The organism is Bradyrhizobium sp. C9 (genome assembly GCF_002532045.1).
Classification (GTDB): Bacteria; Pseudomonadota; Alphaproteobacteria; order Rhizobiales; family Xanthobacteraceae; genus Bradyrhizobium.
In genome coordinates, this window is record NZ_NWTG01000040.1 from 1 (window position 1) to 48,480 (window position 48,480).

Annotated in this window: 47 protein-coding genes; 12 read left to right on the forward strand and 35 right to left on the reverse strand. The window is 65.0% G+C overall.

The window, feature by feature from the left end; genetic code table 11:
* Nucleotides 1-134 precede the first annotated feature (134 nt).
* Nucleotides 135-1,184, reverse strand: a complete 1,050-nt coding sequence (locus CO675_RS37900) for a phenylacetaldoxime dehydratase family protein (protein WP_097676978.1) — start codon at nucleotides 1,182-1,184, stop codon at nucleotides 135-137.
* A 30-nt stretch (nucleotides 1,185-1,214) separates the two neighbouring features.
* A complete protein-coding gene (locus CO675_RS37905; RefSeq protein WP_097676979.1) occupies nucleotides 1,215-2,222 on the reverse strand; it encodes a carbon-nitrogen hydrolase family protein in 1,008 nt (335 codons plus the stop codon).
* A 208-nt stretch (nucleotides 2,223-2,430) separates the two neighbouring features.
* On the opposite strand from CO675_RS37905, the gene CO675_RS37910 reads away from it, so the two are divergent.
* From CO675_RS37910 to CO675_RS37920, 3 genes are all read left to right on the forward strand, one after another.
* Nucleotides 2,431-3,387: an AraC-like ligand-binding domain-containing protein gene (locus CO675_RS37910; protein ID WP_097676980.1), complete on the forward strand. Its 957-nt coding sequence runs from the start codon at nucleotides 2,431-2,433 to the stop codon at nucleotides 3,385-3,387.
* A 151-nt stretch (nucleotides 3,388-3,538) separates the two neighbouring features.
* Nucleotides 3,539-3,892 carry a PilZ domain-containing protein gene (locus CO675_RS37915; RefSeq protein WP_097676981.1) on the forward strand — a complete coding sequence of 118 codons (354 nt, stop codon included), beginning with the start codon at nucleotides 3,539-3,541 and terminating at the stop codon, nucleotides 3,890-3,892.
* Nucleotides 3,893-4,021: 129 nt separating this feature from the next.
* Nucleotides 4,022-5,443 carry an MFS transporter gene (locus CO675_RS37920; protein WP_097676982.1) on the forward strand — a complete coding sequence of 474 codons (1,422 nt, stop codon included), beginning with the start codon at nucleotides 4,022-4,024 and terminating at the stop codon, nucleotides 5,441-5,443.
* A gap of 95 nt (nucleotides 5,444-5,538) precedes the next feature.
* Here CO675_RS37920 and clpA read toward each other — a convergent pair whose 3' ends face one another.
* Nucleotides 5,539-7,947, reverse strand: coding sequence for an ATP-dependent Clp protease ATP-binding subunit ClpA (gene clpA / locus CO675_RS37925; protein WP_097676983.1), 2,409 nt, complete (start codon nucleotides 7,945-7,947; stop codon nucleotides 5,539-5,541).
* 259 nt (nucleotides 7,948-8,206) lie between these two features.
* Nucleotides 8,207-8,539 (reverse strand): ATP-dependent Clp protease adapter ClpS, encoded by a 333-nt coding sequence (gene clpS, locus CO675_RS37930; protein WP_026192863.1) that lies wholly within the window; start codon nucleotides 8,537-8,539, stop codon nucleotides 8,207-8,209.
* 499 nt (nucleotides 8,540-9,038) lie between these two features.
* Between clpS and CO675_RS37935 the strand changes: the two genes are divergently transcribed.
* Nucleotides 9,039-11,024, forward strand: coding sequence for a TadE/TadG family type IV pilus assembly protein (locus tag CO675_RS37935; RefSeq protein ID WP_097676984.1), 1,986 nt, complete (start codon nucleotides 9,039-9,041; stop codon nucleotides 11,022-11,024).
* A gap of 71 nt (nucleotides 11,025-11,095) precedes the next feature.
* Here the strand turns inward: CO675_RS37935 and CO675_RS37940 are convergent, their stop codons facing one another.
* Entirely contained in the window at nucleotides 11,096-11,431 is a 336-nt protein-coding gene (locus CO675_RS37940; protein ID WP_021078275.1) for a phasin family protein, read from the reverse strand.
* A gap of 424 nt (nucleotides 11,432-11,855) precedes the next feature.
* On the opposite strand from CO675_RS37940, the gene CO675_RS37945 reads away from it, so the two are divergent.
* On the forward strand, nucleotides 11,856-13,649 hold the full coding sequence (locus CO675_RS37945; RefSeq protein ID WP_097676985.1) for a D-alanyl-D-alanine carboxypeptidase: 1,794 nt from the start codon (nucleotides 11,856-11,858) through the stop codon (nucleotides 13,647-13,649).
* 245 nt (nucleotides 13,650-13,894) lie between these two features.
* Here CO675_RS37945 and CO675_RS37950 read toward each other — a convergent pair whose 3' ends face one another.
* Nucleotides 13,895-14,614: a DnaJ domain-containing protein gene (locus CO675_RS37950; RefSeq protein WP_097676986.1), complete on the reverse strand. Its 720-nt coding sequence runs from the start codon at nucleotides 14,612-14,614 to the stop codon at nucleotides 13,895-13,897.
* A gap of 225 nt (nucleotides 14,615-14,839) precedes the next feature.
* Here CO675_RS37950 and CO675_RS37955 point away from each other — a divergent pair, with 225 nt between their 5' ends.
* Nucleotides 14,840-15,247: a DUF302 domain-containing protein gene (locus CO675_RS37955; RefSeq protein WP_097676987.1), complete on the forward strand. Its 408-nt coding sequence runs from the start codon at nucleotides 14,840-14,842 to the stop codon at nucleotides 15,245-15,247.
* Between the two features lie 13 nt (nucleotides 15,248-15,260).
* On the opposite strand, the gene CO675_RS37960 is transcribed toward CO675_RS37955, so the two are convergent.
* From CO675_RS37960 to CO675_RS37970, 3 genes are all read right to left on the reverse strand, one after another.
* Complete coding sequence (locus CO675_RS37960; RefSeq protein ID WP_097676988.1) at nucleotides 15,261-16,001, reverse strand: vWA domain-containing protein; 741 nt, start codon at nucleotides 15,999-16,001, stop codon at nucleotides 15,261-15,263.
* Between the two features lie 98 nt (nucleotides 16,002-16,099).
* Nucleotides 16,100-17,041, reverse strand: coding sequence for an alpha/beta hydrolase family protein (locus CO675_RS37965; protein WP_097676989.1), 942 nt, complete (start codon nucleotides 17,039-17,041; stop codon nucleotides 16,100-16,102).
* Between the two features lie 330 nt (nucleotides 17,042-17,371).
* Nucleotides 17,372-18,148, reverse strand: coding sequence for a helix-turn-helix transcriptional regulator (locus CO675_RS37970; RefSeq protein ID WP_097676990.1), 777 nt, complete (start codon nucleotides 18,146-18,148; stop codon nucleotides 17,372-17,374).
* 103 nt (nucleotides 18,149-18,251) lie between these two features.
* Here CO675_RS37970 and CO675_RS37975 point away from each other — a divergent pair, with 103 nt between their 5' ends.
* A complete protein-coding gene (locus CO675_RS37975; RefSeq protein WP_097676991.1) occupies nucleotides 18,252-19,334 on the forward strand; it encodes a zinc-binding dehydrogenase in 1,083 nt (360 codons plus the stop codon).
* Nucleotides 19,335-19,431: 97 nt separating this feature from the next.
* Here CO675_RS37975 and CO675_RS37980 read toward each other — a convergent pair whose 3' ends face one another.
* Nucleotides 19,432-20,355 (reverse strand): division plane positioning ATPase MipZ, encoded by a 924-nt coding sequence (locus CO675_RS37980; protein WP_097676992.1) that lies wholly within the window; start codon nucleotides 20,353-20,355, stop codon nucleotides 19,432-19,434.
* 283 nt (nucleotides 20,356-20,638) lie between these two features.
* Here CO675_RS37980 and panC point away from each other — a divergent pair, with 283 nt between their 5' ends.
* Together panC and CO675_RS37990 are read left to right on the forward strand one after the other, a co-directional pair.
* Nucleotides 20,639-21,490 (forward strand): pantoate--beta-alanine ligase, encoded by an 852-nt coding sequence (panC, locus tag CO675_RS37985; RefSeq protein WP_097676993.1) that lies wholly within the window; start codon nucleotides 20,639-20,641, stop codon nucleotides 21,488-21,490.
* A gap of 144 nt (nucleotides 21,491-21,634) precedes the next feature.
* Nucleotides 21,635-22,387 carry a hypothetical protein gene (locus tag CO675_RS37990; RefSeq protein WP_097676994.1) on the forward strand — a complete coding sequence of 251 codons (753 nt, stop codon included), beginning with the start codon at nucleotides 21,635-21,637 and terminating at the stop codon, nucleotides 22,385-22,387.
* A gap of 40 nt (nucleotides 22,388-22,427) precedes the next feature.
* On the opposite strand, the gene CO675_RS37995 is transcribed toward CO675_RS37990, so the two are convergent.
* From CO675_RS37995 to CO675_RS38015, 5 genes are all read right to left on the reverse strand, one after another.
* Entirely contained in the window at nucleotides 22,428-22,868 is a 441-nt protein-coding gene (locus CO675_RS37995) for a DUF1489 family protein (RefSeq protein ID WP_097676995.1), read from the reverse strand.
* Between the two features lie 118 nt (nucleotides 22,869-22,986).
* Entirely contained in the window at nucleotides 22,987-23,931 is a 945-nt protein-coding gene (locus CO675_RS38000; protein ID WP_097676996.1) for a hypothetical protein, read from the reverse strand.
* 153 nt (nucleotides 23,932-24,084) lie between these two features.
* Nucleotides 24,085-24,288 carry a hypothetical protein gene (locus CO675_RS38005; protein WP_092114848.1) on the reverse strand — a complete coding sequence of 68 codons (204 nt, stop codon included), beginning with the start codon at nucleotides 24,286-24,288 and terminating at the stop codon, nucleotides 24,085-24,087.
* 216 nt (nucleotides 24,289-24,504) lie between these two features.
* Nucleotides 24,505-24,873: a YidB family protein gene (locus CO675_RS38010; RefSeq protein WP_097676997.1), complete on the reverse strand. Its 369-nt coding sequence runs from the start codon at nucleotides 24,871-24,873 to the stop codon at nucleotides 24,505-24,507.
* Nucleotides 24,874-25,049: 176 nt separating this feature from the next.
* Nucleotides 25,050-25,703 carry a glutathione S-transferase family protein gene (locus CO675_RS38015; RefSeq protein WP_097676998.1) on the reverse strand — a complete coding sequence of 218 codons (654 nt, stop codon included), beginning with the start codon at nucleotides 25,701-25,703 and terminating at the stop codon, nucleotides 25,050-25,052.
* A 119-nt stretch (nucleotides 25,704-25,822) separates the two neighbouring features.
* On the opposite strand from CO675_RS38015, the gene CO675_RS38020 reads away from it, so the two are divergent.
* Nucleotides 25,823-26,500: a DUF599 domain-containing protein gene (locus CO675_RS38020; protein ID WP_097676999.1), complete on the forward strand. Its 678-nt coding sequence runs from the start codon at nucleotides 25,823-25,825 to the stop codon at nucleotides 26,498-26,500.
* Nucleotides 26,501-26,513: 13 nt separating this feature from the next.
* Here CO675_RS38020 and tolA read toward each other — a convergent pair whose 3' ends face one another.
* From tolA to psrA, 15 genes are all read right to left on the reverse strand, one after another.
* On the reverse strand, nucleotides 26,514-27,410 hold the full coding sequence (gene tolA / locus CO675_RS38025; protein WP_097677000.1) for a cell envelope integrity protein TolA: 897 nt from the start codon (nucleotides 27,408-27,410) through the stop codon (nucleotides 26,514-26,516).
* Nucleotides 27,411-27,602: 192 nt separating this feature from the next.
* The gene (locus CO675_RS38030) at nucleotides 27,603-28,388 is read right to left on the reverse strand and encodes an aldo/keto reductase (RefSeq protein ID WP_097677001.1); all 786 of its coding nucleotides are present in this window, start codon (nucleotides 28,386-28,388) and stop codon (nucleotides 27,603-27,605) included.
* Nucleotides 28,389-28,461: 73 nt separating this feature from the next.
* A complete protein-coding gene (locus tag CO675_RS38035) occupies nucleotides 28,462-29,811 on the reverse strand; it encodes a cytochrome-c peroxidase (RefSeq protein WP_097677002.1) in 1,350 nt (449 codons plus the stop codon).
* A gap of 24 nt (nucleotides 29,812-29,835) precedes the next feature.
* Nucleotides 29,836-31,539: a phospholipase C gene (locus tag CO675_RS38040; protein ID WP_097677003.1), complete on the reverse strand. Its 1,704-nt coding sequence runs from the start codon at nucleotides 31,537-31,539 to the stop codon at nucleotides 29,836-29,838.
* A 222-nt stretch (nucleotides 31,540-31,761) separates the two neighbouring features.
* Entirely contained in the window at nucleotides 31,762-31,956 is a 195-nt protein-coding gene (locus tag CO675_RS38045) for a hypothetical protein (RefSeq protein WP_097677004.1), read from the reverse strand.
* A 47-nt stretch (nucleotides 31,957-32,003) separates the two neighbouring features.
* The gene (locus tag CO675_RS38050) at nucleotides 32,004-32,888 is read right to left on the reverse strand and encodes an alpha/beta fold hydrolase (protein WP_097677005.1); all 885 of its coding nucleotides are present in this window, start codon (nucleotides 32,886-32,888) and stop codon (nucleotides 32,004-32,006) included.
* A 45-nt stretch (nucleotides 32,889-32,933) separates the two neighbouring features.
* Nucleotides 32,934-34,346 (reverse strand): dihydropyrimidinase, encoded by a 1,413-nt coding sequence (gene hydA, locus CO675_RS38055; RefSeq protein WP_198964893.1) that lies wholly within the window; start codon nucleotides 34,344-34,346, stop codon nucleotides 32,934-32,936.
* A complete protein-coding gene (locus tag CO675_RS38060; RefSeq protein WP_097677007.1) occupies nucleotides 34,346-35,110 on the reverse strand; it encodes an aspartate/glutamate racemase family protein in 765 nt (254 codons plus the stop codon). Before CO675_RS38060 ends, hydA begins: the two co-directional genes overlap by 1 nt.
* Nucleotides 35,107-35,913 carry a GntR family transcriptional regulator gene (locus tag CO675_RS38065; RefSeq protein WP_349644055.1) on the reverse strand — a complete coding sequence of 269 codons (807 nt, stop codon included), beginning with the start codon at nucleotides 35,911-35,913 and terminating at the stop codon, nucleotides 35,107-35,109. The genes CO675_RS38060 and CO675_RS38065 overlap by 4 nt, the downstream gene beginning before the upstream one ends.
* Nucleotides 35,907-36,683 (reverse strand): maleate cis-trans isomerase family protein, encoded by a 777-nt coding sequence (locus tag CO675_RS38070; RefSeq protein ID WP_097677008.1) that lies wholly within the window; start codon nucleotides 36,681-36,683, stop codon nucleotides 35,907-35,909. The genes CO675_RS38065 and CO675_RS38070 overlap by 7 nt, the downstream gene beginning before the upstream one ends.
* Nucleotides 36,684-36,735: 52 nt before the next feature.
* Complete coding sequence (locus tag CO675_RS38075) at nucleotides 36,736-38,040, reverse strand: MFS transporter (protein ID WP_097677009.1); 1,305 nt, start codon at nucleotides 38,038-38,040, stop codon at nucleotides 36,736-36,738.
* Between the two features lie 378 nt (nucleotides 38,041-38,418).
* Nucleotides 38,419-39,735: an MFS transporter gene (locus CO675_RS38080; RefSeq protein WP_097677010.1), complete on the reverse strand. Its 1,317-nt coding sequence runs from the start codon at nucleotides 39,733-39,735 to the stop codon at nucleotides 38,419-38,421.
* A 93-nt stretch (nucleotides 39,736-39,828) separates the two neighbouring features.
* Nucleotides 39,829-41,277, reverse strand: a complete 1,449-nt coding sequence (gene phnY, locus CO675_RS38085; protein ID WP_097677011.1) for a phosphonoacetaldehyde dehydrogenase — start codon at nucleotides 41,275-41,277, stop codon at nucleotides 39,829-39,831.
* A 23-nt stretch (nucleotides 41,278-41,300) separates the two neighbouring features.
* Complete coding sequence (gene phnA / locus CO675_RS38090) at nucleotides 41,301-42,548, reverse strand: phosphonoacetate hydrolase (RefSeq protein ID WP_198964894.1); 1,248 nt, start codon at nucleotides 42,546-42,548, stop codon at nucleotides 41,301-41,303.
* 25 nt (nucleotides 42,549-42,573) lie between these two features.
* Nucleotides 42,574-43,704, reverse strand: a complete 1,131-nt coding sequence (gene psrA, locus CO675_RS38095) for an iron-containing alcohol dehydrogenase PsrA (protein ID WP_097677021.1) — start codon at nucleotides 43,702-43,704, stop codon at nucleotides 42,574-42,576.
* 80 nt (nucleotides 43,705-43,784) lie between these two features.
* On the opposite strand from psrA, the gene CO675_RS38100 reads away from it, so the two are divergent.
* On the forward strand, nucleotides 43,785-44,693 hold the full coding sequence (locus tag CO675_RS38100; protein WP_097677013.1) for a LysR substrate-binding domain-containing protein: 909 nt from the start codon (nucleotides 43,785-43,787) through the stop codon (nucleotides 44,691-44,693).
* On the opposite strand, the gene CO675_RS38105 is transcribed toward CO675_RS38100, so the two are convergent.
* Genes CO675_RS38105 through CO675_RS38120 form a run of 4 tightly spaced genes read right to left on the reverse strand, consistent with a single transcriptional unit; the run spans nucleotide 44,662 to nucleotide 47,292 of the window.
* Nucleotides 44,662-45,828 carry an MFS transporter gene (locus CO675_RS38105; RefSeq protein WP_097677014.1) on the reverse strand — a complete coding sequence of 389 codons (1,167 nt, stop codon included), beginning with the start codon at nucleotides 45,826-45,828 and terminating at the stop codon, nucleotides 44,662-44,664. The genes CO675_RS38100 and CO675_RS38105 overlap by 32 nt on opposite strands.
* The gene (gene arsC, locus CO675_RS38110) at nucleotides 45,825-46,250 is read right to left on the reverse strand and encodes an arsenate reductase (glutaredoxin) (protein ID WP_097677015.1); all 426 of its coding nucleotides are present in this window, start codon (nucleotides 46,248-46,250) and stop codon (nucleotides 45,825-45,827) included. The genes CO675_RS38105 and arsC overlap by 4 nt, the downstream gene beginning before the upstream one ends.
* Entirely contained in the window at nucleotides 46,247-46,933 is a 687-nt protein-coding gene (locus CO675_RS38115) for an aquaporin (protein ID WP_097677016.1), read from the reverse strand. The genes arsC and CO675_RS38115 overlap by 4 nt, the downstream gene beginning before the upstream one ends.
* The gene (locus tag CO675_RS38120; protein ID WP_097677017.1) at nucleotides 46,933-47,292 is read right to left on the reverse strand and encodes an ArsR/SmtB family transcription factor; all 360 of its coding nucleotides are present in this window, start codon (nucleotides 47,290-47,292) and stop codon (nucleotides 46,933-46,935) included. The genes CO675_RS38115 and CO675_RS38120 overlap by 1 nt, the downstream gene beginning before the upstream one ends.
* A gap of 49 nt (nucleotides 47,293-47,341) precedes the next feature.
* Between CO675_RS38120 and CO675_RS38125 the strand changes: the two genes are divergently transcribed.
* The gene (locus tag CO675_RS38125; protein ID WP_097677018.1) at nucleotides 47,342-47,869 is read left to right on the forward strand and encodes a DUF6428 family protein; all 528 of its coding nucleotides are present in this window, start codon (nucleotides 47,342-47,344) and stop codon (nucleotides 47,867-47,869) included.
* 57 nt (nucleotides 47,870-47,926) lie between these two features.
* Here the strand turns inward: CO675_RS38125 and CO675_RS38130 are convergent, their stop codons facing one another.
* Nucleotides 47,927-48,136: a hypothetical protein gene (locus tag CO675_RS38130; RefSeq protein ID WP_097677019.1), complete on the reverse strand. Its 210-nt coding sequence runs from the start codon at nucleotides 48,134-48,136 to the stop codon at nucleotides 47,927-47,929.
* Nucleotides 48,137-48,480: the final 344 nt, after the last annotated feature.

Here is a 48,480-nt window from a genome sequence, read left to right on the forward strand (position 1 = left end):
GGCGACAGATCACGAGCTACAAAAACACGACATCTTCACCCGCTACGGACAGTTGCCGTGTCCGCCGGCAGCGCCGGCTACTGTGCATGGGGTTGTTTTCGATATTTTGGCCGGACGCCCATCAGGAGGCCCCCTCAGGCTGGCGTTGCCTCCACCTGCACCGCGCCCAGCATGCCGGTCCGCTCGTGGCAGCCGAGATATTCGAAGAACTGCTCATCGGCAGCTGCGACCGTGACCTCGTGATACAGCCTGAGCTTTGCGGCCGGTCCCAGCGTCGACAGATACTTCATCGCCGCGCCGAAGATCCGGACATGGGTCGGATGCGATTCCGCCCAACGCTCCAGCGCCGCGAGGCTCTTCCACCAGCTCTGGCCGTAGGACTTTTCGGTCACCCGTCCCTCCGCGTCGACGACGCGCATGTAGCGGTTGGCGTAGCAGCCGATCGGCACGCCGTCGTCGCGCAGGAAATCCATGCCCTCGCGCAGCACCGGCTCGACATCGTCGAGATACATCTTGCGCTCCGACGCCTCGGTGTCGCTCCAGTCCTGCCCGGAACGGATCAGGCAGAGATTGTCATGCGCGACCACGCGGATGCGCGCGCCGTCGCGGATCACGCGCGGCTCGCCGCCCGGCGTCATCGCGTCGGTCTGCGACAGCGGGATGCGGTCGCGCATACCGCCCCAATAGGCGTGCTCCTGCACCTCGCCGCTCATGCCGTCGGCAAGCACCGCGACGCCCTCGGGGCGGCCGAGCGACGAGAACAGCGTCTCGTAGCGTTCGACATGCGGCCGCAGCACTTCGATGAAGCGGCCGACACCATCGCTGGCGCCGCTGCCGGTCCAGGCCTCGCGCGCCCCCGCAAACCAGGCGTCGAAACGCCCGGCATCGTCCCAATAGGCGACCGAGACGACGTTGGCGTAGCCGGCCTGGTCGACATATTGCGCGCGATCCCAATGCGTCGGACCGTTCTCGCCGGCGAAGCGCGTTGCGATCGATGCCAGTGCCTCGGCCACCGCAGCGGTCGGCTCGCCGCGATATTGCACGCCGAAATAGGCCATGATGACGCGTGCGACCGCGGGCTTGTGGCGCGCGACGAACGAGGGATAAGGCGGCGCGTAATCGTCGGGTACGCGACGATGACGCGAGCGGGCCGTCTGCAGATGAGATGGAATAGCGGATTCCATGGCAGTCGCCTCCGGTTGGTTGTCAGGCGCTCAGCTCGCGGCCGCGTCGATCTCTTCGATGTCGAGCGGCAGCGCGAAATGCTCGACGCGCTTCGATGGCTTCTTGTTCAGCAGCAGCCGCGTGACGTCGGGCCGCGAATAATGCCCGGCCGGGTCGGCGGCGTTCTTGGCGATCCCGATCGCGCCGAGATCGATATCGGCGAACAGCAGCCCCTCCTGATCGGGCGGCAGCTTCTCGGCGATCATGCTGCCGTCCGGCCCATAGATCGCGGCGTGGCCGCCGCCGACATGCAGCAGCGCGTGCTTGTCGTCGCGGTCGCACATCTCGTCGATCATCGCCTGCGAGACGGTGGCGCAGGGCGCCAGCACGAAGCAGGAGCCTTCGACCGCATAGACCCGCGAGGCCGCGTTGTTGACCTCCCAGCCGAGCGCCGGCGCGAACGGATCATACAGCGAGAAGCTCGGCCAGGCCGCGACATGCACCTGCTCGTTCTGGGCGTACATCGCATATTTCGACAGCGGTTGCAGATGCTCCCAGCAGCACAGCGCGCCGAGCCGCCCGATGCCGGGGCGGTCATGCACCGCAAGGTCGCTGCCGTCGCCCTCGCCATAGACCGTGCGCTCGGCATGGGTCGGCCGCAGCTTGCGCCGCTTGGCGATGGTCTCGCCGTCGGGCCCGATCAGCCATTGCGCGAGATAGAGGCTGCCGCCATCGCGCTCGGACAGGCCGAGCACCGCGGTCATGCCGGCCTTCTTCACCGCGAGCCGCAGCTTCTCGGCCTGCGGACTGTCGTAGCTCAGCGAGTTGTCGAAATAGCGCTGCACGAAGCCGCGCCCGATCGCCCAGGCCGGCGAGTCCAGCCAGATGTACCAGGGATAGCCGGGGATGAAGGCCTCGGGGAACGCGATCAGTTTGGCCCCCTTGGCGGCGGCCTCCTCGATCAAGGCAATGCTCTTGGCGATGGAGGCGTCGAGGTCGAGCCAGGCAGGCGCGGCCTGCACCACCGCAACGCGATATTTCGGATGTTCGATGCCCATGATGTCCTCCTCGTGGCCGGCGATGGCGGCCGGTTCGTACTTGATCGGGCCCAGTGGCCTCTGACATCATGCTGCCCCGGGACCGGGAACACCGTTCGACCAGGACGGAAGGAAAATTCGACTGCGGAGGAGATTCCCCCAGCCGTCCCCGGTACGAAGCTTGCTTTGTTTGCGTGGCCAGCGTTTGCACTCGTGAAGGGAGGAAATCATGCCGGCCCTGTTCACCACGGAAGCCGCGCCCACGCATCGGCGCCTCGCGCTCTGGCGCGACATCGTCTGCGACGTGTTCGTGCAACTCGACTGCAAGTCAGATCTCGGCACCGCCTTTCACGGCGCCATCACCAGCGCGCAGCTCGGCGCGGTGAAATGCTCCGTCGTCTCGTCGGGCCGGCAGCGCGTGCTGCGCACGCCGTCGCGGATCGCGCGCACCAGCGAGGATTTTATTTTGTTCGCGCTCGGCCAAAGTGGTACGGGCGGCGTGGTGCAGGACGGCCGTGAGACCGTGATCCGGCCGGGCGAGTTTGCGTTCTACGACACCACGCGCCCGTATGAGCTGCGCTTCAACGACGACTTCACGCAGACCATCTTCCAGGTGCCGCGCGCGATGCTGCACCGGCGCTTCGCCGGCACCCAGGGCCTGACGGCGACCACGTTCACATCGGATCGCCCGGTGCAGCGGCTCGCCTGGCAGTTCATCAGCGGGCTTTCGGAGATCGCCGACAAGCTCGATCCTGATAATGCGATCCGCCTCGCCGACCAGGCCGCCGATCTGCTCGCGATGGCGATCAGCGAGCGGCTCGGCGGCGCGACGCTACCGGCCTCGACGCACCGCTCCGCCCTGCTCTACCGGCTGAAGGCGCATGTGCTCGCGCATCTGCCGAACCCCGAGCTCAGTCTCACCGAAACCGCCGCGGCGCTCGGCATCTCGCCGCGCTACGTCAACAGCCTGCTGGCCGACGAGGACACTTCATTCCAGCGCTTCGTGCTGGCGCAACGGCTGGAGCGCTGCAAGCGCGATCTCGCCTCGCCCGCGCACGCGCATCGCCATATCGGCGAGATTGCTTTCGCCTGGGGCTTTAACGATCTCTCGCATTTCGGCCGCGTGTTCCGCGACCATTACGGCCTGTCGCCGCGCGATTGGCGGCACAGCCGGGTGCCGAACTGACTTCTCGGGTCGTTTGCGGCGCAAAATAGCCGGGAATCCCGACCTTCACAGATGCAAACAATTTACACTAACTCCAACGGGTTCCGTTGGTACCCTTCTTTTCGCGGGTCCGGACCGGTACAGTCCTGCCGTTGATTTAGGAGGATTTCCCATGCAGGACCGGCGCCAGAGCCCACGTGACAAGGTGTTTTACGGTGCGGTTGCGGAGATCAATGAGCGCGGCTCGACGATGGATTGCGTCGTCCGCAACATCAGTGAAGGCGGCGCCTGCGTCGAATTTGGCGACGCTACGCGACTGCCCGAAGAGATGAATCTCAGCGTCGCGCGCAAGGGCCGCTCGTTCCTGGCGCGCATGATCTGGCGCCAGGCCAACAAGGTCGGCCTCGCCTTCCGGATCATGACCTCGGACACCCCGGTCAGCGATCTCGACGAGCGGGTCCGCCGCAGCGAGATCAAGAAACGGCAGCTGCAACGACGGATCAAGGAACTGCTCGGCCAGGGCTGAGCGTCCCTCGCAGCTCCCCGGCCGCGTTTCGATCGCGGCCGGCATCTGTCATTTCGGGGGTTGCAAAGGCCAGGTTAATCCAGCATCCGGTAAGCCCGCCAATGCTGGAACCGAGAGCCATTTCACGACATGTCGTCCGCGATCATCGAGCATCCCGACGGGCTGCCGCAGCCGCAGCGCAATTGGGCCATTCTCACGATCGCGCTCGGCCTCGTGATGGCCGTCGTCGACGGCTCGATCGCCAACGTCGCGCTCCCGACCATCGCGCGGGATCTTGACGCCAGCCCCGCCTTCTCGATCTGGATCGTCAACGGCTATCAGCTCGCAATCACGATCTCGCTGCTGCCGCTGGCCTCGCTCGGTGAGATCATCGGCTATCGCCGCGTCTATCTGGCGGGGCTGTTGCTGTTCACGCTGGCGTCGCTGTTCTGCGCGCTGTCGCATACGCTGCCGCTGCTGACGGTCGCCCGTATCCTGCAGGGGTTCGGCGCCGCCGGCATCCTCAGCGTCAACACGGCGCTGGTCCGCTTCATCTACCCGCATTCGCAGCTCGGCCGCGGCATCGGCGTCAACGCGCTGGTGGTCGCCATCTCAGCCGCGGTCGGCCCGACCATCGCCTCGTTCATCCTGGCGGTCGGGACCTGGCCATATCTGTTCGCCATCAACGTCCCGCTCGGCATCGTCACACTGGCACTGGGCTGGCGCTTCCTGCCGCATACCCGCCCCGCGGTTCACGCTTTCGACTGGCAGAGCGCTGCCATGAGCGCCATCGCGTTCGGGTTTGGCATCAGCGCGATCGACAGCGCCGGCCATGGCGAGGCGCTGTATCTCTGCGCATTGGAGTTCGCGATTGCCGCGGTCGCATCCCATCTGCTGTACCGTCGACAACAGCATCTGCCCTCGCCGCTGCTACCGGTCGACCTGTTGCGGATCCCGATCTTCGCGCTGTCGATCGGCACCTCGATTGCCTCGTTCTGCGGCCAGATGCTGGCCTTCGTCGCGATGCCGTTCTATCTTGAGAACCACTTCGGATATTCGGCGGTGCAGATCGGCCTGCTGATCACGCCGTGGCCGATCGCGGTCGCATTCGCCGCCCCGCTCGCCGGCTGGCTGGTCGAGCGTTATCCCGCCGGCCTGCTCGGCGGCATCGGCCTGCTGATTTTCGCGACCGGACTGGGCTCGTTGGCGCTGATGCCGGCCAACGCTGCGCCGATCGACGTGATCTGGCGCATGGCGCTGGCCGGCGCCGGCTTCGGCCTGTTCCAGACCCCGAACAACCGCACCATGATCGCCGCCGCCCCGCGCGAGCGCTCAGGCGGCGCCAGCGGCATGCTGGGGACCGCGCGCCTGCTCGGACAAACCGTCGGCGCGGCTTTGGTGGCGATGCTGCTGGCGCGCTATCCGGCCGACGGCACCCGGATCTCGCTGATGGTCGGCGTCGGCTTTGCGATGGTGGGCGCTGTGCTCAGCACGCTGCGGCTGTCCTCGGCCGGCAGCCGCGGTGCCGACCAGGTGCGGGTCCACGAGGGCCAGCGGCTGAAAGGCGAGTGAAACTGCGCGCACACGACGCGCGACTCCATCGACGCCAAACAAACAAAAAGGCCGGCTGTTCAGCCGGCCTTTTCATTTGATTGTTCGCTTGCGCCTCAGGCCTTGACCATCGGCCCCTTCGAAGCCGGCCCCTTGGTGCCGCCTCCGCCGCCGTTGTTCGGGCCGCCCTTCGGGGGCTTGCGCTTGCGCGGCGGCAGGTTCTCGGGCTTCGGGGTGACCGGGCCCTCGACATATTCGAAGCCGATCTTGTCCTTGGCGGTCGCCTCGTCCTTGACCAGCACGACGCGGACGTGTCCGCCGCCCTTGAGGTGGCCGAACAGCACTTCATCCGCGAGCGGCTTCTTGATGTGCTCCTGGATGATGCGCGCCATCGGACGCGCGCCCATCTGTTCGTCATAGCCGTGCTCGATCAGCCAGGCCTTGGCGGGCTCGGACAGCTCGATCGTGACATCGCGGTCGGCGAGTTGCGCCTCGAGCTGCAGCACGAACTTCTCGACCACCATGCCGATCACTTCGGCATTGAGGTGCGCGAAGGAGACGATCGCATCCAGCCGGTTGCGGAACTCCGGCGCGAACTGCCGGTTGATCGCCTCGTGGTCGTCGCCTTCCCGCTTCGAGCGGGTGAAGCCGAAGGCCTGCCGCGCAAGATCGGCCGCGCCCGCATTCGTGGTCATGATCAGGATCACGTTGCGGAAGTTGACCTGCTTGCCGTTGTGGTCGGTGAGCCGGCCATGGTCCATGATCTGCAGCAGCACGTTGTACAGGTCCGGATGCGCCTTCTCGATTTCGTCGAGCAGCACCACGCAATGCGGATGCTGGTCCACGCCATCAGTGAGCAGCCCGCCCTGGTCGAAGCCGACATAGCCGGGAGGCGCGCCGATCAGGCGCGACACGGTGTGCCGCTCCATGTATTCGGACATGTCGAAGCGCAGCAGCTCGACACCGAGCGACGCCGCGAGCTGCTTGGCCACCTCGGTCTTGCCGACGCCGGTCGGCCCCGAGAACAGATAGCTGCCGATCGGCTTCTCCGGCTCGCGCAAGCCGGCACGCGCCAGCTTGATCGACGCCGCCAGCGACTCGATCGCCTTGTCCTGGCCGAACACCGTGCGCTTCAGGGTCTGCTCGAGATGCTTCAGCACTTCGGCATCGTCCTTGGACACGCTCTTCGGCGGAATCCGCGCCATGGTCGCGATCGTGGTCTCGATCTCCTTGATGCCGATCGTCTTCTTGCGCTTGCTCTCGGCGACCAGCATCTGCGCCGCGCCGGACTCGTCGATCACGTCGATCGCCTTGTCGGGCAGCTTGCGGTCGTGGATGTAGCGCGACGACAGCTGCACCGCCGCCTCGATCGCTTCATTGGTGTATTTCAGCCGATGGTAATCCTCGAAATAGGGCTTGAGGCCTTTGAGGATCGCGATCGCGTCTTCCACCGTCGGCTCGTTGACGTCGATCTTCTGGAAGCGCCGCACCAGCGCGCGGTCCTTCTCGAAGTGCTGACGGTATTCCTTGTAGGTGGTCGAGCCCATGCAGCGGATCGTGCCCGAGGCGAGCGCAGGCTTCAGCAGATTGGACGCATCCATCGCGCCGCCGGAAGTGGCGCCGGCGCCGATCACGGTGTGGATCTCGTCGATGAACAGGATGGCGTTCGGATGCGCCTCCAGCTCCTTCAGGACCTGCTTGAGCCGCTCCTCGAAATCGCCGCGATAGCGGGTGCCCGCAAGCAGCGTGCCCATGTCGAGCGAGAACACGGTCGCGGCCGCCAGCACTTCCGGCACGTCGCTGTCGACGATGCGCTTGGCGAGGCCTTCGGCGATCGCGGTCTTGCCGACGCCGGCTTCGCCGACGAACAGCGGGTTGTTCTTCTGGCGGCGGCACAGCACCTGGATCGCACGGTTGATCTCGGCATTGCGGCCGATCACCGGATCGATCTTGCCGTCGCGCGCCTTCTTGTTGAGGTTGACGCAATAGGTATCGAGCGCCTCGCCCTTCTTCTTGGCGTCCTCGTTGCCCTTGGTCTCGGTTTCCTCGTCGACGCCGCGCACCGGCCGCGCCTCGGACACACCGGGCCGCTTGGCGATGCCGTGGCTGATGTAGTTGACGGCATCGTAGCGCGTCATGTCCTGCTCCTGCAGGAAATACGCGGCGTGGCTCTCGCGCTCGGCGAAGATCGCGATCAGGACGTTGGCGCCGGTCACTTCCTCACGACCGGACGACTGGACGTGAATCACCGCGCGCTGGATCACGCGCTGGAACCCGGCGGTCGGCTTCGCGTCGTCGGCGCCGTCAGTCACCAGGTTTTCGAATTCGGTCTCGAGATAATTGACGAGGCTGGTCCTCAGCTTGTCGAGATCGACGCTGCAGGCCCGCATCACCGCCGCCGCATCCGAGTCATCGATCAGCGACAGCAGAAGGTGTTCGAGCGTCGCGTATTGATGGTGACGCTCGTTCGCGATCGCCAATGCACGATGCAAGGATTGTTCTAGGCTTTGGGAAAAAGTAGGCATTCGCGTCCTCTATGGCCCCCGGCCATCATGATCGCCATTACCGGGTCAGGCAATAACAACCTTCGTGATCGCCATTGATATAGTTACGACGGATCGTGGCGAAAGACCGGTCCCGCGATGATGGTTTTCTTCTAAATTCGGGGCACCGGAACGTCGTCCGGGGGCGCCCCGTGATCATACGGGAACGCCGTTCACCGCCGCCAGAAACACGATGCAAGACCCGTTCCGCGTCCCGCGGCAGGTCAATCGTTCCCGCGAACTATTTCTTTTCCATCACACATTGCAGTGGATGCTGATGCTTGCGCGCGAAGTCCATGACTTGTGTCACCTTGGTCTCCGCGATCTCATAGGTGAACACGCCGCACTCACCGATCCCGTGATGGTGGACATGCAGCATGATCTTGGTCGCCGCCTCGGCGTCCTTGTTGAAGAATCGTTCCAGCACGTGAACCACGAACTCCATCGGCGTGTAGTCGTCGTTCAGGATCAGGACACGATACAGGTTCGGCCGCTTGGTCTTGGGCTTGACCTTGGTGATGACCGAGGTCGACGGGCCGCTGCCCGTTCCATTGCGGTTGTCGTCATTGCTCATTTTCGGCACCGGCGCGGCGGACACCGCGGGCATGGCCGAAACCGGCTCGGAGATCGGGACTGTCAACGTGTATCGCAGCATGGCTCAGGCGTTCGAATTCCCCAGCGGAAACCGGTTGGCGATTGGAAGGTGGTCGCGATTGCCGCAAGACTAATCGCGGAACCCCCAGCAATGCTTTCCAGATTGCCGCTCCCGGTCCGATCCGGCGGCCGGATCGACCTCCGGAATATGGGCCTCACGACGCCCTGCCGCAAGCGCAGACCCGCCGTAGCCCACCGGTCCGATTCCCGGCGCGGCAACCCCCGGAAGGTTAATCATTTCTGCCTGGTTTGACAAAGGACTAGGGCATCCAATTTAGCCGGCGTTGAGGATAGTGCGTGCTTTTGCCCCGCTTTTGACCGTCTGCCGGGGCCGTACGCCGGGTTTCCGTTGCCCGATTCACCATCTGTTTAGCCGCGCAAGTCGAGATGGCCGCGCAATCCATTTTGACGAGAGCTCCATGCTTGGTTCAGCCATTTCCAATCGCGTGCGCGCGGCCGTCCGCCGGTTTTCCAGGGCGACCGACGGCAATGTCGCGGTGATCTTCACCCTCGCACTCCTGCCGATCCTCGCCTTTGTGGGTGCAGCGGTCGACTATACGCGGGCCAACAACGCCCGCACCGCGATGCAGGCGGCCCTCGATTCCACCGCGCTGATGCTGTCCAAGGATCTGACCATGGGCAACATCACGGCCGCGCAGATCCCGAGCAAGGCCCAGACCTATTTCAACAGTCTCTTCACCAACAAGGACGGCAAGGGCATTGCCGTCACGGCCACCTATACGACCCCGACCGCGAACACGGCGGCGACCATCCTGCTCACCGGGTCCGGCTACATCAACACCTATTTCATGAAGCTTGCCAATCTCCTGCCGTCTGGCGGCAATTTCCAGACGCTGAATTTTGGCTCCTCGACGACCAGCACCTGGGGCAACGTCAAGATGCGCGTCGCGCTGGCCCTCGATAACACGGGATCGATGAGCCAGAACGGCAAGATTACCGCCCTGCGAAACGCGGTGGCCGGAACCGGCGGCCTGATCGACCAGCTCAGCGCGCTGAGCAAGAACAACGGCGACGTCTACATTTCCGTCATCCCGTTCGCCAAGGTCGTCAACCTCGGCGCCAGCAACTATACCCAGAGCTACATCGACTGGACCGACTGGCTCAATCCGCCGACAACGCAGCCCGCCAACAACAACGGTTTCCTGGCGACACTTCCCATCAACTGGCATGCCGTGGGACCAGGCGCGAGGTGCCCATTCACCGACAGCTTCGGCAATACCAATGGCGCCGCAAATGGTGGTTTCGTTTGCAAAACGAGTCCGACCGCAAGCGACAGTTCGACGACCTCGACGATTCCGTCGACGACGATTACGGTCAACGGCGCAAGCGTCAAAAATCCGATTTGCCCGACTGCCGAGACGTTCCTCTCTTCCTACACCTTTGTGAAGTACAATGGCTGCTGGAGCAGCGAACCGACCGGCCTGACCGAAACATTCTGTAGCGGAAGCTCGAACTGCAGTTGCCCAAAGAACTCCTCGGGCTCCAACGTCTCGGGTTGCTCTTGCAGCGGCACCGGCAGCAGCAAGTCCTGCACTGGACTGACTTATGTTCATAACTGGACACAGCCCGGTCCCAACGACCTGACGGACAATCCCGGTCAACCGAGGGTGTCCGCCATGGTCGGATTCAAGGACAATACGAGCACCACCAACAAGGACCACATCTGGACTCCGAACGCGGTCGGAGTTGCAAATGACTGGCGCCAACCTTCGACCAACCCGATCAGCACCTGGACCGGCTGCTTGACAGACCGCACCCAACCCAACGATGCGACCGGCGCACTGCCGACGTCGTCCGATGTCACGACGTTGTTTCCCGCCTACGAGTATTTCGAGAACAGCACCGCCTACTGCAACAGCAACGTCTCGACGCCGCTCGAGCCGATCATCCCCCTGAGCTACAATTGGAGCGCGCTCAAGACGGCGGTCAACGCCATGCAGCCGACCGGCGGCACCGACCAGTCGGTCGGCCTCGCCTGGGCGTGGCAGTCCCTTCTCGTGGGCGGTCCGCTGAACACGCCGGCCGAGGACTCCAACACGACCTACAACCGGGTCATCATCCTGCTGTCCGACGGTCTGAACACCGAGGACCGCTGGCCCGATTACGGCGACGGCAGTTCGCAGGCCTCCGGCAATCCAATCGATGCCAGACAGGCCCTGCAGTGCCAGAATCTGCAGAACGCGAAGGATGCCAACGGTGCGCCGATGTACACGATCTACACCATCCAGGTGAACACCAGCTCGCCCGCCGATCCGACCTCGACCGTCCTGAAGAACTGCGCCAGCAGCCCCGACAAATTCTACATGCTGACCAGTTCGACCCAGATCCTGACGACGTTCAACACGATCGGCACGGCGCTCAGCAAGCTGCGGCTGGCGAAATAACCGCCTGCTTCAACGCAACAAAAAAGCCCGGCCAAGCGGCCGGGCTTTTCGTTTGTCTCGATCAGCAGCGCTTACTGAGCGGGCGCGAACTTGGAGACCAGCCCCTCGTAGGGCTTGAAGGTCTGCTTGGCGCAATCGCTGTACAGGCCGGCGATCTTCTGCGATTCCGCGACGAAGGTCTCGTAGGACGAGCGCAGGTACTCGGTCTGCGCCTCGAGCGCCTTGTCCAGCGACTTCACGCCCGACAGCTTCTCGACGAACGACTTGGTGTCCTCAAACGACTTCTTGGCGTAGTCGCCATAGGCGGTGGCGATCGCCTGGACGCCGCTCTGCAGGTTGTTCGCAGACGCAGTGACGGACTCGAAATGCTCTTTGCCGTAGTTCTGAATGTCTTCGATCTTGACCATGGATTGGAATTCCTTTTCCCAGACTTGAAGGCGCAAATTCCCATTGCCGGGAAGCTCCCGGCCCCCTGACAACGATTGAAATATCGCATTGCACAATAAAGTCAACAAATATTGTGCGACGCACAACGACATTTGCCCGAATCCTGGGCATTTGCGATAAACCCCGGGGGACTACGCAACGGTTGCTTAATCTTTTGGAAACTCGGTCCGCCTAACCTGATTCCCGGACTTTGTTCGCCTTCCGACAGACAGCCTTGAAAGCTGTTTGTGAACAACACCTTAGCTAGAAGAGCGACCTGAGCCGCCACGAGGGCCGATGGTTCTGCCCGAAGTGGTCTGTTGCGCAGGCAAGGATCGACGGCCGCCGGGCACAATTTCGCCTCACGAGCCAGTGATCTAGATAGAAATTGGGACGGGGAAGTAGATGCTTCGAACAACCTTGGCCTCCTCGCGGGCGCTGCGAGTTGGCGTTCTTGGGCTCGTTACCGTCACGACGGCGATCCTGATCACCAGTGATAGCGCGGAGGCGCGCCGTCACCGGCGCCACACCGCCCGTCACCATCACAGCGAGGCCGCGCGCGAAAGCTACAGCCCGCAATTCGCGACGATCGTCGTCGACGGCAACACCGGTTCGGTGCTGACGTCGAACAGTCCCGACGGCCTGCGGCACCCCGCCTCGCTCACCAAGATCATGACGCTCTATCTGCTGTTCGAGCGCCTCGATTCCGGAAAGATGAAGCTCGACACCGAGATGCCGGTTTCCGAGCACGCCTCCGAGCAGGACCCGACCAAGCTCGGCCTGCGGCCCGGCCAGACCATCAGGGTCGAAGACGCCATCAAGGGCCTCGTCACCCGCTCCGCCAATGACGCCGCGGTCGTGATCGCCGAGGCGATCGGCGGCAGCGAAGACGACTTCGCCCGGATGATGACCCGCAAGGCCCGCGCGCTCGGCATGAGCCGGACCACCTATCGCAACGCCTCGGGCCTGCCCAACGACGAGCAGATCACCACCGCGCGCGATCAGTCGACGCTCGGCCGCGCCATCCAGGATCGCTTCCCGCGCTACTATCGCTACTTCTCGACCACGGCGTTCAATTTCCGCGGCCACACGATCACCGGCCACAATCGCCTGCTCGGCAGCGTCGAAGGCGTCGACGGCATCAAGACCGGCTACACCCGCGCCTCCGGCTTCAACCTCGTGACCTCGATCCACCGCGGCAACCGCTTCCTGGTCGGCGTGGTGCTCGGCGGCCGCAGCGGCGGCTCCCGCGACGCCATCATGCGCAACCTGCTGGCCGAAAACATCGGCAAGGGCGCGACCACCCGCACCGCCGCCGCGATCACCGAGCGCAACCCGGCCGACGCCAATGTCGAGGTTGCCGATGCCGACAACGCCCGCAGCGCGGACACCGTGCCGGTCGCAGCGTCGGAGCCCGCCGCGGCAGCCGTCGCGGTGCAGGCGCCGCGCCCCGCCAGCAAGCCCTCGCTGATGGCGGCCGTCGCCGCCGCCCTGCCGCCGCCCCCGGCGAAGCCTGAGCCGCAGGCCAAACCCGAGCCGGCCCCGTTGACCTCAGGCGTGATCCAGACCCAGCCGATTGCCGCGATCCCTGGCTCGGCCGAACCGATGAAGCCGGTCAAGGTGAAGACCGTGCAGGTCAAGGCCGGCCAGGTCAGGCTTGCCGCCGCAGGCCCGGCACAGTCCGCGCCCCCGATCACCAGCACCATCCCGTCGCGCGGCGAAGTGCCCGAGACCTCCAATGCGATGATGGCGCGGGCTGCCGAGACCTCTCGGCCGGAGATGCCGCCGCAGCCGGCCAATTTCGGCACCGGCAACGGCATCCTCGGCGTGCTGCCGGCCTCGGCCGTCCATGCACCGGCCGCTGCCCCGGCGCCGCAGGCCGTGGCCTCGATCGAACCGACCCGCAGCCTGCAGGCCGCCCCGCAAAGCAGCGTCCTCAAGCCAGGCGCCCCGCATTCCGGCTGGATCATCCAGGTTGGCGCGCTCGAGTCCGAAGGCGAGGCCAACAAGCGTATCGACCTCGCCCGCAGCTCGGCCCGCGGCCTGCTCAGCAAGGCGGACCCGTTCACCGAGGTCGTGGCCAAGGACAATCGCAAGCTCTACCGCGCCCGCTTTGCCGGCCTCGAACGCGATCAGGCGGAAGCTGCGTGCAAGACGCTGAAGCGCGCCGAGATCTCCTGCATCACCGTTCGCAACTGATCGACCCGATCGCTTGATTTCAAAGGGCCGGCGCCGCAAGCGCCGGCCCTTTTGCTTTGCGCGCCGCCGCGCGAGCGGCCGGCCTGTCCGCGCGTGGCGCGACCATGAAACTTCTCGTCAAGATTTTACGGTTAAGTTTTCCCGAAAGAATGATCGGTCACGCCGGACAGCGGCGGGCCACATACGGGGCATCAATCAGAAGCGGAAGGCAGCTCTCGGCTGTGGCGTCAGTAGCGTAGCCGGAGTTAGAGATGCGTGCGAAGCAGAGTATCCTTGGCCTCGTTCACACGGGCAGCGAGGTACGTCGAGCCCCCCTGGTCGGGATGGAGTTTCTTCATCAGGGTGCGGTGAGCCCGGCCAATGTCGTCACGCGACGCTCCCGGCTGCAGGCCAAGGATCTGATAGGCCTCCTCGTTCGTCATTTTACCGCTCGTCGCCGCACGGCCCTGCCCCCCTGTCCGGTCGCCCTGAGCGTCCTGACGCCAGGCGGGAAAGCGGCGGTCCAGATAGCTTTCAAGTAGCGCGACGCTTTCGGCGTCGAAGCTGGGGACCATCGCCAGAAGCTGCGACAGGTCGAACTCGTCGAGCATGCGGCCGGCCTGCGGTCCCGCCACGATCTGCCCCTTGAGCACGCCGCTGTCGTGATCGAGACTCATGTCGAGATACTGCGAGCGCACCCGCGAGCTTTGTCCCTGATTGCGCGAACCGCCGAACATGCCGCCGAAATTGGGAAAGCCGGTGCTCCCGAACGGCGACCAGCCGAGCAGTCCGGCGCCGAAGATGCCGAGCGGGATTGCAACCGCCAGTTCGCCCCGCACCCCGGTGAAGGCCGCAACGGCGAGTGCAAGCACCCCGCCCACGATCTTGATCGCACGCGCAAGCACGGCAGGGTTGGCCGCACGAAACATCTGCAGCGCGGAATAAAGGACGACAACGGCGACGACGCCGGCGATCAGGGTTGGCATGCGCGGAATATAAGCGGCCCGGCGACAAAAAGCATGCGAAGCTTCGTCTCACTGGAGCGTGAAGGTCCCTCAAGCGCGATAAGATCCGGTAGAATCGTCATCGCGCTTTAGCTCCTTGTTTGAGCATGATCTTTTTCGGAAAACCGCTTCGCACTTTTCCGGCTTTGGCGTGGCGCCGTCCCCTGCGATTGAATAGCTTGCGGCAATCGCGTTGGAGCAAGCTTGATGGCGATTGACGGACTGATCAGCCTTCGCAGCCATGTCGGGCCGCAGCAAACGGCCGACCGGCTCAAGGCCGAACTGCAGGCGCGCGGCCTGACGCTGTTTGCGCAGATCGATCATGCCGCGGGCGCCGCAGGCGCAGGTCTTGCGCTGCGTCCGACCGAGCTGTTCGTGTTTGGCAACGCCAAGGGCGGCACGCCCTTGATGCAGGCTGCGCAGACCGTCGGGATCGATCTGCCGCTCAAGGCGCTGGTTTGGCAGGACGAAGCCGGCGCCTGCTGGTTCTCCTACAATGACCCGGCCTGGCTCACTGAGCGGCACGGCGTCGCAGAAGCGACCCAACGGGTCACGGCCAACATGTCGGCGCTGCTCGGCGCGATTGCCAAAGCCGTGACGTCGGGCGGAGCCTGACCCGGCGGGCGGGCTATTTCATCTGGCCGATCAGCCGCGCCGCCCCGCTCGTCGTCTTCGCCAACTGCAGCAGTGCCTCGCGGCCGCCGGCAGCATAGGCCGCGGCAGCGCGCAGCAGCTCGCGGAGCTGCGCCGCCGCGCCGGGATCGAACCTGCACCATGCGCCGCCGGTCAGCCGCGCGATCTCGCGGAACGTCTGCTCGGCGGTGGCGTCCGCGCCCTCCTGGAACATGAAGACCGGCACCTTGAGCAAGCCGAGCTCACCGGCGCTTGCGCACAGCGCATCGGCATTCTCCTCCATCGCGTCGCCCACGAACACCAGCGCGCGCACGCCTGCCGCAACCGCCTCGCGGCGGGTCTCCGACAGCACCTTGCCGATCTGGGTGTTGCCGCCCTGGCAATCGATCTTGCTCATCAGCCGCGCGAGCTGCGCGCTGTCGGAGATCCAGCCCGACGCACGGCACTCGTTGAAGCCACGATAATAGACGAGGCGGATATCCAGGCTGCCGAGCGAGCCGGCCTCACGGAACATGTCCGCTTGCAGCGTGCACGCCATGTCCCATGTCGGCTGCCGGCTCATCGTGGCATCGAGCGCGAACACCAGCCGGCCGCGTGCGCCGGCGCGATGCGGCGACATCGCGCGCGCCTTGGCCACGAACGCGGCGATGTCATTGGCGCTCGACGCCGGCACGCCAGGCGTATCGGCCGGGCGCACGTCGCTTCCCGATGTCGGTTTGATCGTCTTGCCAGCCATCAGCGCTTGCCTCGTACAGCAAACACTATGTGGGCCGCGGCATCGGATTGGTCAACGTGACGCGCCCACCGGCCCGGATCGTATCCCGGGCAGCCCTGTCAGTTCGTGACCGACGGATCCTTCTTTGTCTCGGTCTTGGTCAGCGAGAGCGATTTCTTTACCTTCTCGCCGAAGGTCTGCGGCTTCTCGACCGGCACGTAGAGCGAGACGGGACCCGGCTCCAGAATCTTCGGCGGCGCATTCCTGGTGTCGACCGCCGCGACATCGCTGTCGGTGTCGGCCAGGAATTTATCGAGCATCGCCTGGATCGAGTCCTTGGCCTTCTCGGGTCCGGTATCGCGCATGTCGTTGTGCTGGAAGTTGGTGTTCACGACGGTGATGCCGGCCTTCTCACACTCCTCCTCGTCCGGCACCACGCCGGGATCGGGCTTGAAGTGCTGATCGTGCGACCGGAACGAGAGGATCTTGAACTTGCCGTCGGTCATGAACGGCACGCGCAGATTGTCCAGCGTGACGACCTTCTTGATCTCGTCAGGATATTGCTTGGCGAAATACATCGCGATGTCGCCGCCGTTGGAATGGCCGACCATCGTCAGCTTGCTGTAGTCGGCGTTGGGCTGACGCTTCTTCATCTCCTCGATCGCGAATTTGATGTTGGTGATGCCGCGCTGATACTGCGGCAGGCGCCCGACATAGAGCTCGCCGACCTTGGTCACCATCGGTCCATCCGACGGCAGGTCGTTCTGAATGCTGATGGTCAGATAGCCGCGCGCCGCGAACACGTTCGCGAGGAAGGAATATTCGGTAAATTTGACGGTATTGCCATGATTGAGGATCGCAACCGGGAGCTTGATCATGCCGGCGTCGGCCTGCATCTCCTTGTCGAAGCGCACGGCAACGTCGACCGCGACCGGCCGCTCATCGCGGGTCGGATCCTTGAACATGAGCGTTTCGTGACGGATCGCCCACTTGCTCGCGGTGAAATACGCACCCGTGATTACGACGGAGAGCGAAAGCAGAACGAGAATTCCACGCTTCATGACGTCCTCGAGGTGCCAGCCTTTACAGGGCGATTTTGGCGGAGGCTCTTCGGCCTCCTTTTAAGAATATATGTCACAGCGCCGTGACAGGAAGTCCAAATATTGTGGCTTCGGTGGCATAACGTTGTGCGCCGCACCTATACTTTGTGCAGTTGCACACGTCTCACCGCGACGGCTCGTGCTCTCTTCTCTCCTTAGACGCGAGTTCCCAAGGTTGAGTTCGAGCCTTGGATCGCCTTTGGATCGACGCTGAGGAGAAACTGGATTTGGGCTGCTTTGTTCCGGCTTTTTGGCCGTGGTGTGGCCGAAATCACCGGGAAACCACGGATTTCAATCGATTTCGGTGTAGATGATCAGCTTTAGGCCGGGATCGTCATTGGCCTGGAAGGTGGCGTATTCAAAGGTCAGCCGGCCGCGCTTGGGGTGGTTGAACACCTTTCGTCCGGCAACGCTGACGCTGACGTCGTGGGTCCCCCACCAGCCGTCGAACTCCGGACAGCCCTTGCGAAGCCGCGCCTGCAGGTCGAGGAAGGCCGGATCGCCGGCCCAGAGGTCGTGGGTTCGGCGGAACTGGGTCACGATGCGCCGCGCCTCCTCGGGCCAGCTTGCACCGAACAGCCGCCGGCTCTTGGGGTTGGTCAGCACATAGATCAGCGTATTGCGCTCGTCCTCCGGCAGGCGGCCGAAGGCGAAGACCTCCTCCGCGGCCGCGTTCCAGGCCAACACGTCCCATCGCCGTCCCGTGACATAGGCCGGCTGGTTGAGGCTCTCGACGACGCGCCGGATCGCAGGCGGCACGGTCTCGGCGGCGAACGGGCGGCGGTCGCCGTCCTTCGCGAGCGCCCGCAGATGCGCGTGCTCTGCCTTGCTGAGGCGCAGCGCCCGCGCCAGCGCGTCGATCGTGGTGACCGATGGGCTGACGGAACGGCCCTGCTCGAGGCGGATGTACCAGTCGACCCCGATGCCGGCGAGCTCGGCCACCTCCTCGCGGCGCAAGCCGGGCGTGCGGCGCCGCCGCCCGGCCTGGGCGCCGGTGAGCTTGGGCGTCAGCTTCTGCCGCCGCGACCGCAGGAAATCACCTAGTTCGCTTTGCCGCGCAGTGGCCATCACAGGGGCTCCTGAGTGGGTTTGACAGTCCTAGGATAATACCAGGTCTTCCTGACCGCAACGGAGCGCGGGATGATGCCGCTCTCAACCAGGACCAGACCAGATGAAAGCAGCAATCCTGAAATCGTTCGGCTCGCCGCTCGTGATCGAGGAAATCCCCACACCCGCGATGGGCACGGGTGAAGTCCTCGTCGACGTCGTTGCGACGCGCGTGCTGTCCTACGCCAACGAGGTCTTCAGCGGCGCGCGCAACTACCTGCTCGAGCTGCCGGCCGTTCCAGGCCCCGGCGCCATCGGACGGGTGCGCGCCGTCGGGCCGGACGCGACCCACCTCGCCGCCGGCGATTGGGTGTACTGCGATCCGACCTTCCGCTCACGCGACGACAGCATCTCGCCCGACATCACCCTGCAGGGCTGGAGCGCGCGCGGCGAAGGCGGGCTGCGCCTGCAGCGCCACTTCCGCCACGGCTCGTTCGCCGAGCAGACGCTGGTGCCGACCGAGAACGTCAAGCGGATCGGCACGATCGATCCGGCCGACGCGCCATCATGGTGCGCGCTCGGCACCTGCCTCGTGCCCTATGGCGGCTTGCTGGCGGCGCGGCTGCAGCCTGGAGAGACCGTGCTGGTGAGCGGCGCGACCGGCAATTTTGGCAGCGCCGCGGTCGCGGTCGCGCTCGCGATGGGCGCGGCCTGCGTCGTCGCGCCAGGCCGCAATGAAAAGGTGCTGGCCGATCTGGTCCGCAGGTTCGGGCCGCGCGTGCGCCCGGTCAGGCTCAGCGGCAGTGAGGACGACGATCGGGAGCGGATGCGGCGTGCCGCGCCCGGTCCGATCGACTGCGTGCTCGACCTGATGCCTCCGTCGGTCACGACGACAACGGTCCGCGCCGCGATCATGACCGTACGTCCCTATGGCCGGGTCGTGCTGATGGGCGGCGTCGGGATGCAGGGCGGACCGGGGCTCGACTTGCCCTACCCGTGGATCATGCGCGACTGCATCAGCATTCACGGCGTCTGGATGTATCCGCCGGAGGCGACGTTCGGCCTCGTCAATCTCGCCCGCGCCGGGCTGTTGCGGCTCGACCAGTTCGAGGTCGTGACGTTCGATCTCGATCACGCCAACGACGCCGTGGCGCACGCCGCCGCCAATGGCGGACCGTTCAGGATGACGGTGCTGACGCCGAACTAAACCCGAGGCGGAATTCCTTGCAGGACGTCCTTGAAGACGCCGTACTGCAATTGAACGCCTGCGGGCTGTAGTCCTGGTAGTATCCCGCGGTCGAGGCCTAGCTGCCGATGATGTCGTCGACTTCCAGCGGCTTGTCGACCTGGCTGAACCATTCGGCCCGGTTGGCGGCGCGGCGGCGGCCGCGCTCGTCGAGCGGAAGCTTGAGTTGGCGCAACAGGCCCATGACCTCCTCGCGCGCGGTGACGTGCCCAAGGCTCGGGCGGGTGCCGAGCGTCACCTCGTCGATGTCGTCGAGCGCCGTCAGCCCGCGCGGGAAGAACTCGCGATAGACCACCCGCTCGGCAAAGCCGTCCACCGCACGGAACCCGAGCCGCAGCGATAGCTGCTTCAAGCCGTCGGCAACCAGCTGCTTGTTGCGCGAGCCGAGCATCGACAGCCGGTTGCGCACCACGATCCAGTCGGTCGAGGCGCCGTCGAGCTGGCGGCGCTTGCGCCTGGTGTCGCGCACCATCTCCGCATAATGGCTCTCGCCGATCACCGCATAGGTCGCGGGATCGACGGTGCCCAGCACGTCGAAATCGAGGAAGCTGTCGTTGATCGGCGTCACCAGCGTGTCGGCCATCGAATGCGCGAGCCGCATCAGGTAGCTGTCCGAGCCCGGGGTATCGATGACGATGAAATCATAGGCACGTTCCACCGCGCTCACCGCGGCCATGAACTGCTGGAATTCGGCGTTCTCGTTCTCCTCGATCTGCATCGTCTCGCCGTACTTGATGCAATAATGCGCGGGGAGTTCGAGATCGAGCCCGGAACGCCGCGCCCAGGCCTGGCGATTGCTGATGTAGCGGGTGAAACTCTGCTGCCGGCAGTCGAGATCGATGCTGGCAACGCGCTGTCCGGCCTTCAGGAGCGCAACCGCGATATGCAGGGCGGTGGTCGACTTGCCCGAACCACCCTTCTCGTTGCCCAGCACAACGACGTGTGCGGAGCCGGATTGACCCTGACTAGCCTGCACCAACATGATTCAAACCCCGACAATGATCTTCAAATCGCGCACGGCTGCGGTCAAGTGAAATGCATCACTGCGCAAGGAAATCAATTGCAGCCGCCCTTAATGATGAATCGCACGCGCAAGCCGGCTGCGTCGATCGGCGGCACGCGGCCTGCGATCCATGCGCGTGCGAGATCGGGTAATGCTTGCGCGGCGGTTTGCTGATAGCGGTTCGGACTTGGTAAGCTCCGCTCGAGCGCCAAACCTTCCACCTGGATTCCCCCACCCAGCTTGCCCCACGAGTCGAGACCAGATGCCGAGAAATCCCACCGTCGTCCGCACCGTCCCTGCCCTTCGTCGCGCCGTCGACGCCCTGCGCGCCAGGAAGGCGACCGTCGCGCTGGTCCCGACCATGGGAGCGCTCCATGACGGCCATGTGTCGCTGGTGCGGCTCGCCAAGCGCCGCGCCAAGCGCGTCGTCGTCTCGATCTTCGTCAACCCGACCCAGTTCGCGCCGACCGAAGATTTCGGTTCGTATCCGCGCACCTGGAAGGAAGACGTCGCCAAGCTCGCCGCCGAAGGCGTCGACCTGATCTGGCATCCCGAGGTGAAGGCGATGTACCCGGACGGCTTCGCCACCCGAATCGTGCCGGAGGGACCGGCCACCGCCGGCCTAGAGGATCGCTTCCGGCCGCATTTCTTCGGCGGCGTTGCCACCGTGGTCGGCAAGCTGTTCACGCAAGTCCGGCCCGATGTCGCGATCTTCGGCGAGAAGGACTTTCAGCAGCTCCGGGTGGTGACCCAGATGGCCGCGGACCTCGATCTCGGCGTCAAGGTGATCGGGTCGAAGACGGTACGTGAACGCGACGGCCTCGCGATGTCCTCGCGCAACGTCTACCTCTCGGCGGAGGAACGGCGCGCGGCCCCCGAGCTCAACCGGGTGATGAAGCAAGCGGCAAGCCGCCTGCGCGCCGGCGAGGACGCCGCAACCGCCATGGCCACGGGCGCCGCTGAGATCACCAAGGCCGGCTTCGCGCTGGATTATCTCGAGGTCCGCCACGCCGCCTCGCTGGCGCCGATCGGCTCGCTGAAGGACGGCCCGATGCGGATGCTGGTGGCGGCAAGGATCGGCAGCACGCGCCTGATCGATAACATCGCGGTCTGAGGCAGCATCCGAAAAGTGTGAAGCGGTTCACGCGCAAACGACATGCGGACCTGTAATGAGGGCCCGGCCTCATCCTTGCGGCCGGGTCGTGCTTGCGCCCCGCCCGTGACGCAGGGATGATCGCCCCCTTCAGAGGCGATCGGGATGATCAAACGTTTCAGGCAAGGCATGCTCCTCGGCATCGCGCTGCTGGCCACCAGCGCGGCGCAGGCGCAGGCGCAGACCCGCCCGCCGGTCGGCGGCGTCAATTCCACCCCCGGCGCGATGATCTTCTACGTTGCGCATGGCGCGCCCGATGCCTGCGGCCCGGGCTGCTCGGACTGGATCGCCGCCGAGGGCTCCGTGCAATGGGACACCTACAAGCGCCTACTGGCGATCCTCGACCGGCAGGCCGGACGCAAGCTCCCGGTGGTGATCAACATCAAGGGCGAATCCAACCTCAATGTCGCCTCCAGCCTCGGCCGGATCCTGCGCGACCGTGGGATAGATACCGCGGTCGCGGCGACCGAGGTCGAGGCCTGCAGCGGCAAGCCCGAGGAGGAATGCTTTGCGCTCAAGCGGCCTGGCGGCCCGCTGGACGCCAAGGAGAAGCCGTCCAGCATTGCCTGCGATCTTGCCTGCGTGCTGGTGCTGTCGGGCGGCGTGCATCGCAGCCTGCCGGCGGGCAGCCGCGTGGTGCTGAGTGGCATGGCGATCCACAACCGGCTCGCCCCGAACGTCTCGGCCGAGCATCGCGAAAGCCTGACCTCGATCTTCACCGACCAGTTCCGGCGCTATCTCGGCGAGATGGGGATCGACCATGAACTGCTCGACGTCGCCGTCAGCAACGCGGGCGGCGGCCGCTATGTCGAGATCCCAGCGTCCGAATGGGGCCGGCTGCATCTCGTGACGCAGTGATCCGCGCCAGCCTTCCGATTGCGCAGAGCAATCCGATTGCTCAGAGCAATCCGAGGTCGCGCAACTCGCGGCGCATTGGCTCCGGCATCGACGCCACGCTGGCTGCGCTCGACTTGGTGAGGTCTACCGGCGCGGAGTCCGCGGTCAGATAGCGCCAGCCCTGGAACGGCCGCATCGGCCGCGGCGAGACGGCGATCACCTTGGGCTGCATCACCAGCCGGCAGCGTCCGATGCCGTCCTTGTCGCGGAACGGCTCGATCGCGATGATCTTCTCGCGCGCGGCGATCTCGCCACGGATCACCCAATACAGCGAACCGCCGGCGAGGATCTCCTCCTCGCGCTTCGGCGTCATCCGCGTGATGTGGACGTGACGGAGCGGCAGGCCCTTTTTCTTCGCGGTCGCCATGCGTTCGGCGACCCAGCCCTTGAGTTCCTTGACCGAGTCGCAACCGACGGCAAGCTTGATGAGATGAAGCGGCATGCGCCGGATGTAGCGGCCGGCGCGGGCTTTGGAAAGGGAGCGATATCAGCGGCAGTGGATATCGGGATTTACTGCCCGGAACGGTGCAATGACGACGGCTTGCGCCGCCGTCATCAGCTCATTCCTGGTTCGCGGCCGCCGGCGCACTCGCCGCGGCAGGTGGCGGCGACGCCGGTGCAGGAGCAGGAGCAATCTGGACCGGGCGCTTCGGTGCGGGCGGCCGCTTCGGGGCAGCGGGCGCGGCGGCGGCGCGTGCAGCCGGCGGCGGGGCCGCTGCAGCCGGCTTCGCCGGTTCGGGCGACATGATGCTGACCGGCGGCGTCGAGGACGCGCTCGGAAACTCCGCATTGGTCGGCTTGCCGGTGGGCATCGACGGCGGCAACGCTGCGATCAGGCCGTTGGCAGCCGACGCCTGCGCGCCGGCCGGTGCGTTCCAGGATGCCGCATAGCGCGTGACCAGGTTCTCGTAGGTCCGCTCGTTCATGTTGTTGATGATCTGGTGGTTGTCGCCCAGCGAGCGGAACGCGGGACACGCGGTCGGCGTGCAGTGGTCCCGCGCCATCAGTGCGTAGGCCACGAGGCCGTAGCGGTCGTGCTCGATGGCGCGGCGCAGCGCCTGCAGCTCGGTGGTCGTGTTGCGCTCCGCGGTCGCGAGGTCGCCGAGCGCGGTCAGGCGCGAGATCTGCGCCGCCGCATAGCTGACCGCCGCTGCAGCCGTGTCAGACGAACCGAACAGCACCTTCTCGCAGGCATTGAGAACGGCGTCTCCGGCGAGGTCGTCGATGCAGGCCAGCGCCGGCGCGGTCTGGCTGCTGAATTGGGCCGTCCGTGTGTCGGCGGGCGCCGCCTGCCCGCCCGGCCCAAAGCCGCGGATCGTCGCGGCGACCGCAACCGCGATCGACAGCAGCGTAATGACGGTCAGCGCGCCGTTGGCGACGGACTTTTCCGCGCGCAGCAGCGTGACCAGAACGACAATCCCAAAGAAGCCCGCTGCGGCCAGGGTCAGCCACATCGGGAAGGTCGGTGAGCGCCAGATCTGATCCAGCGAGGAAGCCCAATTCATGCGCGATGTCCCTCAACGCGGCGTAAGCACAACCGGCGACGGCGAACGCCGCCATCACGACGTCCAACCTTCAGCACAATGGGTCTGCGAACAGGGCCTTTTGACGGCGACGGCGCGGAACCCGCTCCAGCCACCGGCTTGCGCACAACGCGTTCAGGACAGCGCGAGCTGACTCTCCTTGGCCACCCGTTCGAAAGCTTCAGTCGAGCTCTTGATGCGATACTGGCAATCGTCACCATCGGTCGGCAGCAGGCGGATCACCTCATAGGTGCCGCTCGCAGCGGGGCGCGCCACGTTGCTGGCCGTGAAATAGACGATCTCGCCAATCGAGTACTTATGCTTCAACGCCCTCTCCATTTTCTTAGAGATTGCTGGCTGAGCTGACAGTCCCGATAGCTCAAGCCGGCATTTTGAGAACCCTGCGGCAAGCTAGCACATCGCACCACCCCAAATCCAGCAAGATTGGGGCATGACGAAGGTGCGATTTTGCAGGTTTTTCAGGGCGATAGGCAGCAATTTACGTGCCAGCCGGAAATTGCCCCCCGACCTCAGCCGGAACCCGGTTCCACCGGCTCAGGCGGTATGCGGCAACTTTCCATCGGGGCTCGCGCCGTCGACCGCAGCCGGAAGTTGCTGGGCCAGCACCTTGGACAGCTGGTCGACCGGAATGTTGAACTTGGCGGCGAGCTGCTTGACGGTGTCGCTGCCCAGCACCTGCTGGAGCTGCTCGGCGGTGATCGGCAGGTTCTGGCCGGTGCCGATCCAGGATTTGACCTGTTCGCCGAGCCCAGCCTGCTCCAGCTTGGCGACGATCGCCGACAGGCCGCCCTGCCCGCCATTGCCCATCACCTGGCCCAGCACGACGGGGATCACGGCCGCCCCGAGCTGGCCAAGCATGCCTTTCAGCTCCGGCGAGTTCTCCAGGGAATCGAGAATGCCCATGGTCTAAGTCCTTTCACGACTTGCAAAACCGCTGTTTCGGATTCGACGCCTTCGGCCCCGCGGCGTCAAGCCGCGATCTTTGCCGCCGCTGTCACAATTCGGCAGCGCAAGAAGCGTTTTCGAGCGAAGTGGACACCGGTTCGCGTGAAGAAAACGCGGCAAGACAAGAATCTAGGTCAGGCGTGCTCGAATCGCTCGATCCGCAGCGTCTCGGCCAGGCCGTCGCGGGTCCACTCCTGGAACGCCGGCAGCTGCATCATGGCATCGACATAGTGCTGCGCCTCCGGCTTCACCGGGATCGCGTAGGTGCGGAAGCGATGCACCACGGGCGCGTACATCGCGTCCGCCCCGGAAAATGCCCCGAACAGGAACGGACCATGCTTGCCGTAGCGCGCGTGGCAATCGGCCCAGATCTCCTCGATCCGCGCCACATTGGCCCGTGCATCGTCCGACAGCGCGACGGCGCGGATCGGCCGGTGCAGGTTCATGCCGCATTCGCTGCGCAGCGGCACGAAGCCTGAGTGCATCTCCGCCGAGATCGCGCGGGCATGCGCGCGCGCCGCCCGATCCGACGGCCACAGCTTCGCCTCGGGAACCTTCTCGGCGAGATATTCGATGATCGCCAGCGAATCCCACACCGTGACGTCGCCGTCGATCAGCGTCGGCACCTTGCCGGCCTTGCTGAAGGAGAGGATGCGGTCCTTGTCGGCCTGGTCGGTGTAGAGCGGAACGAAGATTTCCTCGAACGGGATGTCGTTGGCGCGCAGCGCCAGCCAGGGCCGCATCGACCATGACGAATAGTTCTTGTTGCCGATGACGAGCTTGAGCATGCCTGTGAATCCTGTTGCCACGCCAGTTTGCCATAGTGCATTGCACACGTTCAACCTGTACATGACGCGGGATGCAGCGGCGCGGACGGATCGCCGCGCATTGACGAAGGAAGGCACCAATGAGCGGCTATTGGGTCGACATCCTGGCCGTCGGCTTCTTTGCGCTGGAATGGCTGGTCTACGCCATCACGCTGGAGCACACCGCCTATGGGCGCGACAGCCTGTCGGCCCGAATGCATGTCTATCGCGAGATCTGGGTGCGCAATCTGCTCAATCGCGACGCGCGGATGGTCGACATGCAGATCATGGCCAGCCTGCAGAACGGCACCGCGTTCTTCGCCTCGACCAGCCTGATCGCGATCGGCGGTGCGCTGGCGCTGCTGCGCGCGACCAGCGACGCGCTCGCGGTGCTCGGTGCGCTGCCGGTCAACCTGACGCCCTCGCCGGCTTTGTGGGAGATCAAGTGCATCGGGCTGATCCTGATCTTCATCTACACCTTCTTCAAATTCGCCTGGGCCTATCGGCTGTTCAACTATGTTGCGATCCTGTTCGGTGCGATGCCGCCGGCCGGCCAGCGCGACACGCCGGAGGCGGAGGCCCATGTGATCCGCACCACGCGGCTGTTCGAGACCGCGGGCCGGCACTTCAACCGCGGCCAGCGCGCGTTCTTCTTCGCGCTCGGCTATCTCGGCTGGTTCGTCAGCCCCTGGGTGCTGTTCGCCACGACAGCCGCGGTCGTCATCGTGATCTGGCGCCGGCAGTTCGCCTCGAATGCCTGGCAGGCGATGGGAAGCTGAGACTTGCCTCCGCTCACGATGCAAAATCGCGCGGCGTGAAGTCGAGGTCGAGCACCTTCCATTCGCCGTAGCGATCCCGCGGCAACATCGCGTAGGGCTGGCAGGCCTGCAGCGCCTCGGTCGCGCTCTTGAGCAGCAGCGGTCCCTTTTCCGACGCGGTGGCTTCGATCAGCAACGGCGATGCGCCGAGCTTGCCGTCGGGCTTCATGAACACCCGGAGCTTGATCCTGACGTCATCGCCGGTGCTCAGCGTCGCCGGGAGCTTCATGCAGCTCTTCAGATGACGGCGGAATTCGGCGACCACGCTGGAGCCGACGTCGGCCTGTTCGGTGGCCGCGGCGTCGAAATTGTCCTTGCCGGGACCGGGGCCGTGCGGCGCTTCGGCCGGCAGCTTGACGGGGATGTCGGGCGGCAAACCGAGCATGACATTGTATTTGACGGACAGGTCAGGCTCGGGCTGCGCATAGGCAGGTTGCGACGGCGGCGCCGCCTGCTGGGGCATCGGTGGCGTCTGCGGTGCCGGCGTCTGCGGTGTGGGCTGCTCGACCGCGGCGTGCTGCGGCGCCAGGCTGGGTTTGGGCTCCGGCGGCGTCGCCTGCTTCTGCGGCGGCTGCTGCTGGGCCTGCTGCGGCTGTGCTGCCGGCGCTTGCGCCGATGGTTCGGACTTGGCGGTGTCCACGGGCTTGTCGAGCGACGGCAACTGGAACTCGGGCGTTGGCGACGGGCTCGGCACCGGATCGGGCTTGATCTCGGTTTTGGCGACCTCCTGCGGCGTCACGATCTCGACCGGCACCGTGTCAGCGGCGACGGGATCGAACTGATGCACCTCCGAATACAGGAAAATCAGCGCGAGCAGCATCAGGTGCACGAACACCGACGCCAGCAGATCCGCGTTTGGCCGAAACTTCATCCCGCTCGATCACATCAGTGTCGTCTCCCCGCCGGTCACAATACCGGCCGGAACCTGCCTGCCTCAATCCCCATTCGGTCCAAAACCGCAATCGGCCAGCGCAATAGCATGATCCGGACCGCTGCCCAGCCATTTTCCGCGCGGCGATTCACAGCCAAGGACCCGATGTGCCATGGGCCGTCCAATGGGCCGTCAGCGCGCGGCCGCGTTTCCGATCGCCGAAATCTCGCGCATGTCCTCATCCGACAACTCGAAGTCGAAGATGTCGAGATTTTCCTGGAGCCGCTCGAGCTTCGAGGTGCGCGGGATCGCCGAGACATTCTGCTGCACCAGCCAGCGCAGGCAGACCTGGGCAGCCGTCTTGCGATAGCGGTCGCCGATCCGTGCCAGGGCGCGGTCACCCTTGACGCGTCCCTTCGCGATCGGGCTATAGGCGACGAACGCCATGCCATGGCGCGTACACGCCTCGATCACATCGGCCTGGCCAAGGTAAGGATGGTACTCGACCTGATCGCAGGCGAGCGGCTCGGGGCACGCCGCCACCGCCTCCTCGATCAGCGCCGCGTTGAAGTTCGAGACCCCGATATGCCGCGCCAGTCCCGCCTGCCTGACCCGCGCCAGCGCGCCGAGCGTCTCGGCAAGCGGCACGTGCGGATGCGGCCAGTGCAACAACAACAGATCGACCTCGGTCAGGCGCAGCCGCGCCAGGCTCTCTTTGGCGGAGCGTTCGAGATCCTTCGCCATGAAATGCGTGGTCCAGATCTTGGTGGTCAGGAACACATCGTCGCGCTTGACGCCGGAGGCGCGCAGCCCCTCGCCGACCTCGCGCTCATTGTCATAGATCTGGGCGGTGTCGATGTGCCGGTAACCGAGCCGCAGCGCCTGCTCGACGATGCGGGCGCAGGTCCGCCCGCGCAGCTCCCAGGTGCCGAGCCCGATCGCGGGGATTCTGGCACCGTTGCCTTCGACCACATTCATGGGCCCAGTATGCGCGCATCACGAGGACCTGCCAACTCACGTATCAGTTCCGCGCCTGCCCCGTTGCGACGGCTCACCGCTCCGGCTGGTAACCGTCGGTCAACGTCTTCAGGAAGGCGACGATGTCGGCTTCATCCTGCGCGGTCATCGCAGGCGTGTCGCCGAGATGGCGCTCGAACGGCGGATCGCTGACGTCGACATTGCCGTGATGCTTCGCCGGCAGATCGTCGTATTTGCGCACCGTACCGTCGGCTGCACGCGGATACACCTTCTCCGGATTGGTATCGCGGAAGTTATAGAAATCGAGCACCTGCTCGAGGCTCGTGAAGACGCCGTTGTGGAAGAACACGCGCCGGGTCGCTGTGTTGCGCAAGGTCGGCGTCAGAAACATCCCGCAATATTGCGTCTGCTCGGCAATGTCGGTGCGATACGGACCGCAGACCCCGAGATCGAAATGATTGGGGTCGCGGTTGCCGGCGAGCGCGGCGTTGCGCGGCGCGCCGAGCGCCTCATACTGGTGGTCAGTGAAGAGCGGCGGCAGGCCGTCGCGGGTCGGCGCCGAGGTATGGCAGCCGCCGCAATTGGCCTTGTCCGGATCGTTGAACAATTGCAGGCCACGCAACTCGCTCTCGCTCAGCCGCGCCTTGCCTTCGAGCCAGTAGTCGAACTTGCTGGTGTAGGGATGGAAGCTCGGCTCCTCGACCTGATAGCGCGCCACCGCGAACATCGCCTCCGCGACCAGCAACCGCGTATTGTCGAAGACCTGAGCGCCGAACAGTTCGGCAAAGCGCGGCGCATAGCTTGCCTGGCGCAGCTTCTGCGCCACCACCTCGATGCTGCCGCCGTCCATCTCATTGGGATCGAGCAGCGGGAAGATCGCCTGGTCCTGCAGCGTATCGGCGCGGCCGTCCCAGAACAGTCCGCCCTGCGGCACGATGTTGACCGCCGACGCCGCGGTCCCGGTCGCAACCTTCTTCGCGCGCGCGGCCTGCCGGCCCGCCGCGGCCAGTTGCGCGAAGTCGACGAGATTGTCGTCCTCGTCCTTCTCCGGTCCGATGCTGAAATTCGGCTGGCGTTCCAGATAGGTCAGGCCGGGAACGGCGCGCGTCCCCTGCCGCGACTGCGCGGGGCCCCCGAACATGACAGCCGCATCATTGGGCGGACCGTAGGCGTGGTCCGGGCTGTGACAGGAGGCGCAGGACAACGCGCCCGACGACGACAGCGACGCGTCGAAGAAAATCTTCTGGCCGAGCTGCGCCATGCCGGACAGCGGGGCGACCGGCGGGCGCCGGAGCTGCACCGGATGCGGATTCGTCCCCGGGAGCCCTTGCGTCCCAGGAAGCCCTGTCGTCTCGACTGCCGCAACGGCGCCGGCCATGCAGAGCAGGCCGGCGCCGAGAAGCCACAACATGCGGCCGTTCATATGACGTCCAGTGATCCCAGAGCGTTAGTGGTGGTGATGATCGTCAGATGGGCTGACGATCACCGTGCCGGCCGTCGGATCGAGGAACAGCTTGTTCTGCCGATCGTCGCCGTCGTGATCGTGATCGTGGCCATGATCGAAATCGAACATGTCCGTGATCGATTCGACGCTGTCGTCGAACGCGCCGCCGCCGAGACGCTGACCGTGCAGCCAATTGTCCTCGATGAAGCGCACGACCGACGCCTGCGAGATGCGCGTGTGGCTGACGAAGTTCTTCTTGGCGTAGGGCGAGATCACGATGAACGGAATCCGCGTGCCGGGACCGCAGCGGCCGTTCACCGGCTGGCCGTTGAGGCCCTTCGGCTGCGTCTGCTTGCCGATGCCGCGGCCGCACTGGCCGGGACCGTTGACCTGGTCGGCGGTCGGATCGTACGAGGCGCTGATCGGCGCGGTGTACTGGTGGTCGTACCAGCCGTCGGAGTCGTCATAGGTGATGATGACCGCGGTGTCGCGCCACTCCGGCTGCTTCTGCAGGAAGTTGATCAGCTCGACATTGCCGGCCTGCTCGTCGAGCGGATCGGAGTTGCCGGGATGACCGTCCTGATAGGCCGGCATCTTGATGTAAGAGACCGCCGGGAGGTTGCCGGCTTTCACCGAAGCGTAGAAGTCCTCGAGATCGTAGGCATGATTGGCCGGATCGAGCATCTTGCTGCCGGGAACGTAGCTGTGGCCCACAGCGCTCACCGAGCTCGGCCGCGCATGGGTCGGGTTGGCGGTCGACTTGTAGTACTGGAACCAGGCGTGGTGCGGGATGTAGTCCACGATGGTGCCGTTGACGTTGCTCGAGAACGTGCTGCGGCCGCAGTTGGTGGTGCCGTTGCTGTTCTTGAGCGTCAGGTCGAAGCCGCCCATGAAGCTGCCCCAGCTGATCTTTTCGGCATTGAGCAGGTCGCCGATGTTCTTGCTGGTCATCAGGACCTGGCTGGTCGTGCTCGAGCACGCGTCGTAGGCCGGATCGGTATCACCGATCAGCGTCAGGCCGCCCTGGCCGTCGGCGATCGACGATGACGTGCCGACGATGTTCTGCGCACCGTTGGTCTGGCCGGACACCACCTCGAGCGCACCGGGCGTCGACGGACCGAAGGTGTCGGTCCAGCTATTATCGCTCATCGCGAAGTTCTGGGCGTAATTCCAGAACGCGGTGACGGTGTTGCCGTCGAAATAACCCATCACTTGCCCGTTGGTGCCGAAGGCGCCGACGCCGCCGGCAGTGCCGCGACCGGTGAATTCCGGAAACAGGTCTTCCTTGCCGTTGTCGACCGCCTGCTGCTCGGGCGTATAGGCATGGTTCTGCGAGCGCGTGTTGGCCTGCGTGCGGTCAAGCCGGAACGGATTGGTCGCGCCGGTGCCGTTGGCCGGATTGAGGTTCGGGTTGTTGGTCAGCAGATCGGCGCTCACAAGGTTGTTGACCTTCGGCGTATGCGGCTTCGCCGTGAACGGAATCGAGCCGGTCGGATTGGCCGCATTCGGGTAGGTCGCGAAATAATGATCGAACGAGCGGTTCTCGTTGAAGATCACGACGAGATGCTTGATCGGCGTTGCGGTGTGAATGTCGCGCGGATGACGATGATCGTGATCCCTATCATCGTCGTGAGCGGCGGCGCTGCACACAACTGCAGCAGCAGCGACCAGACAGACTCCGGCCGTCGAAAGAAACTTGGCTTTCACCGTAGTGCCCCATTTTTTAAGGATTTATGACGTCGACATGCGACACATTATCCAGCGCGCGTAACAGCTCTGTGTCGGTTTTGCGATTGACGCATCATCGCAACGTGATCGTTACGCGCTCGATTTCACACGGCGGTTGCGGCGCGCGCGAACGGACGTTGCATCGATGTCATGGAAGCGAGGCCGTGTCGACGACACGGGCAAGCACGATCGTCAGATCATTCACTTGAACAGCTTGATATCGTCAGATCCGTAGAATTTTGGGTTCGCCAAAATTTGATTGACCAGCGACTCTGCTTGGCTCTCCAGGTCAAGCTGCGTCAAAATCTCGATCATCTTCGATCGATCCGCTGCAGTGACTGCCTTGTCCCATTCTGCCAGCCGCCCGGAAACGACGATCCGTTCGTTCAACGTCATGCCAGCGTATGATGATCCATATTCCGGCTCCGTGGACGCAACTACCTCTAATCCTTCATCCCCGTGATCGATGCACTGACCGCTCGCGGATCGCGCTGTGGCCAGCGGCCGCTTTCGACCTGCGACAGGAAATCGCCGACGATCCGGTTGTATTCGTCGGGCTCCTCGATGTTGATGGCGTGGCCGCAATTCGGCATCACCGCGAGCGCGGCCGACGGAATGTTCTGCTTCATCAGGATGCCAGGCAGCAGGCACGGCCAATCCTCGTCGCCGGTGATGATCAGCGTCGGCACATTGATGCGCCTCATCTCGTCGACCAGCGTGTACAGCGAGGGACGCTCCTTCTGGACGCCCTGCTGGGTATTGGCGGATCCCACCGCCGAGTGCTCGGCGAGCATGGCCTTGAACTCGGCGTGACCGCGCGGGTCCTTGTTCTCGTACTGCACCCGCGTCGGCCCGTAGGCGTAACGCTCGGCGAAGGCCGGCATGCCCTCCTTGCGGATGGTCGCCGCGATCACGTCGGCCTCGGCGCGAAACGTCTCGCGCTTGTCGAGCTCGGCGCCATAGCCGCAACCGCCGATGCACAACGACAGCGCCCGCGTCGGGTGACGCAATCCGAAATGCAGGGTCGCAAAGCCACCCATCGAGAGGCCGATAATATGCGCCTTCGGCGCGCCGATGTGATCGAGCACGGCAAGAATATCGTCGGCGGCGCGCGCCTGCGAATAGGACGAAACCTGCTCGGGCACGTCAGACGGCGGAAAGCCGCGTGCATTGTAGGCGATGGTGCGGAAGCGCTTGCCGAAATGCCGCATCTGCGGCTCGTAGCTGCGCAAATCGCCGGCGAATTCATGGACCAGGATCACCGGATGGCCGGATCCGGTCTCCTCGAAATACAGCCGCACGCCGTCATCTGTTACAGCAAAGGGCATGGTGGTCTCCTGCCTTCTTGTTTCGCGGGTGACGTCCTTCGCGCGTTACGGGATGGTCGCCCCCGCCGGAGGTTTGGCGCGCGGCAAGTATGTGCCGTGCGCCTTGCTGCCGACAAGGGTGCCGTCGTCGACGACCACCTTGCCGCGCACCATGGTCAGCACCGGCCAGCCCGTGACCTCGAGCCCTTCATAGGGCGTATAGTCCGAGCCGTCGTGGATCAGCTCGTGGCGGATCGTCACCTTGCGCTTCGGATCCCACAGCGCGATGTCGGCATCCGAGCCGACGGCGATCGTGCCCTTGCGCGGATAGAGCCCGTAGATCTTGGCGTGATTGGTGGCGCTGAAGGCAACGAAGCTGTTGAGGTCGATGCGGCCCTTCACCACGCCCTCGGAGAACAGGATCGGCAGCCGCGTCGCCACACCGGGAATGCCGTTCGGCACCCAGCGGAAGCTGGTGCGCCCCTTGGGCGCGAGCTTGCCTTGCGGGTCGTCATAGCGGAACGGGCAATGGTCCGACGAGAACACCGAAAACACTTTCTGCTGCAGGCCTTGCCAGCACGCCTGCTGGCTGGCGACGTCGCGCGGCGGCGGCGAGCAGACGTACTTGGCGCCTTCCATGTTGAGCTGATCGAGATCCCTCTCGGTCAGCATGAGATATTGCGGACAGGTTTCGCCCATCACCCGCAAGCCCCGCTGCTGGGCACGGCGGATCTCGTCCATCGCTTCGCGATTCGAGACATGCACGATCATGATCGGCACGTCGACGAGCTCCGACAATGAAATCGCGCGATGGGTGGCCTCGCGCTCGACCGGGATCGGCCGCGAGGTCGCGTGGAAACGCGGCGCAGTGTTGCCGGCGCGTTCCAGCCGGTCGGTCAGGAAGCGGATGGCGTCGAAGTTTTCCGCATGCACCATCAGCATCGCGCCGGTCTCGCGCGCGACCGACATGGTCTCCAGCAGCTCGCGATCCGACAGCGCCAGCCCCTCATAGGTCATGAAGACTTTCAGCGAGGTGTAGCCGTCCTCGACCAGCGCCGGCAGCTCCTGGCCCAGCACGTGCTCGGTCGGATCGGTGACGATCAGATGGAAGGCGACGTCGACATGGCATTCGCCCTCGGCCAGCGCATGATAGTGCTTCAGCGCCTCGCGCAGCGTCTGGCCTTTCTCCTGCAGGCAGAACGGCAGCACGGTGGTGTTGCCGCCGAACGCCGCCGAGCGGGTGCCGCTGGCAAAGCCGTCGGCCATCACGATGCCGTCGCCCGACGGCTGGGCGAAATGGACATGGCTGTCGATGCCGCCGGGCAGCACGAGGCGGTCGGTGGCGTCGATGATCTCGGCCGCATCACCGAGATCATGACCCAGCGCCGTGATCTTGCCGTCGCGGATTCCGACGTCGCAGGCGAAGGTATCGGCAGCGGTCACGACCGTGCCGCCGCGGATGATGGTGTCGAAGGACATCAGTCCGTCCCCTCTTTCGGTGAGCGATGTTCGATGATGGCGGCAAGCGGCTCGGCGAGTCCGATCGTCGGCTTCGCATCAGGCCGGCGGAAGGTGCCGGCGACCGCTTTGCGCGGTTTGAGCACGGCAAGCGTCTCCGCCTGGCGCACGGCGGCCGCGACCGGATCGATCACGGGCACCGGAATGCGGTCGCGGACCTTCGCGGCAAGGCCGGCGAGCGGCGCGCCCGACAGGATGACGACGTCGGCGCCGTCCTGTTCGACCGCCTTGTTGGCGAGCGCGACCAGCAGCTCTTCCTTCTCGGCCTGGACCTCCGAGATCGACTGGAAGCTGCCGTCGAGCGCGCGGATGCCGGCGCAGCGCGCACCCAGCCCATGCATCGCGACGCACTCCTCGTACCAGGGCGCCAGCGCGCCGGCGAAGGTCACGATCGAGAACCGCCGCCCGAGCATGCAGGCGGTGAGCATCGCAGCCTCGGCCAAGCCGACCACCGGAAACGCGAACAGCTCGCGCGCGCCGAACAGGCCGGGATCGCCGAAGGCGGCGATGATGGCGGCATCGATGCCCGGGCCGGCCTCGGCCAGCATCTCCAGCGCGATCGCGCCGCCGATCTGTGCCTCGGCGCGCGTCGCAATATAAGGCACGCCGCGCGAGGCGGTCGCGGGCACCAGCTCGGTGCCGGCGGAGACCACCTTGCTGCCGGCGGCATGGAGCAGACCCGTCACCGCAGCTGTCGTGTTGGGATTGAGCAGCAGGATCTTCATGGCGCAACATTCCTCGTCTTGCGGGCGCGCGGCTTCGCGGGAGCGTCCGGCACGGCCACGTCATCCCCTTTGCCATCCAGTGTCTCGGCGACGATTTCACCGGTGCGACGCACATGGTGGGCCAGCATCTGCCCGGCCCGCGCTGCGTCGCGGCGCCTGAGCGCGGCCAGGATATCCTGGTGCTCGCGCACCGATTCATCCCAACGCCCGAGCACCGAGAGCGCGAAGAAACGCGCCCGCTCGGCCCGCGCCAGCAACGCCTCGTGCGTCGCCTTCAGCACCGCGTTGCGAGCGAAGCCGACGATCGCCGAATGGATCTGCTGATTGGCTTGGAAATAGTCGCGCAGCTCGCCGCGGCCGTGATGCCACTCGATCTTGTCCTGCAGCGCGTCGAGCCGTTCGAAGTCGGCATCCTCCATGCGCAGCGCGGCGAGCTCGGCCGCGCAGCGCTCGATGCCGCTGACGGCCTCGAACAATTCGGTCAGCTCGGCGCGGCGGAACGGCGCCACCACGGCACTGTGGTTGAGCCTGAGTTCAACCAGGCCCTCGTTCGCCAATTGCTTCAGCGCCTCGCGCAGCGGGGTCCGCGAAATGCCGAGCGCATCCGACAGGTCCGCCTCGCCCAACGACTGTCCCGGCGCGAGTTCGCCGCGCACGATCATGGTGCGCAGCCGCGCAGCCGCCTGTTCATGCAGTCCGACCCGCGGCACGCGCAGGCGGCGCCGCTGCTGCGCCGTGATGGCGCGCTTGGGTTCCTTGCTGCGTCTGGTGGTCTTGGCTTTGGTTTTTGCTTCAGTCACCACACGCCTTCATCGTCATGATCGGAGATCGCTGTCGCTGCGCGCAGATCGGGGTTGCTGAACAGGCTGCCCCAGCCGTGCACCCGCGACGGGTCGCAGCCCACGGCGGTGAGACACGCCCACAGCGTGACCGCGATCGAATCCAGGACCGGCACGCCAAAACCGCGTTCCAGCCGTTCGGCAGCGCCGGCGCCGCGCATGTTGGTGCAGAGCACGACGGCGGCATCGCAGCCCTCGCGCACCACCTGCTCGATCAGGCCTTTGACCTCGGCCTCGCTGACCTCGGCAAAGGAGAAATTGTCCTGCAGCGACAGATGCCGCTCGGCGAAGCAGTGCAACCCCGCCGAATTCCAGTTGGCGATGATCTTGTCCTGCACATCCCTGCGATACGGCGTCACCAGCCCGATGCGTTTGGCGCCGATCCGCCGCAACAGGTCGCGATAGGCCAGCACCGTCGTACAGGCCTTGATCCCGGTTTCCTTGGTGATCTGCTCGCACAGGCTCTCGTCGCGATCGAAGCCGAGCCAGCTGGCCGAGGTGCCGTTCCAGGCAATGACGTCGACCTTGGCATGGGCGAGCAATTCTGCCGCACGAAGAATCTCGCTGGCGTCGAACTGGCGCAGCGCCTGCTCCGACAGCGCTATCTCGGTCACCTTGAAGCGCGAGAAATGCGCCGAAACGTCCTCGACGCCTGCCAGCATCGCGCAGGTGATCGGCTCGAGTGCGGTATTCGACGACGGCGTCAGCATGCCGAGCCGGACGTGACTTGTCATTCGCTTGCCTCATCAAGCGGCCGAACCCCTGGCAGGGTTCGGCCGTCCTCGTTTAGACCGGGAGCTTGCGGCTGTAATCGATCAGGGTCGAGCAGATCAACAGCGCAATGCCCGCGGCGGCAAAATACATCAGGGCCAGGAAGTAGGAGCCGGTGGCCTGCACGATGAAGCCGACGATCAAGGGCGTCGTGATGCCGGCGATGTTGCCGCCGAGATTCATGCAGCCGCCGAGGAATCCCGACTTGCCGCGGCCCGCCAGCGCCGAGGGAATCGCCCAGTACATGCCGCACCAGCGCAGGAAAAACAGCGTCGTCGACAGCAGCACCACGACCGCGACGGCGTTGGTGACGTAGGCGACGAGGAAGATCGAGACCGTCGCCATGATCGCCGCGATGCCGAACAGGGTGCGGAACACGGTGTTGGGCGACCCGCCCCGCGCGCGCCAGCCGTCGCCGATCCAGCCGCCGACCAGTTCACCGACGAAGCCTGCGAAGAAGATGATGAAGGATGCGCCGCCGAGCGCCTTGATATCGAAGCCGTGCACCTTGAACAGGTAGGTCGGCATCCAGGTCAGGAGGCCATAGAATGTGGTGTTGAAGAACATCCAGCCGAGGCACATGCACCAGACCGAGCGGAAGCGGAAATAGGCCATGCCGCTGGCGCCCGACGACGGCGGCGTCGCCGCGTCCTCGATCGCATGGGCCTCCTCGAGATAGCGCGCCTCGGCTTCATTGACCGACGGATGCTCGCGCGGCACGTTGCGGATGTAGTACCAGGCCAACAGCCCGCACAGCATGGTGCCGACGCCCGCGACGACGAAGGCGACGCGCCAGGAGCTGAACGCCGCCATCAGCCAGGCGATCACGATCGAGCCGAGCGCAGCGCCGAGCGGCGCGCCGCCGTCGAGCAGCGTGGCGCCGCGGCCGCGTTCGGTCTGCGTCATCCAGATCGCGTTGAGCTTGCCGCCGGCCGGATAGATCGGCGCTTCCGACGCACCGAGCCCGAGCCGGGTCAGGAGCAGCAGCATCCAGCTGGTGGACAGCGCCGCCAGCGCCTGGAAGAAACCCCAGAACAGCGTTGCGAGGGCGATCACGATCCGCGGCTTGAAGCGGTCGGCGAGCATGCCGCCCGGCACCTGCATCAGCGCGTAGGTCCAGAAGAACGAGCTCAGGATCAGACCCTGCATCGCCGGATCGATATCGAACTCCTTGGCGATGACGGGCATTGCGACCGAGAGCGAGGCGCGATCGATATAGTTGATCGAGATCAGGAACAGCATCAGCAGGAAGATCTTCCAGCGCACGCCGGAAGGCTTCGCCGCATCTGCCATTGCGATGGTGGACACCTGATCGCTCATTGCTCGCTCCTCTGCCGGCAGATTGTTTTTGCCCTGGCACGACCCTCGTCATCGAAGGTCATTGGCCCTCTCCTGCCCCGCGCGAAGTCTGCTTCAAGGCGGCCGGCACGACAAGCAGATTTTGAATTCTGCATGCAATTTTACATATCATATTGATATTTATCACGATTATTTGTTTTCGGCCTCGTTTTTGACCAGCCACTGGTGAGAAATTGGGCGTTGGGTCATACGCCCGAGCCAGCCAAATTCAGGGAATTGGCCCGGCGTTGCGGCTGCAGCGACCGCGCGCAACGGCGTTCCGCTCATTCCAAAAAAAGAGCAGTCCGCGCTTCCCTAGGAAGCGCGGACCTGTCGTGCGCCAGTGATGCGGATCGCCCGTCAGCGCCGGATGAAGGCCGCCACCACCGCGCTGGAGGTCGCACAGACCGCGACCACAAGGAACACCAACGAGGTCTGGTTATGCTTGTCCATGAAATGGCCGATGATCGGCTCGCCGAGACCTGCGAACAGATAGGCGAACGAGTTCATCACCCCGGTTGCGGTCCCTGCCCGCTTGTGGCCGACCAGATCCGGGCACAGCGCCCAGAACGAGGATTGCGGGCCATAGGTGAAGAAGCCGCACAGGAACAACACCGTCATGCCGAGATAGACCTCGGTGGTCGGGATCGCATACATACACAGCGCGGTGACCGCGGCGAGCACCATATAGAGCACGATGGCGAGGTAGCGGCGCGAGCCGAACACCTTGTCCGACACCCAGCCGTTGCTGAACGCGCCGACCGCCATGCCGACCGGTAGCGCGATGCTGATCCAGCGCGGATCGATCACCGAGGTGGCGCCGGCCTTGGCCCAGTTGCTGCCGAGGAAGTGCACCGGCACCCACACCAGCAGGCCGTAGCGCGCCGCGTTCTGGAAGCCGATCGAGACGCCGGCAACCAGCAGGCGCCAGTTCGACAGCACCGCCTTGTAGCGCGCAAGCGAGCCCTCGTTGGCGTCGACCGCGGCCTCGGTTGCGGTGACGTCGTCGGCTTCGTCGTGCGGCGAGGCAAAACCCATGTCCTCGGGCTTCTCGCGCGCGATCAGATAGAACGCGATGCCGCCGAGCAGCAGCAGCACCACCGGAATGCGGAAGATCCAGCGCCAGTCGAGTTGGAAATAGCCGACCACCACCAGCGAGGTGACGAACGACAGCACCGAAGCGAGACCGGCCGCGAAGGTATAGAGCCCGTAGACCGTGCCGCGCTCGTGGCGGCCCCACCAGTTCGACAGCAGGCGGCTGCCGGGCGCCCATCCCATCGACTGGAAATAGCCGTTGATGCCCCAGAACGCGGTGAGGCTGACGATGCCGGTCGAAAGGCTGGTGGCCCAGTTCATGATGAAGGAGAGGATCGCGCCCGCGCTCATCACGCGGCGGCCGCCGAACTTGTCGCCGAGATTGCCGTTGATGGCCTGCCCGACCGCATAGCACCACAATAGCGCCGCGCTGGCCCAGCCCAGCGCTTCCTTGGTGACGCCGAACTCGGCCTGGATGCCGGGAATGGCGAAGCCGAAGGTTTGCCGGCCGGTGTAGAAGAACAGATAGCAGAACATCGCCGCGAACAGCATTCGCCACTGTGCGCGGCGGAACGATGTCGCAAGCTCCGGATTCTGGACTCCGACCGAGCCGACGCTCGACGGACTGAACGTGATCGACATTGCAGCCTCCCCTGATGATTGTTTTGTTGTTCACCCTCGGCCGCCGCGCTGTTGTTGTGCGCGTGCGGCCCTCCCTCGGATCGACGCGCGTCCCTAGACCGGCCAGGGCAGCGAATAGGTCTTGACGTTGGTGAAGCTCTTGATCGCCTCCTGCACGCCTTCCTTGTAGCCAAGGCCGGAGTCTTTAATTCCGCCGAACGGCGACATCTCGATCCGGTAGCCCGGCACTTCCCAGACGTTGACGGTGCCGACGTCGAGCTCGTTGACGAACCGGGTGATGTAGTCGAGCCGGTTGGTGCAGACGCCGGACGACAGGCCGAATGCCGTCGCATTCGAAATCCGGATCACGCTCTCGATGTCGTTGGGCACGCGGATGATCGGGATCACCGGACCGAAGGTCTCCTGCATCACCAGCTCACTCGTGTAGGGAATCCGGTCGACCACCGTCGGAGGGTACAGCGCTCCGTTGCGGTCGTTGCCGTGCAACAGCTCGGCGCCGTCGGCGACCGCGGCGCTGACCCGGCGCTCGAACTCCTTGGCCGCGCCCTCATGGATCACGGTGCCGACGTCGACGGTCGGGTCCATCGGATCGCCGCACTTCAGCTTGCGCGCTTTCTGCAGCACCAGGGCTGCGAAATCGTCGGCGACCGCCTCGACGCAGAGGATGCGCTTCACCGCCGTGCAGCGCTGGCCGGAATTCTTGGTCGCGCCGGTGACCGCGAGCTCGGCCGCCTTTTCGAGATCGGCGTCCTCCATCACGATCAGGGGATCGTTGCCGCCGAGCTCGAGCACCAGGCGCTTGTAGCCCGCCCGATCGGCAATGTGCTTGCCGACCCTGACCGAGCCGGTGAAGGTGACGAGATCGGCGTCAGGATCGGTGATCATCGCGTCACCCATCGAATGCGGATTGCCCGTCACCACCGACAGCATCTCGGGCGGCAGCCCGGCTTCATAGAGCACGTCGGCGAGCGCGAGCGCGGTCAGCGGCGTCAGCTCGGTCGGCTTCAGCACGACGCGGTTGTTGGTGGCGATCGCCGGCGCGATCTTGTGGCTCACCATGTTGAGCGGATGGTTGAACGGCGTGATCGCCGAGATCGCGCCGAGCAGCGGCGTCCGCGTCGTGAAGATCTTGCGCGCCTTGCCCTGCGGGCTGATATCGCAGGAAAACGTCTCGCCGTCGTCTTGGATCGCGAGCTGCCCGGCGAACGAGTAGACGTCGTAGGCACGGCCGGCCTCGTAGAGCGAGTCCTTCCAGCAGAGGCCGGACTCGGCGGTGATCAACCGCGCGAACTCCTCCTTGCGGCCTGCCAAAATCTCGGCGGTGCGCAGCAGGATGCGCTGGCGCTCGTAACGTGTCAGCTTCGGCTTGAACGCGGCGGCCCTGGCGAACGCGCTGCGCACATGCTCCGGCCGCGCGGCCGGAACGGTGCCCACCACCTTGTTGGTGTAGGGATTGAAAACCTCGACATGCTCGTCGGTATCGACGAGGCTGCCTGCGATGCGCATCTGCTCATGGCGAACAGCCGGGCTCTGGATGTTCATGATGGTGTCCTCAAGTCCGGATGTCACTGGATGCGGTTGAGCGCGACGTCGAAGGCGTCGAAGTTGCGCAAGGCGTGACCGGCCGGCAGTACGATCCTGCGGTTGGCGATCAGCGGCACCCGCTGCTCGGTCAGTCCGCCATGCGAGCGCAGCGGCTCGGTCAGGCCGGACAGATCGTGGCGGGCTTCGCTGGTGCCGAGCACCTTGTGCCTGGTCGAGATCACGACGATGTCGCCGATCCGGTCCGGCGGCAGCTCGAACCGGGCGCAGGCATCGTTGCGCGGCAGCGCCACCTCGACGCCCTTGATATCGCGTAGCCGCATCAGCAACGTGTCGACGTCGGCGCCATCGGGCGTGTAGATCGTCGCGAACGAGCCGAGCGAGCCGTGATGGGCGACGTAGGGATCGGTGATCGGCAGGATCACCCGCGCGGCGCCCTTGCCGGTCCAGTCGTCCATGACGTCCTGGAGGTAGATCACGTCGGGCCTGCCGTCGGGCAGGAACTTGTCGTTCATACCGTGATCGGCGGTCGCCACGATGTTGCAGCCGAGCGCATCGAGCCTGGCAAGATAGCCGTCGATCATCGCGTAGAAATCGTTGGCGACCTTGGTGCCGAGCCCGACCTTGTGCTGGATGTAGTCGGTGGTCGACAGGTACATCAAATCGGGACGATGCCGCTCGACCAGCTTGACGCCGGCCGCGAACACGAAGCGCGACAGGTCGGCCGAATAGACCTCGGGCAGCGGCAGGCCGACGAAGTCGAGCACGTTGTCGATGCCGTTGGCGGCCTTGGTCGCCTGATCGGCCTTCTCCGACGAGAAGGCGATGGCGCGGCCGCTCGCATAGTCGAGCCCATAGGCGAGCAGAGTGCGCAGCTTGTCCTTGGCGGTGACGGCGGCGACCTTGTAGCCGGCGTCATGGACACCGGACAGGATGGTCGGCGCGCGCAGGAATTTCGGATCGTTCATCATCACTTCGACGTCGTTCGCCGCGTCGTAGAAGTAATTGCCGGCGATGCCGTGCACCGCGGGCGGCCGCCCGGTGATGATCGAAAGGTTGTTCGGATTGGTGAAGCTCGGGATCACGCTCGCGGCATGCACATGCGCGCCCTCCTTCATGAAGCGCGCGAAGGTCGGCGCGACGCCGGCCTCGATCGCCTGCTCGATATAGCCGGGCTCCGAACCGTCGAGGCAGATCACGACCGTCGGCCGCGCCGGCGCGTCGTAGCTGCGTCCGTTGACGGTGATGGTCTTGCGACTGTCTTGCATGATATCTCTCCGTGTCACTGCGCCGTCGTTACGCGCTCGCCGCGCTCGGCATCCGCAGCGTCTGCGATGCCTCGATCAGCCGCTCCTTCGACCCCAAAAAATTGCGGCCGCGCTCGCCTTCGAGCGAGTCCGCGATCAGCGCGTGCCATTCGCTGCGCTCGATCCTGTAGGCGGCCGGATTGCAGGAGATGCCGAGACGGGCCATGAAGTCCTCGAGATCGTCGGCCGCGCGCGCGAGATCCGTGCCGAAGATCTGCTTGAGGCTGTCCTCGCAAAGCCCGCCCGCCCCGCGCACGCTGCGCAGCACCATCGGCAGCGAGAACGAGCAGGCGATGCCGTGCTGCACGCCGTGCCGCAGCGTGATCGGATAGGACAGCGAATGCGCGATCGCGGTCTTGGTGTTGGAGAACGCAAGCCCCGCGAACAGCGCCGCCTGCGCCATCCGGCTGCGCAGCTCGAGATTGCCGAGATCGTTGGCGAGCCTCGGCAGCACGTCGAGAACCCCGCGCGCCGCCGCCACTGCGTGGTTGGCCGACACCGGATTGTTATTGACGTTCCAGATGCTCTCGAGCGCATGCGACAGCGCGTCGAGGCCGGTGCTGATGGTGAGAAGCTGCGGCTTGCCGAGCATCAGGCGCGGATCGATCACCGCATGGGTCGGATAGAGCGACGGCCGCGCCAGCGAGTATTTCTTGCCGTTGGCCTCGTCCCACACCGTGCCCCAGCACGTCACCTCGCTGCCGGTGCCCGCAGTGGTCGGCACCGCGATGATCGGAATGGCTGCGAGGTGCTCGGCGCCCTGCTGTGTCTCCAGATAGGTTTTGACGGTCGCGAAGTCGCCGCCGGCGGCCGCGAACACTTTTGCGGAATCGATCACCGAGCCGCCGCCGAGCGCGACGATCACCTCGGGCTGCCTGGCGAGCCCGGCAAAGCGCGCGGCCTGCTCGGTGAGCAGGCGGTAATCCGGATTCGGCGCGACGTCGCGAATGGTCAGGACGGACGGGCCCGCCGCGGCGCGCAGCCGCCGCTCGAGCCCCTCGAAGACCGGCTCGCCATAGGTCACCAGCGCATAGGCGCGCTTGCCGATCAGCGCCGGCAGCCTGTCGAAGCTGTCGGCTCCGAATTCGATCCTTACCGGGTTGGAATAAGTCCAGTCCATTCGCGCGTCCTCCATCTGGCGCGAAGGTACGGTGCCGGTTGCTATTGACAAATTCATTCTTCGGATGCGTTCTATTGATTATGTCAATAGTTTTCAGCCAGCTCCGCGCCTTCCATGCGGTGGCCGCCCATGGCGGCTTCACCGCCGCCTCGCGCGTGCTCAATGTCGGGCAGCCGACGCTGACCATCCAGGTCAAGGAGCTGGAGGAGACCTACGGCGTCGAGCTTTTGATCCGCAAGCCGCGGCACACCGAGCTCACCGAAGCAGGCAGCGCGCTGTTCGAGATCACCCGCGGCATCATGACGTTCTGCGACGAGGCGCACGAATTGTTGGCCGCGCATGGCAAGGCGACCAAGGGCCATCTGCGGGTGGCGACCGTCGGGCCGTTTCACGCCACCGAGATCATTGCCGCGTTCAAGCGCGATCACCCCGAGGTGCAGATCTCGACCCTGCTCGGCAATTCCGAACGCACCCTCCGCCACATCGTCAATTTCGAAGCCGACGTCGCGATCCTGGCGGAGGTGCCGGAGGACCCGCGCGTCACCATGATCCCCTACCGGACGCACCGCGTGATCGTATTCGTCAACCGGGATCATCCCTGGTTCAAGCGGAAGTCGGTCAGGCTGCGCGAGCTCGCCAACCAGCCCATCGTGCTGCGCGAGCGCGGCTCGACCACAAGGCGCGCGTTCGAGGCGACGATGCAGGCCGAGGGCATCAGGATCGAGCCGGTGTTCGAGATCGAGAGCCGCGAGGGTGTGTGGAAGGCGGTCGAGCGCGGGCTCGGCATCAGCGTCGTCGCCGACTTCGAATTCGTGCCGCACCCGAACCTGCGCGCGCTCGAGATCAGCGACCGCACCATCAAGACCCAGTACAGCATCGCCCATCACAGCGGTCGCGGCCACTCCCCGATCATCAAGGCGTTCATCGAGACGGTTCGGCGAATGAAGGGTCGCGATGCTACTGCGAGGGGGTCTTCGGCTCGGCCTTGAGTGCGAACAGCGCCAGCAGCGCAGCGAGACTGAGCGCCGATGTGACCGCGAACGTATAGCCACCGAGCGGTGCAATCAGGAATCCGAACACCAACGGCGCGATGGCCTGCGACAATCGCGATGGCGCGCCGAGCAACCCCAACCGGTAGCCGTAATCCTTTGGACCGAAGATCGCCAGCGGCAGCGTGCCGCGCGCAATCGTCAGGATGCCGTTGCCGGCACCATGCAGCAGCGCGAAGATGCCGGCGAAGCCCCCGCCGAACAGACCGATGACGCAGGCGCCCAAGGGATGCGTGATGCAGGCCAGTCGCGCCGACCATAGCGGGTGGAAGCGCTTGAGCAGGCTCGCTTCGACAATCCGTGCCGCCACCTGCGCCGGGCCGATCAATGCGCCTGCCGCGATCGCCTGGGTTTGCGTCGCGCCCAGCGCCTCCAGAATTCGCGGCAAATGCACTGCCATCGCCGACGTGACGCTCCAGGCCGCCGCGAAGGCAAAGGCGAGCAGCAGCATCGCGCGGTCGATCGGAATATGCGGCTTTGGCGTGTCAGCTGCGATCCGATGCTCGCTCTTCAGTTTGGGGATCAGGAAGGCATTGAGCGGCAGGCAGATCAGAAGGTGCGCCGCCGCCCAGCCGAAACAGGTCCAGCGCCAGCCGATCGTCGCAAGGCCCCACGCGGTGAGCGGCCAGCCGATCGTGCTGGCAAACCCGGCGATCAAGGTGATGCCGGTGATTGAGCGGCGCGCGGTGTTGCCGTAGATGCGCCCGAGCGCCGCGAACGCCGCATCGTACAAGCCAAGGCCCATGCCGACGCCGAGCAACAGCCAGCTTGCGGCCATCAGAATCATACCCTGCGAGAGCCCGAGCAGGATCAGGCCGGACGCCAGGATCAGGTTGGACGCGCACAGCACTTCGCGCCCGCCCATGCGGTCGATCTGGCGACCGACGCGCGGACCGAGCAATCCTGAGATCACGAGCGCCATCGAGAACGCGGCGAACAGCCAGTTCGTCGAGATGCCGAGGTCGCGCGCAATCGGGTCCGCGAGAATCGCAGGCAGATAGTAGCTCGACGCCCAGGCCAGGGTTTGCGTGGTCCCGAGCGCAACGATCAGGACATTATCCGCATGCCGGCTCATTCAGCGCGCGCACCCGGCGTCCTCGGCGGAATCACTTCGCCGTCTTCCTTGACGAACCGGCCGATGTCGGCAACGGCGAGAAGATCAAGGACGGCCTCGGAAGGTCGGCACAGCTTCACGCCTTTCGGCGAGACCACGATCGGCCGATTGATCAGGATCGGATGCGCCATCATGAAATCGATCAGTTCGTCGTCACTCCATTTCGGATTGGCAAGGTCGAGCGCGGCATACGGCGTGCCTTTCTCGCGGAGCAGCGCGCGCGGCGTCGTGCCCATCGCAGCGATCAACGCGATCAGCGTGTCGCGCGAGGGCGGCGTCTTGAGATATTCGACGATCTCGGGCTCCTCCCCGCTTTGGCGGATCATGGCAAGGGTGTTGCGCGACGTGCCGCAATCGGGATTGTGGTAGATCGTGATCGTCATCGGACTGCTTCCTTGGTGGCTTCGGCGCCCCGCACGAGCCAGGTCATGAATGCCGCCGCGACCATGGCCCCCAAAACCTCGGCGACGATGAATCCCGGCAGATCCTGCGCGCGGATGCCGGAAAACGTATCGGTGAACGATCGGGCGATAGCGACGGCCGGATTGGCGAACGACGTGGATGCGGTGAACCAGTACGCGGCCGTGATGTAAAGCCCGACCAGCCATGGAATTGCGGTCTCACGAAACCGGAGGCCACCGATGATCGTTGCGACCAGCCCGAACGCGGCGATGAATTCCGCAAACCATTGCGGAAATCCCGTCCTTGCCTTGGCCGAGATCTCCAGGAGCGGCAGGCCGAACATGGCATGCGCGACCATCGCACCGAGGATTCCCCCGAGCACCTGCGCCGCGATGTACTGCGCGGCATGCGGTGGGCGGAGTTCGCCCTTGAGCATGAACACCAGCGTGACCGCAGGATTGAAATGCGCGCCGGATATTGGCCCGAGGATCGTGATCAGCACCACCAGAATGGCGCCGGTCGGAAGGGTGTTGCCGAGCAACGCCAACGCCACGTCCTTGGTCAGCGTCTCGGCCATGATTCCGGAGCCAATGACGGTCGCGACCAGAAGCAAGGTGCCGAGCCCCTCGGCAACAAGGCGCCGTGGCATGTCGAAGCCGCGCATCAGGCACGCGCCTTCTTCTTGGCCGTCGAAGGCCTGCACTCGGCATCGGCCAGCGCCGGCGCGCAGATTTCGGGGTGGCCCGCACAGCAATCCTTCATCAGGAAAGCGATGAGATCGCGGAGGCCAGTGAAATCCGCCGAGTAGATGATCGAACGCGCCTCGCGGCGCGGCACGATCATGCCGGCATGCTCGAGGTCCTTCAGATGGAACGACACGTTGGATGGCGATACTTCGACCGCCTCGGCAATCGCCCCTGCCGCCATACCATCGGGACCGGCCTGCACCAGCAGCCGCACGATCCGCAGCCGCGTTTCCTGCGACAGCGCGGCGAAGGCGGTTCGGGCTTGACGCTCCTCCATCTTTCGATAATCCTACAATTCAAGAATCATTGAAATGAGGATAGCAGCCATGACCACGCTTGCCAATACCCGATCGACCGTCGGCGCCCTGCTCGCGGTGGACGAGCTCTCGTCCGCGGCGCTGCTTTCCAGCCTCGAAGCGCACAAGGAGAAGCCGCTGATCTTCAGTTACGACGGCCGCGATGTCCGCCCCAGCTACCATGTGACCGAGGTCAAGACCGGCTCATTCAGAGGGCTCGATTGCGGCGCGAACCCCGAGAGCTGGAGCGAGACCTTCATTCAGCTCTGGGACATCGAGGAGGAAAACCGGGGCCATATGCCGGCCGGGAAGTTTCTCGCGATCATTCGCAAGGTCGACGAGGCCGTCGGTTTCGATCCGCAAGCCAAGCTGACTTTTGAGGTCAGCGATGGCGTCCGGCCGATGCAAATCTATCGCGCAGAACGCATGGATACGGGCGACGCCGCAATCCGCGTCTATCTCTCGGCGCGTCCGTCGAGCTGCAAGCCGCGTGACCGATGGCTGCAGGAACAGCAGTCGTGCTGCGCGCCCAAAGCCAAGCAGCCGTGCTGCGGGTGATCGCTCTCTGAGCGCTGCCGGCAAATGAACCGCCGGCCTTTACGTCCCGGTCGCGCGCTATCCGTCCTCGTCGAGGCGAGCCAATGCTCCCTCGATGAGCTCGATTTCCTCGGAGAGGGTGTCACTCACGACCGATGGCCAGAAACCCGGAACGCTGTGGGTTCGAACATCGTCCAGCAGGTGTTGGCGATGGTCTCGGAGCTGTTCAAGCGCTTGACGATTCTTCAGCGACACGTAGCCGGCAATGATCTGCTCGATGGCCTTCATGGGAAATCCACGCTTTGAAATGATCACGTTATGCAATGCCTCGATTAAAGCGGCTAATCCGCTTTGTTGGCAAGCCCCGTGACGCCGTGCGGGAGCGTGGGCGCCTCGCACGCCGTCGTCTCGGCTGGCCACAGTCGCACGATTTCGGAATAATAGAATAATGCCGCTGAGTTGCCCGACGTGTCAAGTCACCGTGTCGAACGCCGGCGGCCGCCGGCTACTGTGCATGGGGTTGTTTTCGATATTTTGGCAGCGCGCCCCTGCGGACGGCGATCCCGTTCACAATCATATGCGGTGGTTGATGGGGTGGACGGCCCCCTACGGCATCAGTGTGCCAGAATGAG

Coding starts and splice junctions, on each gene's coding strand:
- CO675_RS37900 (WP_097676978.1), bottom strand. CDS start 1,184: ATGGAATCCGCTATTCCATCTCATCTGCAGACGGCCCGCTCGCGTCAT.
- CO675_RS37905 (WP_097676979.1), bottom strand. CDS start 2,222: ATGGGCATCGAACATCCGAAATATCGCGTTGCGGTGGTGCAGGCCGCG.
- CO675_RS37910 (WP_097676980.1), top strand. CDS start 2,431: ATGCCGGCCCTGTTCACCACGGAAGCCGCGCCCACGCATCGGCGCCTC.
- CO675_RS37915 (WP_097676981.1), top strand. CDS start 3,539: ATGCAGGACCGGCGCCAGAGCCCACGTGACAAGGTGTTTTACGGTGCG.
- CO675_RS37920 (WP_097676982.1), top strand. CDS start 4,022: ATGTCGTCCGCGATCATCGAGCATCCCGACGGGCTGCCGCAGCCGCAG.
- clpA (WP_097676983.1), bottom strand. CDS start 7,947: ATGCCTACTTTTTCCCAAAGCCTAGAACAATCCTTGCATCGTGCATTG.
- clpS (WP_026192863.1), bottom strand. CDS start 8,539: ATGAGCAATGACGACAACCGCAATGGAACGGGCAGCGGCCCGTCGACC.
- CO675_RS37935 (WP_097676984.1), top strand. CDS start 9,039: ATGCTTGGTTCAGCCATTTCCAATCGCGTGCGCGCGGCCGTCCGCCGG.
- CO675_RS37940 (WP_021078275.1), bottom strand. CDS start 11,431: ATGGTCAAGATCGAAGACATTCAGAACTACGGCAAAGAGCATTTCGAG.
- CO675_RS37945 (WP_097676985.1), top strand. CDS start 11,856: ATGCTTCGAACAACCTTGGCCTCCTCGCGGGCGCTGCGAGTTGGCGTT.
- CO675_RS37950 (WP_097676986.1), bottom strand. CDS start 14,614: ATGCCAACCCTGATCGCCGGCGTCGTCGCCGTTGTCGTCCTTTATTCC.
- CO675_RS37955 (WP_097676987.1), top strand. CDS start 14,840: ATGGCGATTGACGGACTGATCAGCCTTCGCAGCCATGTCGGGCCGCAG.
- CO675_RS37960 (WP_097676988.1), bottom strand. CDS start 16,001: ATGGCTGGCAAGACGATCAAACCGACATCGGGAAGCGACGTGCGCCCG.
- CO675_RS37965 (WP_097676989.1), bottom strand. CDS start 17,041: ATGAAGCGTGGAATTCTCGTTCTGCTTTCGCTCTCCGTCGTAATCACG.
- CO675_RS37970 (WP_097676990.1), bottom strand. CDS start 18,148: ATGGCCACTGCGCGGCAAAGCGAACTAGGTGATTTCCTGCGGTCGCGG.
- CO675_RS37975 (WP_097676991.1), top strand. CDS start 18,252: ATGAAAGCAGCAATCCTGAAATCGTTCGGCTCGCCGCTCGTGATCGAG.
- CO675_RS37980 (WP_097676992.1), bottom strand. CDS start 20,355: ATGTTGGTGCAGGCTAGTCAGGGTCAATCCGGCTCCGCACACGTCGTT.
- panC (WP_097676993.1), top strand. CDS start 20,639: ATGCCGAGAAATCCCACCGTCGTCCGCACCGTCCCTGCCCTTCGTCGC.
- CO675_RS37990 (WP_097676994.1), top strand. CDS start 21,635: ATGATCAAACGTTTCAGGCAAGGCATGCTCCTCGGCATCGCGCTGCTG.
- CO675_RS37995 (WP_097676995.1), bottom strand. CDS start 22,868: ATGCCGCTTCATCTCATCAAGCTTGCCGTCGGTTGCGACTCGGTCAAG.
- CO675_RS38000 (WP_097676996.1), bottom strand. CDS start 23,931: ATGAATTGGGCTTCCTCGCTGGATCAGATCTGGCGCTCACCGACCTTC.
- CO675_RS38005 (WP_092114848.1), bottom strand. CDS start 24,288: ATGGAGAGGGCGTTGAAGCATAAGTACTCGATTGGCGAGATCGTCTAT.
- CO675_RS38010 (WP_097676997.1), bottom strand. CDS start 24,873: ATGGGCATTCTCGATTCCCTGGAGAACTCGCCGGAGCTGAAAGGCATG.
- CO675_RS38015 (WP_097676998.1), bottom strand. CDS start 25,703: ATGCTCAAGCTCGTCATCGGCAACAAGAACTATTCGTCATGGTCGATG.
- CO675_RS38020 (WP_097676999.1), top strand. CDS start 25,823: ATGAGCGGCTATTGGGTCGACATCCTGGCCGTCGGCTTCTTTGCGCTG.
- tolA (WP_097677000.1), bottom strand. CDS start 27,410: ATGAAGTTTCGGCCAAACGCGGATCTGCTGGCGTCGGTGTTCGTGCAC.
- CO675_RS38030 (WP_097677001.1), bottom strand. CDS start 28,388: ATGAATGTGGTCGAAGGCAACGGTGCCAGAATCCCCGCGATCGGGCTC.
- CO675_RS38035 (WP_097677002.1), bottom strand. CDS start 29,811: ATGAACGGCCGCATGTTGTGGCTTCTCGGCGCCGGCCTGCTCTGCATG.
- CO675_RS38045 (WP_097677004.1), bottom strand. CDS start 31,956: ATGACGTTGAACGAACGGATCGTCGTTTCCGGGCGGCTGGCAGAATGG.
- CO675_RS38050 (WP_097677005.1), bottom strand. CDS start 32,888: ATGCCCTTTGCTGTAACAGATGACGGCGTGCGGCTGTATTTCGAGGAG.
- hydA (WP_198964893.1), bottom strand. CDS start 34,346: ATGTCCTTCGACACCATCATCCGCGGCGGCACGGTCGTGACCGCTGCC.
- CO675_RS38060 (WP_097677007.1), bottom strand. CDS start 35,110: ATGAAGATCCTGCTGCTCAATCCCAACACGACAGCTGCGGTGACGGGT.
- CO675_RS38070 (WP_097677008.1), bottom strand. CDS start 36,683: ATGACAAGTCACGTCCGGCTCGGCATGCTGACGCCGTCGTCGAATACC.
- CO675_RS38075 (WP_097677009.1), bottom strand. CDS start 38,040: ATGAGCGATCAGGTGTCCACCATCGCAATGGCAGATGCGGCGAAGCCT.
- CO675_RS38080 (WP_097677010.1), bottom strand. CDS start 39,735: ATGTCGATCACGTTCAGTCCGTCGAGCGTCGGCTCGGTCGGAGTCCAG.
- phnY (WP_097677011.1), bottom strand. CDS start 41,277: ATGAACATCCAGAGCCCGGCTGTTCGCCATGAGCAGATGCGCATCGCA.
- psrA (WP_097677021.1), bottom strand. CDS start 43,704: ATGGACTGGACTTATTCCAACCCGGTAAGGATCGAATTCGGAGCCGAC.
- CO675_RS38100 (WP_097677013.1), top strand. CDS start 43,785: ATGTCAATAGTTTTCAGCCAGCTCCGCGCCTTCCATGCGGTGGCCGCC.
- CO675_RS38105 (WP_097677014.1), bottom strand. CDS start 45,828: ATGAGCCGGCATGCGGATAATGTCCTGATCGTTGCGCTCGGGACCACG.
- arsC (WP_097677015.1), bottom strand. CDS start 46,250: ATGACGATCACGATCTACCACAATCCCGATTGCGGCACGTCGCGCAAC.
- CO675_RS38115 (WP_097677016.1), bottom strand. CDS start 46,933: ATGCGCGGCTTCGACATGCCACGGCGCCTTGTTGCCGAGGGGCTCGGC.
- CO675_RS38120 (WP_097677017.1), bottom strand. CDS start 47,292: ATGGAGGAGCGTCAAGCCCGAACCGCCTTCGCCGCGCTGTCGCAGGAA.
- CO675_RS38125 (WP_097677018.1), top strand. CDS start 47,342: ATGACCACGCTTGCCAATACCCGATCGACCGTCGGCGCCCTGCTCGCG.
- CO675_RS38130 (WP_097677019.1), bottom strand. CDS start 48,136: ATGAAGGCCATCGAGCAGATCATTGCCGGCTACGTGTCGCTGAAGAAT.